This window comes from Ornithinibacillus salinisoli (assembly GCF_042684965.1).
Classification (GTDB): Bacteria; Bacillota; Bacilli; order Bacillales; family Amphibacillaceae; genus Ornithinibacillus; species Ornithinibacillus salinisoli.
Window position 1 is genome coordinate 57,672 of sequence record NZ_JBHUMI010000003.1, and the last position, 57,671, is coordinate 115,342.

Sequence of the window (57,671 nt, forward strand, 5' to 3'; positions counted from 1 at the left end):
ATTATGTAAAAATTGAGAAGGTATTCTACTACATATTCCGAAGACCCTATGAAAATAAATCCCATTATTCTTCCTGTTTAAGTAGTTGATTACGATGTACATATACTGCTGCTTGTGTTCGATCATGAACTTCTAACTTTGATAAAATATTGCTAACATGTGTCTTAACGGTTTTGATTCCAATAAACAATTTTTCGCTTATCTCTTGATTGGTCATTCCATTGCCAATACATAATAAAACTTCGAACTCTCTTTCGGTTAGTTCATCATGTGCCTTTTTTTGTTCCGTCCGGAAACTAGACATCATTTTTGTTGCAACTTTAGGTTCAATTACATTTTCTCCCTGTGCTGCCTTCTTAATAGCTGTTACGATTTCCGATGCGGAAGAGGTTTTTAAAATATAACTGAAGGCACCTGCTTCTAATGCTGGAAAGACCTGTTCATCGTCATAATAGCTTGTTAGAATAATAATTTTACAGGTTGGGTAATCTTTCATTACGAGCTTTGTAGCATCGATTCCAGTTCCATTCTCCATCATTAAATCCATTAGCACAACATCTGGTTTTTCTTGAATGATTAGCTTTGCCCCCTCCATTCCACTAGAAGCCTGCCCTACTACATCAATATTTTCATCAGTCTGTAAGTAAGAAATAATTCCCTTACGGACGATATCGTGATCATCTACTACGATAACTCTTATCATTTAAAAACCTCCAATTTATTAACAAGGTATTCGTATATCAATATATGTTCCTTCATTAACATTTGAGCGGATTGTAAACGTACCACCTAGCTCCTCGCTACGTTCTTTCATCGTTTTTAATCCATAAGATGTTTTTCGCTCTGCATCACTGGAAAGATCAAAACCCTTCCCATTGTCACGAATATGTAGGAATAATTCGTTAGACCGTTTAGACACATTTAATGTAACTTCTGTTGCTTGTGCATGACGTAGAATATTGGATAACGATTCTTGTATGATACGGAAGATATGCTCCTCTTTCGTCTCTGAAAGAACTAGGTCTTCATCAATCGTTATTTCAAAATCAATTTGGCTTTTTTGTTTTAACTCATTTATTAATTTATGGATTCCCTTTGGCAATGGATCTCCAGATAAATGAACAGGTCGTAAATGCAAGAGTAATGCTCGCATCTCGGTTTGGGCTTGAAGTGATGCTGCTGCAACATCCCTCATCTGTTCCTTCGCAAGTTCTGGATTAGTTTCCAGCTGTTTGACTGCGGCTTCAGACATCATCGTTAAAGCAAAGAGCTGTTGACTGACTGCATCGTGTAGATCCCTTGCCAATCGTTGTCTTTCTTCAATGACCGCGGACTTATGAGCCGTTTTTGCAAGCTCCCCTTTTTCATCCGCCATTCGTTGCAAGGATTTCACTTGGCTTTGTAGCTTCTTACCTAAATCATTTAACTCATTGCCTATACGTGATAATTCATATGCATCCTTAAAATGAATACTAGAAGTATAGTTGCCATTTGCAAACTGTGTAATTAAAACAGAAATATAATCCAATCTCTCTTTCAAATCCCCGCTCGACTTAAAACCTATATATATTGAAAAAATACAAGATAATACCAAGTATAATAGGATAAACAAAAAAATACCTTCCGAGGTTAACCATGCAGGGTGAAACAAAACATAAATGGTTAATAATATAGACAATAACGTTATTGTTGTTAGAAACACAGCATGAAAATGGGAAAAAATGTACCTATAGCGAATACTTGCAAATCGTTTCATTACATTCATCCCCCTATACATAATCCACTCGAACAGATCCTGCTTTTAATTTCAATGTTAGGTCTAATTTTCGTGTCGCCATTTGATAGTTCGCTGTCTCAAAGGAGAAATTTCGATTAATCCCATCTACGCTTTGCCCAACAACATCAATTTCACCAGCTTTTACCGAAGCATAAACGCGAAACTCTACATTTTCAGGAATTAAAATGTGTACATCCCCAGCAAGCGTGGAAATTGATATTGGGATTTCTTTTTCTGGAATGTAAGCTTTGGAAAAATCTAAATAAAAATCTCCTGCTAAATTGCTTAAATTCATTGGTTCAACTTTCCAATTTGGTTCGTTATATTCATGACTTCCAACTGAAAAATAGGATCCTTTGTGATGTTTTCCATTTACCTGCTTCCCATTTTTTTCAACGACAACTACTGGACCTTTGGAACGATTAATGAACATAAACCCGAAATAAACGATTAATAACGGCCAGAGTTTGAATACATTTTTAAATGCAAAGGCAATAACATCAAAACGATCAAGCAGTAACAACGATCCAAAGATGAAGAAAAATGATCCAAATACCCAACTTCCTCCCCTATGGCGAATTCGGTCTACCATCCATTTAACACCTAGTACGACAAAGATGGTCGGATAAATATAAAGCCAAGCATTCCCCATATTGAATTCAGCTATCCCTATATTCTCTAATACGAGCAATACTCCTAAAGTGATGAATACAGTTGCAATAATATAACGCATGAACTTTTTCCCCCTATTCATTTTTAAATCCTAGAATTTTTTTATTTCGTATGTTGTAAATCGCAATAAGGGTAATGATTACTCCACTGACAACAATAATAGTCTGTATACTAATCCCAAATGCAATAAGTGTTGATGTAACAACAAAAGATACAGGAACAAATCCAGTTGAGACGGTCATTAAAAAACTCATCATCCGACCAAGCATCTTTTTTTCAGTTGTTTGCTGCAGCATTGTTATTAACGGTATATTAACGAACTGAGTTGTAAAAGTCATTAGTGCTACAAGACCTGCCGTTATAAATAATTGGGAAGAGAAACCTGTTATTGTATATATCACACCTAGGAAAACTAAACTCCCGATCATAACAATCCCAGGTTTTTTTAGCTTAATGGATGCTAGCACAATCGCCCCAATTAGTGCTCCAATTCCAAGGGACGTTTGTACGGTAGCTAAACTAACGGCATCACCTTGAAAAACATCTTTTACCATGATTGGTAATCCAATTGCTAACGGACCTGCAAAGAAAAAATTTAAAAAGAATGCCATAACAACAATCGACACGACTAACTCATTTTTTCTCGCATAATTCCAACCCTCTTTAAAATCCTCCCATGGTGAAGGCTTATCGGAAACAGACTTCTCCTCATCCAATCGAATAAAAATTACAGCAAACGATGCAATAAGTAACATAAGTAATGCTACAGTAAATACTCCTTTAAAACCTAATAGCGCAATTAACGTTCCACCTAGTGCCGGACCTAAAATTGGACTAATTTGGGTGGTCATTTGCATAAAAGAATTACCACGTTGTAATTGCTCGTTTTTTAGCAGTACTGGCGTTAATGCATTCATTGCCGGATAACTAAAAGCATCAGAGATTCCAAAACATGCTGCTAAAATAATTAAATGAATAGCCGTGATAGAATCCATCCATATAAAGCTGAGTAGAATTGCGATTAAAATAGCACGTGAAAGATCGGAACAAAATAATATAGTTCGTTTATTAAACCGATCTGCTATCATCCCGCCGGTTGTTAATAGTAATAACCTCGGGATAGATGCAGCAAAAAATAACATTCCAAAATAAAAGCGATTATCATTTATAGAAAGCATCAACCATTCTGCACCAATTAAATAAACGTAATATCCCGGTGAAGAAAAAAATGCACTTATTAATAACAAAACAAAGTTACGATTCTTAAAGATAGGAACTTTTAATTCCTCTTGCTTTACTACTGAATCCATCTTCATTACTCCCTCCGTGTTTTAACTTACTTTTATCTTAAGAAATTCTTCACGAAGGGGTAACCAACCTCAGAATGCTTTCTTCTCCGACTCAAGACTGAGATTTACGTCTTTGGATGAACTCATAGCTATATATAAGCCCAATAAAACAAAAGAAGCCAATAAAAAAGCCAGCAACAATGTCCGTTAAATAGTGTACATTAATAAAATACCTACTAATTCCAATTAAAAAGATGAGCAATGCAAAGACAGCTTGGACGATAACAATTGCTTTTTGGGACTTCATTCTTTTCGTAATAAAATATGCCAAAAGCCCGTAACATACTAGCGTAATCATTGCATGTCCAGATGGGAAACTATAACCCTCTGCATTAGCTTCTACTAAAATGCTTGGTCTGTCTCGATTTACCAACGTCTTTATAAATTTATTGATCAAATGACTTAAAAAGGTTCCTCCAGCAAGCACCAATGCAGGTAACCAGTGACGAAATAGCCACCACAAGACAATCGCTGAGATGAATGTAAATGGATACATGAATGCTTCCGAACCTAAATTTGTCACACCACGAAAAAATGAGTAAATAAATGTATCCGGGAAGGAATCAACTGCCCCTCTTGTCCATTGGTCAACATAAGGCAACTCTCCTCTACCAATTTTTACAATCCAGGCTCCTATTGTGGTGACAACGATGAGAAATAAAAATAAAATAATATAATGCCGCTTTTTCATTCATTTCCTCCTAATTTAAAACTTTTACTATTATAAATCATGAAATTTTTGAAAATACCTTCTTTTATATATCATACCTTAAAATTAGTTTCAAAAAAACTATATTTGGGAATAGAATGATAGAATTATAACTCTTTAAAAGGCAGGGATTTTAATGGATAAGGAATTACAGAATCTAATAGATGGATTAAACGAAGACCTACGTCACGAATATGGAGCAGTCATTCAATACACATATAGTGCTTCTGTCGTTTCAGGACTGTATCGCTCTGCACTAAAACCATTTTTTGAAAGTGAAATTTCCGATGAACTTGGGCATGCACTGTATTTATCCGAAAAAATTAAATCACTTGGAGGTACACCTACAACAATGACTGCAGTCGTTCCACAACCAACAAATGTAAAGGATTTGTTACTAGCTACATTACAATCAGAAACAAATACAATACAACGATATGAGATAAGAAAACAACAAGCAGGTACATTAGGATTAACAGAATTAGTAGTTAAACTAGAAGACTTGATTTCAGATGAAACACATCATAAAGAAGAGATCGAACGATTACTGGAGGACCCTAGATTGGCATAGTTATTTATCCCCTTATTTATAGAGGATGTTCAAAAAGTCTGGTAAAAATGACACATCGAAATTATTCGTTGGCTTGTTTCTGCGCTGCCTCGAACTTCTCAGTCCTTTTCATCCTCCTTTTTGAACACACACTTATATTTAATTAATGTTATACTAGTTAGAAAATAACCAATAAGGGGGAAGCTAACTTGTTAAATCGTATTCATCAATCCATTGATGAACATTATCCTGAAATGGTTGAAATTCGGAGATATTTACACCAGTATCCAGAATTAAGCTTTCAAGAATATAAAACAGCAAAATATATTGCAGATTTTTATGAAAAAATAGGTATACCATATCGATCAAATGTCGGAGGTAACGGGGTTGTAGCAACCTTAAAAGGTGGAAAACCTGGAAAAACTATTGCATTACGCGCCGATTTTGATGGTCTACCTATCCAAGATGAGAAGGAAGTTGCCTATAAATCAAAAGTGGACGGGGTTATGCATGCTTGTGGACATGATGGCCACACCGCTACTTTGCTTACGCTTGCAAAAGTGATGAAAAACTTTCAAGATGAGCTTTCTGGAACAATTGTATTCTTACATCAGCATGCAGAAGAATATGCTCCAGGTGGGGCAAAACCAATGATTGAAGATGGTGCATTGGATAACGTTGACGCTGTTTTTGGTACGCACCTCTGGGCGACAACTCCTCTAGGTGTCCTACAAACATCAAAGGATGTTTTCATGGCAGGAACAGATCGTTTCCGAATAACGGTCCAAGGACAAGGTGGGCACGGGGCATATCCTCATGAAACTAAAGATTCAATTGTGATAGGATCTCAACTTGTTTCCCAGTTACAGCAAATTGTAAGTAGACGTATTGATCCACTGGAAACTGCGGTTGTTACGATTGGGAAATTTGAAGCTGGTACAGCATTCAATATTATTGCGGATACGGCGACATTACTAGGTACGGTCCGTTATTTAAAACCAGAGATACAAGAACTGGTCATTCAGGAAATGGAGAAAATCATAGAAGGTACTTGTGTTGCTAATGGGGTAACGTATACATTTGATTATGAAAAAGGCTACCCGCCATTAATAAATCATGCAGAAGAAGCCGAACTTGTATTAAAAGCTAGTGAGAATATAAAAGAAATCCATACCCGTGAGGAGGTCATACCTGTAATGGGTGGAGAAGATTTTGCTTATTATACGATGGAAAGACCTGGTGCATACTTCTTTACAGGTGCGAATAAAGAAGGTAATCCATATCCACACCATCACCCTAAATTTGATATTGATGAACGTGCATTACCAATTGCAGCAAAAACATTGATTGACACCTATTTCGCATTTCAAGAAAAATAATACAATAAAGGCATTCGCAAAGTCTAAAAGCTTTGGAATGCCTTTTTTAGTTATGCTAATTTTTGCTTCACATATCCGTTAATAAACAAATAGCTAAAAATGAATCCTCCTACTAAAGCGAAGAGAAATCCAGTGTATTCCTGTAAAAACAAGAAAACAAGTGAAAATAGTACCGTTTGGATCATGGTGAGCTGTAATAGCCAAGTAGTTAATGCTTTTTTCCGTACTTCCAAATCTACAGGATAGATATCGATCCACATGACCGTTCGATGGTGTTGATACAACGTCATCATTTGAAAGCTACTCATATATAGAAATAATAATGCAAAGATAATCTTCATCCACATATTTGGAACGAAATAAATAAACAAGCCGCCAATTACTATCAATCGAACATACATACCAACATAATCACCACCACGAATAAACGTTATTCGATATAAATAATCATACGTATGTTTCTTCGCAAATGGAATTCGCTTACGAAGAACAGATACAAGCCAGTGGCGACTTTTGATCCGATTTTTCAGATGAGGTACATCTGTAAACATATTGGCAATCCGATAAAATGTTTGCATTCTATTTTGATCTTTTTCCACTAAAAGTTCCCAAGCAAGACCTGATTGTTTTCTGGATAAGTTCAGGTCATAGAGGAATACAATGATAAAGAGAACCGTTGTTATTCCTGCTATTAATATCTCTCCGTTAACAAGAAAATAGAAAACGGCAATATTTAAAAGTAATCTCGCTACTTGATCCACATATCGAATACTTGTATCTCGTACCTTTAGCATCCACCAATTGGCAATTAAATTCCAAAGTTTAAAAATCAGAACTACCAGCAGTGTAAATAAATAAGTAGATCCATCACGATCAGAATACGTTTCAAAATATAATGGTCCTAATGCTGCTACAGCAAGTAATATCAAATATAGCTGAATAACGAAACTGTAGATTAATGCATTTCGAAAATAAGATCCCATTCGATGTTCCGCCGTTATAAGGAATACTAAATCAGGCTCTTTAAGTAAAGTACGTACTGGGCTATAGCTAATTAGGAGACCGAATGCAATTGCAATTACCCAATTCGTAGGGAAGTTTTCTGGCAGTTGAGCAAGCCATTGCTGGTAATAATAAGCTAAAGCTGATATAAGAAAAAGGGTTGCTACAGCAATATGCCCATTAAATATATAGCGTAGATACCTACTTGTCTCCTTTAAATGTGCAGAAAATCTTTTTTTGAAAAAATCATGTGAATTAAACATGGTTATCTTCCTTTGTTAATTGCACATAGAGATCATCCAAAGTGGCGTTCGGCATATTAAATTGATCACGTAATTCATTTAACGTGCCTAGCGCTCTTATTTCTCCTTCATGCAAAATGACAAAACGATCACAATATCTTTCAGCAGTTGCTAAAATATGTGTGGACATCAAAATACCTGAACCATTATGCTTCATTTCCTCCATCAACTGTAAATACGATTGAATTCCTAATGGATCTAAACCGACAAAAGGCTCGTCCACAATATAAAGTGGTGGTTCGATTAAAAAGGCACACATAATCATCACTTTTTGGCGCATTCCTTTGGAGAAATGAACAGGAAACCATTTTAGTTTCTTTTCCATACGAAATTCTTTCAATAACAGTTCTAATCGTTTTTCAAAAACATCTTCAGGAATATCATAAGCCATTGCGGTTAATTGAAGGTGTTCATAAAGTGTTAATTCATCATAAAGAATAGGCATTTCTGGTATATAAGCTAACTGATTCCGGTATTCATTTGGATTTTCCGGAAACGTTTTACCGTTTATAGAAACCGAACCTTTCTTTGCTTGCATTAAACCAATAATATGTTTAATCGTTGTACTTTTACCTGCTCCATTGAGACCAATTAAACCGACAATTTCTTTCGGATGGACATCAAAAGAAATTCCATGTAACACATTTTTATGGGTGTAACCCCCAACTAAATTATCAATACGTAACAAAGGTTCCACGAGTTCTCCCCCTAGATTTGTTCACTTGATTAAAATTTTATCACTTTTAGGACATAAAGCCAAAATAAACTGTCATACGAATCTCGACATTTTTTTAATAAGTTGTGTATAGAAAGATCAATTCCGTTCACAATAACTAGTGAAGAACGAGGATGATTCACTGCAAAATAATTTGTAAAACACAAATGAGGTGTTAGTGTTGGCATATAAAAAGGCTTCACTACAATAATTGTGTAAAAAACAAATGAGGTGTTAGTGAACGATAATCTAATGAAATAAAACCCTTTTATTAGAAAAGGTCTCAACGCCATGAGATACTGATGAAAAGGTTTTTTGTAATAGAAAGTTATGAAGCTGAGCGATTAACTAATTTACAAAGTCCCCACATTAGCTTTATTGACATTCTCGTTCTTCTTAAGGCAGGCTTTGTCCCTCCCCAGGGACAGAGCCTGTTTCTTTATTGAGGTGAAAAACTTTACAATTCATTCCTCAACTAATTAAAATGAAGAAAAACATGGAAGGAGTTGTCTTGTAAATGCCACATGAAGATTGTATCTTTTGTAAAATTATAGAAGGGGAAATTCCATCAGCTAAAGTGTATGAGGATGAACATGTATATGCTTTTTTGGACATCAGTCAAGTCACCAAAGGTCACACGCTTGTCATTCCTAAGAAGCATACAAAAAACATTTATGAAACCCCAGCAGATGTAGCACAAGAATTGTTTGCACGCATTCCTAAGATCGCCAATGCCATTAGAGATGCCTTTAATCCTGTTGGAATCAACTTACTAAATAACAATGAAAAAGCTGCCTATCAATCCGTATTTCATTTACATATCCATTTAATTCCACGATATGGCAATGAAGATGGGTTTTCATTAAACTGGGAAGCACATACCGATGATTATACTTCAGATGATTTACAACAAATCGCTACAGATATTACGAACAACGTGAATGTGTAAGGAAATCTGAAAATTACACCTTTTTATTTTTCCCTATGTCTGTTATACTTGTAATAAGTTTTCGCAACTGACGATGAGCGTACAGTTGGAGAATGAAAAAAATTTAATAGCTGAGTTCAGCTGAGATGAGGAGAGGTACAAATGAATACGAGAATTTTGGTCATTTTATCACTATTAGTGGGGATGGGTGCTGTTTTGCACTTTGTAATGCCACCTATTTACGGGGTAACACCGGATATGATGTTGGCAATGATGTTTTTAGGAATAATGTTATTCCCAAAACTAAAATACGTGATAATATTATCGATCGCAACAGGGGTTTTATCCGCATTAGCAACAAATGCTCCTGGTGGTCAGATTTCCAATATGATTGATAAACCAATAACTGCTTTACTATTTTTTGCACTGTTTTTACTTGTTAAAGACAAACTAAACATTAATATTCTTGCCCCAATATTAACAGCTATCGGTACAATAATAAGCGGGTCGATCTTTTTAAGTGTAGCATTATTTATTGTTGGTTTAATGGACGGTGCATTTGTAGCATTATTCGTAGCAGTAGTATTACCTGCAGCTGGTTTAAACACTATCTGCATGATAATTATTTACCCTATTGTCCAACAAATTATGAAAAGATCACGACCTATTGCCGTAAGCTAATAATTTTAACAAATAAAAATCCTCTGGCAAAAAGCTTGTCAGAGGATTTTTTAAACAGAATAATAGTATAATTACATTATATACATAAAAGAATTAATAGGATTTACAAAAAAGGAAAACAATAAGGTATAGTGGGAAAGGAGCGGATTCGTATGGCAAACGGAAAATCTCTATTACTAGGTGTTATGGTAGGAAGTGTTGTGGGGGCTACTGCAACATTATTAAGTGCCCCGTCATCAGGGAAGGAATTACGCTACCGTGTAAGAGAACAAAGTATAGAATTAAAGGATCTTGTAGCTAACCTAAAACAAGATGGTTTAAAATTGAAGGACCAAATTGCTGCTACTTCTAAAGAAGGTGTTTCGTTAATTAAAGAGTTAACACACGATATGAAACATTCCGTTCAAGAATGGAAAAACACAGTTGAACCTCATCAAGAAAATATTCGTGAATACTTAGAGCAAATTGAATCAAGTTTAAAAGAATTAGAAGATAAAGTACAAAAGCAATAATTACGATATAAACTTTCTCATTGAAGTTGATGAGGGAGTTTTTTTATTTGTTGGAGAGGGTGGTTGTCTCTGTCCGATGTTCTCGCTCATGCGTCCGATGTTCTCGCGCTTGTGTCCAGTACTCTCCCACTTGCGTCAAATATTATCACCACTCACAACAATACCAAGTCCCAATACAACACATCTTAAAAATAAAAAGAAGACTGACACATTTAGTATCAGTCTCCTTCTAACTATTATTCTACGCCTTCTGTCCACTCAGAAACTTTTTCAGCGTTATCTTCTACCCATGCAGCTGCTGCATCTTCAGGAGAAGTTTCATTATAAACATCTAACATAACAGCTTCCATGTCCTCAGTTGTCCAGTTGAATTGATCCAATACTTTATAAACATTTGGTAGATCTTCTTCTAGACCTTCACGAACCATTGTATCAATAGTCTCTTCTCCACCAAATACACCTTCAGGATCCTCTAAATATTTTAGATCATATTCAGCAAATTTCCAGTGTGGAGTCCAACCTGTAACAATAATTTCTTCCTCGTTGTCATAAGCTGAACCTAATTCAGTAGCCATCGCACCACTTGATGATGGTACTACTTCCCAATCTGCAAGATTATCATAAGTTCCTACAGCATTTTCAGCATTAGTTACAACACCAGAACCTGCTTCAATACCAGTAATCGTCATATCAGCTTCATCTGATAAGTCAGCAATTGAGTTAACATCCATATATTCTGGAACTACTAAACCAATTTTAGCACCTTCTAAGTTCGAGCCAAGCTCTACCATTTGATCAGAGAACTCTGCATATTGTGACTCATGTGTTGCTGGTAGCCATGCTGCAACCATACCATCTGCCTCACCGCTAGCTACCGCTTCCCACATTGCAGTGTTATCGATTGGTGTTAATTTAACATCATATCCAAGATCCTCTAGTACTTTACCTACAACATGAGTAGAAGCAACTTCAGAATCCCACTCTACATAAACTAATTCTACCTCTTTTCCATCACCTACAGATGATGTACCTTCAGAATCAGAATCAGTTGAATCGTCATCTGATCCACACCCTGCTGCAAATAATGATAATGAAAGTCCAGCTGCAATACCTAGACGTTTCCAGTTAAGTTTAAACATAACTTTAAATCTCCCCTTTTTCTGTAATTTTTTATATGGAACTTTTCGTAAAGAAAAGATTACCAACACAATTAATTAAGCTTTTTTCCCTTTTTTGTTCACGCTTTGTGTAATACGGTCTATAATTATTGCTAAAATAACAATACCTACACCGGCCACAAAACCTGTACCAACGTTAGAACGTTGTAGAGAAGAAAGCACTTCTCTTCCAAGACCTGGAGCACCAATCATAGATGCAATAACTACCATGGATAATGACAGCATTATCGTTTGGTTGATTCCTGCCATGATCGTAGCTTTTGCCATTGGAAGTTCAACTTTAAATAATTTTTGCGTACCTGTACTACCAAATGCCTCAGATGCTTCAACAAGCTCTTTCGATACTTGGCGAATTCCCAAGTTAGTGAAACGAACTGTTGGTGGTGTCGCAAAAATTAAGGATGCAAATACACCTGGTACCATTCCTATTCCAAAAAACGCAACAGCTGGAATTAAGTAAACAAATGCTGGCATCGTCTGCATGAAGTCAAGTATTGGTGTCATAATTGCTTCTGCAGTTTTACTTTTCGACATTAAAATACCTATAGGTACTCCAATGACTACAGACAATATACTTGCGATTAATACTAAGGTTACAGTAAACATCAATTCTTCCCAGTAGCCTTGGTTATTAATCAACCAAAGACCGACTATTGAAAATGCGGCAAGACCAAATTTTTTACCTGATACGAAAAATGCAATTATTGCAATTACAATCATAAGAATAAATGGTGGTATTCCCATTAATATATCTTCAGAGAACCATTCCATAAAATTTCCTAAATGTTCTTTAATAGGTGAAAAGATAAATGAAAGTCTATCTTGTAATTTTTCCACAAACCACTTCATTCCCTCAGCAAGGGGGATACCTTCTGTAAACCACTCTTTAAACATTGTCAATATTCACCTCACTATCTCCAGCAAGTGCTGCGATTACTGCTCCACGAACAATAATCCCTACCAATCTTTCGTTTTCGACAACAGCAACCGGAATTGGTGAACCATTAATAATGGTAAATATATCTTGCATCGCTGTTTCTTTTTCTACTTTTTTAATATCGGTACGAAGTATTTCATGGATGTCTCTCACATCTTTCTTCCTTGCTTCAGATGCATCGTCAGCCGTAACGTAGCCTTTTAAATTACGTTTACTGTCAACAACCAGAATACTGGAGAGCCCTTCTTCACGCATACGCTCTAGAGCAACACGAGGACCATGTTTATCGATATTAATTGTTTCTGGTCGTTTCATAATGTGTTGAGCAGTAAGAATCTTCGAACGATCCACATCTTCAACAAATTTTTCAACATAATCATTTGCCGGATTGACTAAGATTTCTTCCGGAGTACCAATTTGTACAATGGATCCATCTTTCATCAATGCAATGCGATCACCAATTCGTAGTGCTTCATCTAAGTCATGTGTAATAAATATAATCGTTTTCTTCATACTCGATTGTAAATCGATTAATTCATCCTGCATGTCCTTACGTATTAATGGGTCTAGCGCGGAAAAGGCCTCGTCCATTAGTAAAACCTCTGGATCATTTGCTAACGCCCTAGCTAAACCAACACGTTGTTGCATACCTCCGGATAATTGGTCTGGCTTCTGCTCAATGTAGTCACCTAATCCAACCATCTCTAAAGCTTCTTTTGCTTTTTTAGACCGTTCTTCCTTCGATGCTTTTTGAATTTCCAATCCATACTCCGCATTTTGTAAAACAGTACGGTTTGGAAAAAGAGCAAATCGTTGGAATACCATACTTAATTTTTCGCGTCTAATTTGACGTAGGTCTTTTTTATCCATTTTGGCTAAGTCTTGACCATCAATTAGAATACTGCCTTCCGTAGGGTCGATAAGACGATTTATTAACCGAACTAAAGTGGATTTCCCACTACCTGATAGACCCATGATCACAAAAATCTCACCAGCTTCGACGGAAAAAGAAGCACGATTTACGCCAACTGTACTGCCAGTCTTTCGTAATATATCTTCTTTTGAGAAGCCTTCATCTAAAAGCTTTAATGCTTGTTTGTAATTCTTACCGAAAACCTTCGATAAGTCTTTAGCCTCTATAATAGGCACAACTGTCACCTCTTTAATAATTCTTTTTTTTCTCTTGTTTAAATGACACAAGTTTTTCATAAGTACCGAACATGGTTAACTTACTCTTAATACTATATAACGTTTTATATGTTCAGTACAAACACTATATACCATTAATTTCGTTTATATTTTTTGTACAGTTTATACTGTACGTTTTATTCGCGGAGTTTCCTTTTAAATCCTCCAATTTGCTTCAAAATACATATCAACTTGCTGTTTTTCAAAAAAGCTATTTTATTGTAACCTTGATATAGCAATGTTTCTAGGAGGATTACATGTTGGAGCATAACACCGAAAACATACAAAATAATATAATGAATGAATTTGCTAAAACTATAGAAATGTTTGATTTAACACCGTTAGAGGCACGTTTGTTTGCCTACTTATACTTAGCTGAGAAGCCATTAACATTAGATGAAATGAGCGAAGCGCTAGGGAAAAGCAAAACATCAATGAGTAAAAGTATACGGAGTTTATCGGATATGAATCTAGTAACACTAGTATGGAAGAAAGGAGTTCGCAAAGATTTATATCAGGCAAACTCCCAATTATTTAAATTATTCATGACTTCTTATATAAACAAATGGATTGACGCTACCAACCACCGAAAAGATGCATTACACGTAATTGAAACAGATCTACAACAGCAACATGGTAATCACATAAATGATGATGAATTAAATAACCTAACCTACCAATTGAATAAAATTATAGATTTCAATAAAAAATTAGATTCCTTTTTTCGAAGAGTAAAAGTAGACGATAAACACATGTAATCTCAAAAGGTCTGCCTCCTTAAGACATGTTTCATGTCTTAAGGAGGCAGACCTTTTTTTCATTAGCAGTAGAATTGGTATACAATGATGAGGTAGTATTGATATGCTCTTTATTCTCTTGGACCAAGGAAGCATACGTCGGATCTTAATTAAAATACGCAGGCTTATTTCAAATCATCGATCAACCTCGTTTATTTCTATTCTCGTTCCACAATTAAGTTTATAAAAACCTCCATTAATTCCACAAAATATCCTTCTTGCTTTAATGCATGAATCGTTTCATCTGGGTTAAGTTTCTCATTAAGCATTCCAGCAAAATGTATTAATAATGGGGAAAAATTAAGAAACCCTTCTTCTTTTTGTGCTTCAAATTCTTCATTTATGGTATGGAGCAACTGAAATAGTTCTTTATATTCTTCGTTTGTAATATTCTTCTCAATAACAAGCCTTGTTAACGGGTACTTTTTCAAATCAATTGTTTTGGTTAGTAACTGTAAGTGAAATGACGCTAAATCATTCTTATCATAACCTTCCAATACAAGCCACTCCCCCATTCTAATACATAATTTCGCCTTATTGTCTGAATAGACTTTCTATTATTATAATTACATCTATAAAATTTTACAAAAAAAGTATTGCATTTCCTTACCAAACGTACTATCATTCATTAAGGATTTTTTAATAAACTAATAAATAACTAGCTTATTATTTTTGCATTAGAATTAAAGGGGGTATATAAAATGAACTGCTGGAAAACAATAAACTTTAAAAAAGAATACGGATTAAATTGGCTGCGATTCATTTCATGGTTTACTGGTTTATTAGCATTCATTTTACTTTATGTACCAACTACCATTGCACATGGTGGAAATCAGGTCAATGAATTGGGATTGATCTATTTAATCATTGCACTTTTTTTATTACCACCATTTAATTCATTTATGCATATTTTACCATTGATCTTAATGAATAAACGAGGAAAAATAATCGACAAACGTAAAAGTAAAATAATACCATTATTTACACGTTACCCATGCATGCAGCTTTCCAAGATGAAATTCCTACTTGTTGCATTAGCTCCAACTGTAATGATTACAATACCTGGAGTTGTTTTAAGTTTTCTCATTCCAGAGTTCTATGTATATATTTTACTATATACGTCCATTCATATTGGAATCACATGTATAGACTTTATCTATATCATTCACATTATTAAAGCCCCAAAAGAATCCTTGGTTGAAAATAGTAATGACGGCTTTGATATATTGCTAAAAGCTACGAACTAAGAACCTACTCACTAGGTTCTTTTTTAATGAAAAATTTAAATCTCTACTGTTCACATGATTAATATTCTGATACAGTAAGATATATAAAAGTATATATAAATAATTATTAAATCATATTATAGATACTTCTCACTTATTTTTATGTTTTCCAAGGGAGGTCTTCAATCATGAACGTAATATTCATTATCTATGCACTTATTATTTTATTCATTTTTAATTCACTTACTCACAAGTTTTGTACGAAATTGGAGATGAATCAAACAAAACAAGCTTCAGTTTTTCGAGTTATTAACATCATGATGCTCATTTTATTAGTATCATCTTACGTAAAAGTACAAAATGTAATATTATAGATCATGCTATTTTTCCTATTTTATAATAGGACTATTTTTTTTAAGCAAATCTATGTTATATTACTTTATAGTACCATTAATTTTATTAGGAAAAGATTAGGAGTGTTCATGCATGAAAAAACTAGCAATAGCAGCAACAATAACTGCAGGTGTTCTAACATTATCTGCATGTAATTCAGATGATCCCGAAGTAATTGTTGAATCCGAAGCAGGAGAAATTACAAAAGAAGATTTTTATAATGAATTAAAAGACCGAGCTGGTGAAAATTTATTATATGAAATGGTAATACTTCAAGTCTTAGAAGATAAATACGAAGTTACGGATGATGAAGTAGATGCACGAGTACAAAAGACAAAAGATCAGCAAGGTGAAAACTTCGAAATGTTCCTAAGTCAACAAGGTATCCCAGATGAAGAAGCATTCCGTGAGCAAACTTATCAAGCAATCCTACAAGAAAAAATGGCTTTTGAAGATGTTGAAATTACGGACGAAGAAGTTCAACAACGCTATGACCGTATGAAAACAGAAGTACAAGCTAGCCACATTCTAGTAGAAGATGAAGAAACAGCTAATGAAGTGAAACAAAAATTAGACGAAGGTGAAGACTTTGCTGAGTTAGCAAAGGAATATTCAACTGATGGTTCCGCTGAGAGTGGTGGCGACTTAGGCTATTTTACAGCAGGAAAAATGGTTCCTGAATTCGAAAACGCTGCATATGCTTTAGAAGTTGATGAGATTAGTGAACCTGTTCAATCACAGCATGGTTACCATATCATTAAACTAACGGACAAGCGTGAAGTAGAAGACATTGCATCCTTCGAAGAAATGGAAGAAGATATTCGAAACCAACTTTCATATTCTAAAATTGATCAAGCAGCTTTCCAAGAGAAACTAAATAAATTAATTGAAGAAGCAAAGATCGATGTGAAAATCGAAGACTTTGAAGACTTGTTTACGATCCAAGAAGCAAGTGCACAAGGATAATCAAAAACGCGAGGCCCGTTTAGCGGCCGCCAGTATAACAAAAGCTATCCAGTAGGGAAAATCCCCCTATTGGATAGCTTTTTTAATGGGAAACTTGTTGTGTTTGCTCCTCATCTTGCTGTAATCTCTTGTGTCTCTCCTCTTCTATTCGTTCCATGTACACCTTTCCTTCTCGCTCAATATATTGCTTTTCCAGTTCTTTTTCAGCGCGCATAGCTCGGAAAGCCATATATCCGCTAAGGAAAATAAGTAGAACCACCATAAATACCCACCAAGGAATACCAAAAATCACGTAATCCCCCCCTTGTCCTCATCATCTAATACAAGTATATGAACAAGAAGTTGAAATCATTACAACGGATTACAAGTCATCATCAAATGTTGGTTTATAAAAGGCACGATTATCCATTGCAAACAGCCTTTGTGTGAACTCACCTGGGTTAGTATTTTCTAATGCCCGATTAAGCATATTCATTTTCGCATCGATCAAGTCAATGAGGTGCAATAATTCTGCTTCTCGAACTAATGGTGGAGTTGGACTTCCCCATTCCGCTTTTCCGTGGTGACTCAAGACCATATGCTGCAAAATTAATACTTCTTCCCCTTCAATACTTAGTTCTTTCGCCATTTGTCCTATTTCTTCCACCATCATCGGAATATGCCCCAGAAGTTTCCCCTCCATCGTATAAGAAGTTGAAACAACACCAGACAATTCTTTTAATTTACCTAAATCATGTAAAATAATGCCAGCGTACAGTAAATCTTTATTCACTTGCGGGTATAGTATATGTAATTCCCTTGCAAGTGCGAGCATACTAACAATGTGATGGGCAAGTCCAGATACATATTCATGATGATTTTTAGAAGCTGCAGGATATGTTAATAATGCCTCTTGATATTTTTTGATAAATGCACGAACGATTCGTTGCAAGGTTGCATTTTTCATTTCAAATATAGCTTCTGTAAGTTTTTCCATTAATACCTCACGTTCGATGGGGGCCTTTTCAATAAATTCCGATACATGTACACCATCTGTAGGTTGAGATGGGCGAATGGAGGTTATTTTCATTTGTGCTTTTCCACGAAACTGATTAATCTCTCCGGTCATCCGAATTATTTGTTCAGCAATAAATGCTTCTTCATCTTCTTTTGTTACATCCCATAACTTAGCTTCTATTTCCCCTGTTGCATCTCGCAATATAAGTGTAAGAAATGGTTTTCCGGTACTGGTTACCCCTCGATTTGCCTCTTTAATTAATACAAATCCTTCAAACGAATCCCCAATTTGATGTTTACCGATACCTTTACTCATTGTCTATTCCCCCTTCTATAGAAAAAGAGACTGACAGAAAATAGGCGTATAACATTTCTCCCTATTTTTGTTGCCAATCTCAGATCGTCAAATATTATCTTCGTTTTTTGGTATATACTGAAATATTTCTCCGGACTCTATTACTCGGATAAACTTCATTAACCAATCATAATAATTTTTTGCATAACGAAGCCGTTCAATATCTGAATTAATTTTATTTCTCAACTCAGGGTCTTCCGTTTTATGATAAATCTTTACTAATTCATCAATTGCTTCATTCGCTTCTTCAATATTTGATTCGGTGTGCTTACGCCAACGATTTCCAAATAATGATGTAAATGATTTATACCAATCTTCTTCTGATTGATACAAATCCTTTCGAAAACCTTTTTTAAAGGTTGGCTCCACCATTTTCATATCCGATAATGCTCGAACACCTGTTGACATACTTGTTTTACTCATCTCAAGTGCATCGCGCATATCATCTAATGTCATCGGTTCATCTGCAAAATATAATGTACCGTATAATCTTCCTACAGAGGATGTCATTCCATATAGGTTCATATTTTTGGCAATCACTTGGATAAATTTTTCGATCGTTTCTTCATACTTTTCCCAGTCTTTAACTTGTTTTTCTTCGGGCATGGAAGTCCCTCCATTTTACCGTAATCCCTTCTTGCTAGATATAAACATGTTTATACATTTAATCTGAAAACAGTTTATCACTTATTTTCCATTAATGGAACCAGATTTGTTAATTTTATTATATTTGCTTGCCTTGATTCCATTATTTCCTGTTTACAGGAAAATAAAATTACCTGTTGTTTATTAGCAATTTGAGCTAATATCTTCATTACTCGATCTGTTCGAACGGCATCAAAGTGAACAAACGCATCATCAATAATGAATGGTATTTTATCTTTTTCTGTCATGACTTCCCCAATAGCTAATCTTAAGGAAACATATAATTGATCAATTGTACCTTGTGATAATTCATTTACAGTATACCGAATATGATCTTTGTGTTCTACTAAAAATAGTTTATCAGCCGTTGGGGCATAAACATTAATATAAGTCCCCCCTGTAATTTCTTGAAAATATTCTGCTGTTTGTTCCATTACTCTCGACAAATACTTATTACGATACGTACGTTTTGTTTCTATAAGTAATTCTTTTGCTGTTTTATATATTGCCCATTCTTTTGCAAATTCTTTTACTTGCTCTTTTTGCATATGAAATTGATGTATCTTTTTCGAGTAGCTGTCTGAGGACTCCATGTTAATTAAGTCAGCTTTGATATCGGCTAATTGCTGGTGCATCTCATGCAATTTTTTTTCCGCTTCCGCTTTCTTTTCTCGAACCTGTTCTAACTCTAATTCCAAATTACTTTGCTTCGGTGTTTCTACTAAAAAATCATCCCATTGGTCTTTTGAAAAGATCACCTGATATTTTCTAACTATTCTTTCCCGTAATGTTTCCCATTCATGCTTCTGCTTTAACTGATTTGCTCTTTTATAATACGCATCCTCATCTTCCACTTCTGCTCCAATAAACAACGAATGGATTTCTTTTTCAAAGATCCTATTTTTTTGCCGTAACTCCTGCTGCTGTTTCTCATTCTCTACTAAAAGTTGATCAATTTGCTGCATTTCTAGCTTCATTTTATCTATACTATTACGTTCTTCTTCAATCAAACGAAGCTGAAGTTCCAAATTATTAGGGATCTCCACCATATTCTCTTCTTTTAGGAAAGCCTCTACTTCTGTAGTGAATGTTGTAAGTCCATTTGAGATATGTGCAGCTTGTTTTTCTAATTCTTCCTTTTCCTGATGCATCCGTAACACGTTCTTCAACGCATGATATATTTCTGGCCAGTAAGTTACATCTACAACTTTTAAAAATGGAAAAAGTTCACGCTGTTCAAGAATTTTTCCTTGTAATCGTTTTTCATTTTCCTGATATACGGTTCGTTTTTCATCTAACTGTATGTGTTGTATATCTATTGCTTTCAATTGCTCATGCAAAGATTTTTGTTCCTTGTTGTTATCTTCATCCCTTTGTAGCATCTGAATGAATTCATCTTTTTCATGATCTGTTATCGGTTTCTGTGAAATGACATAACTTGTTTTCGCAAGGAACTTCTCCATTTTTTTCAATGCGCGTCTACTCCATATCCACTGAGAGATACCTAATAGAATACAGATAACAGCTATACTTCTCAAAACGATAGCCTCCATAAAGAAGGAGGTTATTCCAGCCACAATTGCTATACAAGTGAAAAGAAGCAAATACGTTTTTGTTTGTTTTTCAGTATTTCGTTTATTATGCAACCATTTTTGTTCCTTGTCAGTTTCCTCTTGCTTTAGCTTCTCTAGTATTTTATTTTCCTTGTAATCATTTAACTTCTCTTCTAAGAGGGACCGCTTGTCATGTGGTAATAGATTTCCTTGTATTTCTTGTACTTGTGCTTCTATATATTGTTGCTTGTTTTCTATTAATTTCTCTTCTTCCTGAAGCTTTTTTTGTTCATTCTTCAGCTGTTCGCGGGAATTTTTACAATCTGTCCATGACTTCTCGATATGATATGGAAAATGAAGATGATATAAATCTTCACTCGATAATCCGATACTCAGATCCCGTAACTCTGCTTCTATTCGAAGATTCAATTTCTGACTAGCTGCTTGAAGCTTATTCAGTTCTTTCTTGTTCTCCTTATAATGCGTATACCTGTCCAGAATATGCGATGCACTCTCATAATGCTGCTTTTCATCTAATGATTTCTCTAAAACACTTCTTTGGTCTCTATGTTTTTGTTCCGTTGTCTTAAGTACCGACATTTCACTTTGTAATGGAATTACTTTTTCCTTTAAAGCTTGTAGGCGATTAATACCATCCTCTGGAAAAACTAAATCTTGAGGTAGATCCGCTAATTGTGAACTATACGTATAATATTCATGGATTTCTGGTAAAGCCTGTAGCTTTTTTTCAAGCAGTATTTCCTTCTCTTTATCCTTATGTAGGCTTTCTGCTACTTGGTTCATTTCTGTTGTTAATTCCAATATATCCGTTTTCTTATTTCGGTAAGTAGATTCCTCTTGTTGCAGATCAATCAAGGATCTATGCTGCTCTTGTAATGCTTGTAAATGGTGGTTAATTATTGGCTTTTTACCATATGGTTTAAATAATTCTGCTAGTTTATTATCCAACCTTTTTTCTATAGTGTTAATATGAGACGAGCCCGTTAAGCCAATACTTAGTAATACTTCGCCCATGTTTTCTTCTTTCATGGAGCGTATAGTTGCCAGATCTAATGCTGAAAACGAGAAAATAGATTGATATGTCTCTAAAGTCATTCCATTTAACCGCTCTCGGAGCCAATTTTCATCATATACTTTTCCATCTGGAGTGTAACAAATTGCAGCACCATTACGTGTCTCATCCATTCTTTCAATTGTAAACTCACCAACATTCGGATCAAATATGGTTAACCTACCGCCCATTTTACTACTCGTTTTTGGTCGATAGAATGTTCGCATTTTAGGTGGGAGTCCGAATAACATAAACAAAATAAAGTTATTTAACGATGACTTTCCAGATTCATTTTTTCCATAGATAACTGTAAACGGATATTTTTCAAAATCAACATTAAAATCCACCCATTTTGCAAATCCATGTACAGTAGCTTGTAGTAACTTCATCTTCCACACCTCATTTTCGGAGTAGCTCATGAATTAATAACTGATAAGCTTCCTCTTTTATTTCTTCTATTTCTTCTGATACGTTTTCAATATACTTTCTTGCTTCCTTATGTTGAAATAATTCATGTAAAAAAGGCTGAATAGATGTACTTTTATGTAACCCAGTTAATTCTCCTAAAAAGTGTTCACCTTCATAAGATAGATGTTGGAAATTTGAAGACCATGTAACATGAAATCTGTGAATATACATCCAATTTTTTGCTGAAGTTAAACCTTCATTTATGATCTCTATTATGTCTCCTATTAGATGTTCATTTTTCCAATGTTTAATTTCCTCATGCTCAGCATGTATTGTTAAATCAATTAGTTTTGGCGTGTTTCCACTATGTTTCACTTCTAGATTTTTTCGAATATATCCTTCTAACTGATGAACTTCCTTACATTGCGTGACATCTATGGTAATGGGTTGAAATTGAATTGCTTGAAGAGGAATAAAATCGGCCTGACATTCCGTTTCTGCCATTGTTATATGATAGCAACCTTTCTCACCGGATTCCTTCCGATTACGACCTTGTATATTTCCTGGATAAATAATTGGTGGGTGTTCCTTTAATATTTCACGTTTATGAATATGCCCTAATGCCCAATAATCAAACGGCTTCTCTGCTAAGTCACGCAATAGAAATGGTGCATACTGATCATGCTCCGTATTACTTTCAATACTCCCATGAAGCATAGCAATATGAAATGGGGTATGTTCATCCTTTATGTTATATTCCATCACTTTCTTTTGGGTCACTGCCCGATTTTCGTAACTGAAACCATAAATGTTAACGAGAGGATGATCCCCACGATAATGTGTCACATGTTGAACTTCTTCATTGGGAAATATATATACATTTGGCGGATATGTAATAGGATGGATATTTCCCTTTATAAAGTCATGATTACCATAGGAAATGTACACTTTAATGTGATAGAGATCCAATTCTTCAAATGCTTTCCGTAACTTAATTTGAGCTTTTAAATTTTGCTGTTCGTTATCAAATAAATCTCCAACCATAAGTACAAAATCTACATTTTTATTAATAGCCTGTGCTACTAAATTATCAAGTGCAGTAAACGTACTGTCACGCACCTCTTGAAAAATATTATTTGGAACATTTGCCAAGCCTTTAAATGGGCTATCCAAATGTAAATCAGCCGTATGGATAAATGAAACTTGCTTCGGCATCGTAATCACCTCAATGATAATTTCTTTCCATCTATTTTAACAAAAACCCGAAGCGAATGCACGTTCGATTAATATAAAACTAGTTCTTAGGCTATTTCAGCGAGTGAAAGTATTTAAACCTTATATGTAAAAAGGTCACGATATTCGTGACCTTTACTTACCGTTATTCTTTTTTCGTTAATTCTATTGCTTTTTTCATATCTTTTAACGAACTAGAACGCCCATACATTAATACACCACCCTTATACACTCTTGCACCGATTAATGCTAATAACGTAATGGTTGCTATTAATAACCCAATGGAGATAGCTACTTCCCAAAATGGGACATCTAGCATACCTACCCGAAGAAACATAAGCATCGGTGTAAAGAAAGGAATAAAGGATGTCACAGTAACTATAGTAGATTCTGGCATACTTAATCCAAACATTGCTAATAGAAAGGCAGCTACAACTAATAATGTCATTGGTGTTATTAGTTGTTGTACATCTTCTACTCGACTTACGAGTGAACCTAACATCGCAGCCAATGTAGCGTATAGTAAGTAACCTAACAAGAAGAAGACAATACCGTATATATAGACTGATGGTGCGGTATCCTGAATACCAAAGTAGTCAAATATTCCCCCTGTTAATTCATCCTTCTTAGACTGAACGACGGTATATCCAACTACAACAAATAATGAAATCTGTGTTAGACCCAATAATGCAATACCGGAAATCTTTGCAAACATATGTGTAACCGGGGATGCGCTTGACACTAGAATTTCCATTACTCGAGATGACTTCTCTGTTGCAACATCGGTCGCAATCATTGTTCCATACATTAATACAGCCATATATAGGATGAATAACATAATATATACAATCCCTCGAGCTTGGCTTAGCTCTTCATTTGTTTTTGCACTTTCATCTAGCGCAACCTTTTGAAAGGTAACAGGTTCATAAATTTCCGTTATTGTATCTTGATCAACTCCTGCAGCTTGTGTCGCAATGGCTATTTTTAATTGCTGCAATTGTTGTTCCAGGTTCGTTTGAATTCCTGTTTCTGTAATATTATTCGAATAGTAAGTAGCTTCTGGTAATTGTTCGTCATTGATTTCCGTTACTACTAATGCTTTATACGTTCCTTCTTTGACTAATTCCTTTACATCGTCTTCTGATTCATCTACCAAAACTAACTCCATATCGTCACTATTGGAGGCAATACCTGCTTGTAATGGAGCAAATAACTCCCCTGATTCATCTAAAATAGCTATTTTGTTTTTGTCATCACCTGACAAGGTATCGATAATCGATTGAAAGTTAGCCATCCCAATAATGAACAATAGAATAATGGCCGTACTAATATAAAAAGACTTTGTCTTGAGACGTGTTATATACGTATGGGACAATATGATCCAAAACTTATTCATAAGCTGCACCTACTTTTTCTATAAAGATATCGTTTAACGATGGTTCTTCTAATTCAAATTTACGGACAAACCCTTTACCATGAATAGCAGAAAAAACCTTTTGCGATACATCTTCATTTTCGATTTGCAGTGCACATCCTTCAGTAACTCTCTTATAACGCAATACACCACTAATATCTTGCAAAAATTCTAACGGCATCTCCGCATGAATAATTAAATTCTTTTTACCAAAAGAACGTTTAATCTCACGTAAAGTACCTTGAACGACTGGCTTACCTTTATGTAAAATACATAAATGCTCACACAATTCTTCTACATGCTCCATGCGATGTGATGAAAACACGATAGACGTTCCTTGTTCTTTTAAATCTAGAACGGCTTCTTTCAGCATCTCTACATTTATTGGATCAAGACCGGAGAAAGGTTCATCCAAAATCAACAATTTCGGCTTATGTATGACAGCCGAGATGAATTGTATTTTTTGCTGATTTCCTTTTGATAACTCTTCTACTCGCTTGTCAAGATATTCAGGTACCTTAAATCGCTCCAACCACTCTTCTAATTCTTTGATAACTTCAGACTTACTCATTCCTCGTAATTTTCCAAGGTAAACTAACTGGTCCCTTACTTTTAATTTTGGATAAAGCCCTCTTTCTTCCGGCAAGTAACCAATTAAATGGCTCTTATCATAGTTAATCCTATCACCATTCCAAGAAATATCTCCTTCGCTACGATCTAACAATCCTAAGATCATCCGAAACGTTGTAGTTTTCCCAGCACCATTTCCACCTAAAAATCCAAACATCTCACTCTCAGGGATTTCTAGTGATAAATTATTCACTGCGATATTGTCTCCAAATTGTTTCGTTACATTTTTTAGCACTAAAGTCACATTATTCACTCCTCTTTTGAATTATAATAAGCAGCACATATACCATAGATCACACAATGGAGAATATATAATACCGTTATTAGAAAAAAACTAAATGAAATTCCGTCAAACATAATAATGATCGGCCATGCAACCAACATGACAACAAGCATGATATCCCAAGTTCTCCCCTTTGCCCTATTATTCACTTGGTAATATCGTTCATCATAGCGAAAATTTTTCTTGCCCAATCGGCGTTGTATAAAAAATAACAAAATCATGAACGCATAATTGCCGAGTAGAATCAAAATTACCCAAGGGTCTTGTAAAAATGCTTCACTCAATATTTTCATCCCCTTCAAAAACAAATAAATCTTCAATAGAACAGTTAAAAATTTGCGAGAGTTTATGTGCTAACACAAGAGAGGGTTTGTATTTTCCTTTTTCTAAAGAAATAATCGTTTGACGTGAAACCTTTAATACTTTGGATAATTCCTCCTGCGTCATGTTCATCTCATTACGTTTTTCACGAATTAACGTTTTCATTTTATCTCCCACTTCTCACGTAAAGTCAACTTCACGTAAAGCTTACATTACTTTCGGGATAATGTCAAGCCAACTTTACTCAAATAGAAACTATTTTTATAAAGTTCTTCCCGCATTGTTTGATACTATTTACATTGAATATGCAGCAACTTAAAAAGATGGCGCACTTCAGAATAAAGTGCCATTCGGTTGTTCATAGCAGTAATGAAAGCCCGAATGAAAGGAATATAGTGTCAAACGGTCGTTCATAGCAGTAATGAAAGCCCGAATGAAAAGAATAGAGTGTCAAACGGTCGTTCATAGCTGTTATGAAAGCCCGAATGGAGAACAGAAAATAACAAATGGTTCCCGTCAAAGTTACTTCGCATTTTACATCAATTACGAATAACTATATTTCTTAAAAGTACCATGATTTTAGAAAACAACCTTTAATAAGAAGGATTTTTACAATAGAGGTAGAATATTGTATATAAGAATGACTTCAAGGAGGGAAACATATTGCGCACGTACGTATTAACCGTATTTAGTAATACTGGTGAAAAACTATTGGATGAATCATTTGAAGCTAATAATGATCAAGAAGCAAAACAAGTTGGAACAGTTAAACTAGATGAAAGTGGATATAGCGAATACACCCATCGTTGTGTATCTCCAGAAGCAAAATTAGTATTGTTTCACCGGTAAGGTGTATTGTCTTAATTATGAAAGAATTAATAGGAAAACGAACTTGGAGGTTTTATCTTCAAGTTCGTTTCCCCTAATTATTCCCCTGTAAAATTCGGTTTTCTCTTTTCCAAAAATGCTTGAACACCTTCCTGATGATCAGCAGTATTTCGTAATTCCCATTGATTGTTTTGTTCTTCTTTCAAGTAATATTCTAATGAAGCTCTATTTTTATTATGATAGATCATTTTTGTCTTAAGCATTGCAACGGTTGGTGAAGATAATACTTTTTTACCAATCCTTGATGCTTCCACTATGACTTTTTCATTAGTCAGTACATCTACTAGTCCCATACTTTTCGCCTCGACACCTTGAACCTGTTGCATTCCCCATGTAAACTGTTTTGCAGCCTGTGCACCTAAGCGTTGTTCTAACCAGAAATGCCCTCCACCATCTGGTGCTAAGCCTACACCAATGAATAACATGCCAAACTTTGATTCCTTTTGGCCAATGACATAGTCAGCAGTTAAAGCTAAACTTAAACCTAATCCTGCTGCAGAACCTTGTACAGCGGAAACAACGATTTTAGGCATCATGTATAACTTCAATACAATCGTACTAATTGTGTGCATGACTTCATCAAAAAACTCCTTATTGGCGAAGTCCTTCATCATAGAAATATCACCGCCAGCACAAAATGCATTTCCATTTCCCGCTAATACGACAACATGATCTTCGTTTTTTTCTACCTTATCAAGAACATGCAATAATTCTTCAAGCATCTCTTTGTTCAAGGCATTATAGCGATCTGGTCGGTTCAAATAAATAAATGAAATATTGTCCTTACGTTCATATATCACTGTAGACATTCGATATCATCCCCCTATTCTCTCCTTATATTAATTCGCTATCTTCTTCTACATTCCTGCATATTTAGAATTAAAAAAACCTGCAAAAATTATTTTTGCAGGTTTTATGTAGGTTCTACTATTCTGTTGGCTCTTCTTGTGCACCATAAAGTTCTTCTAATGGCTTTGTAATAATACGGCTAATATCATTAATTACCATGTTCAAACGTTGTTCTTGCTCCATTAATTTTGAAATATCTGCATGCTGCTGTACTACTTCTACAACTTGACGTGCTTTCTCAACTTCCTCTTCCGTGATTTCTTCACCTTGCATTTGTTTTTGTTGTAATTCCATTTGAGTATCACGGAAATTTTCAAACATTTGTTTTGCAGAAGGATCGTTCATTACTGCTTCAAAAGCTGACTTTAATCCTTGAAACTCCTCACTTTCGCGAACAGCCTTTTCCAAGTCATAAGCACTATCATACATATTTGGCATGTTATTGCCTCCTTTGATTATTTACTAAAGTATCTAAAAGAAAAATCGTTCACCAACTGTGTTTTTCTCATACTTTAATCATTCTTGATAAAGTGTAACAAACGAAATGGTTCATGTATAGTGATTCGAAAATACATGACAAATACAAAATTATTTTTTCCCTATTCATACACTGCTATAATTAAAATAAGTCCCAATAGAAAAGAGGATTTTTCCAATGATTGAACAGCTAAAAAAAATATTTCCATCTATTATAATTACTACTAATATTGAACAAAACCTTGATATGCAATATGAATGGTATCTAAGCAAAACAAAAGAATTAATCGGTATTCATAAAAGTGAGCTAACAAATAAAGAAAAAAAATTACTAGCTACCTTTTTGCATCCGTATAGTATTACATTTCCACTTCCAACAGAAAAAGAAAAAATTTGGGAAGATAGAATCCATCAAAAAAACCATTCAAAGCTTGAAGAAAATATCAGGTATCGATTCGTCTATTTTTCCATTGCTAATAATCAAATAGACCCGAAATCTTTTAAAGAAGCAATTAATGAATTATTTCATGCACAAGTTTCTGTTATTTGGGATAATCAACGTGAAGGAATCATTATCGAAGAAACAACTTCAGATAGGGACGAGGAGATATCTTATGAAGAAATCATAGATATATTAATGAGTGACTTATATGTCAAAATAAATGTATTAGTAGGTCCATTTCAGGAAGACTTATATCATATTAATGATCATTATCACAATATATTAAAAAGTGCCAGAGTCTCTTTTACCTACACAGATCGAAATGTCATTTCCTATGTAGAAGCGATTCCACACATACTTATTAACCAAGTAGATGTAGCATTTAAGCGAGAAATATCAGCAACTGTTCTAAAAGAGTTCGCAACTGACCAAGACATCATTCAAACGATAGAAGTATTTCTAGAGAGTAATTTAAATATTTCAGTCGCTGCGAAAAAATTATACATGCATCGCAATAGCCTACAATATCGGTTAGATAAATTCTATGAAAGTACGGGAATCGATGTAAGGGATTTCCACCAAGCATTACCAGTTTACTTGGCTTTACTAGCAAATCAGTAAACGTCTTTGTAAAGGTGCACAAAGAGTAAACACTTCTTTGTGCACCTTTACTATTTACGGACAACCTGCATCTAGCTATACTAAATATATATAAAACGCTTACATTTCAGGGGGAATAAAAATGGCAGAATTAAGATTAGAACATATTCAAAAGAAATATGACAAAGAAGTAGTTGCAGTTAATGATTTTAACCTTCATATTCAAGATAAAGAGTTTATCGTATTTGTCGGACCATCAGGTTGTGGTAAATCGACAACTTTACGTATGATTGCAGGTCTAGAAGAAATTACAGACGGTGGATTATTCATTGATGATAAAAAAATGAACGATGTGGCTCCAAAAGATCGTGACATAGCGATGGTATTCCAAAACTATGCATTATACCCACATATGAATGTATACGATAACATGGCATTTGGTTTAAAGCTTCGTAAATTCAAAAAAGATGAAATTGAAAAACGTGTACAAAATGCTGCGAAAATTTTAGGATTAGAAGCATATTTGGACCGTAAACCGAAAGCACTTTCCGGTGGACAACGTCAGCGTGTCGCATTAGGACGTGCAATTGTTCGTGATGCAAAAGTATTCTTAATGGATGAACCATTATCAAACTTGGACGCTAAGCTACGTGTACAAATGCGTGCTGAAATTCAAAAATTACACCAACGTTTACAAACAACTACAATTTACGTTACACATGACCAAACAGAAGCAATGACTATGGCAACACGTTTAGTTGTAATGAAAGATGGTATCATTCAACAAGTTGGTGCACCAAAAGATGTATATGACAGTCCTGAGAATGTTTTCGTAGGTGGATTTATCGGATCACCTTCTATGAACTTCTTAAATGGTAAATTAACAGAAACTCATTTTGAAATGGAAAATGTGAAGATAAAAGTTCCTGAAGGAAAAATGAAAACGCTTCGTGAACAAGGATATGTTAATAAAGAAGTTTTACTTGGAATTCGTCCAGAAGACATACATGATGAGCCGGTATTTATTGATTCAACTCCTGAAACAAAAATCACTGCGCAAATCGATGTCGCAGAATTAATGGGTGCAGAATCTTTCCTTTACTCAAAAATAAATGATCAAGATTTCATTGCACGCGTTGACTCTCGTTCTGATGTACACGGTGGAGACAAAATTGACATGGCGCTCGACATGAATAAGTGTCACTTCTTTGATGCAGAAACCGAACTACGTATTCGATAAAATAAGATAGATAAAAGGGGGATTCCTTAAAATAGGATCCCCCTTTTTATATTACCTATAATAATTGCATTTTTTTTTCGAACTTCGAATCATTCTTATAATATAGTAAATACTACCATTAATATGAACTTCCTTTTTCTAAGAAAAAGGGAAAGCCATTATGACTTTCCCTTTTATTTGTAAGGGGTTATACCCCCGAGGCCATAGTTATTGAGATTGTCCATTTAATTGTTGTTGAGCTGTTTGCACTAGACGTTTAGTGATTTCTCCACCAACTGAACCGTTAGCACGAGAAGTTGTATCAGCTCCTAGGTTAACTCCAAATTCAGTAGCGATTTCATATTTCATTTGATCAAGAGCTTGTTGTACACCAGGTACAAGTAATTGGTTGTTGTTGTTATTAGCCATGTTTATCACCTCCTGTACTAACTATTGTGAGCAGAACCGCGAAACTTATCACAAATATTTGTTGGTAATTTGTTCTTGTTTTACTACAACATAGAAAAAGCCTGCTTTGTACACCATTCGTACAAAACAGGCTTGATTATAGTTTATTTCGGATGTGTCATCTCTTTTGGATTTACATACTTATCAAACTCTTCTTCTGTTAAAAGTCCAAGTTCAACAGCAGTTTCTTTAAGTGTTGCATTATCATGGAAAGCTTTTTTTGCTATTTTAGCAGCATTTTCATATCCAATATGTGGATTCAATGCTGTTACTAGCATTAAGGAGTCATTTAAATATTTTTCAATTTGTTCATGATTTGGTTCCATACCTTGTGCGCAACGCTCATCAAATGAAAGCATACTATCAGCTAATAATTGACATGATTGCAAGAAGTTATAAGCTATAACAGGTTTAAACACATTTAATTCAAAGTTTCCTTGACTAGCTGCAAAACCTATTGTCGCGTCATTTCCCATCACTTGTGCAACAACCATTGTAACTGCTTCACTTTGTGTAGGGTTTACTTTACCAGGCATGATGGAACTTCCTGGTTCATTTGCTGGAATGGCTATTTCTCCAATACCACAACGAGGTCCGCTAGCTAACCAACGAACATCATTGGCAATTTTCATAAGATCAGCTGCTAATGCCTTCAGTGCACCATGTGCATATACTGTCTCATCATGACTTGTCAAGGCATGAAATTTATTTGGTGCAGAAATAAATTCTTTTCCAGTATCATTACTTATTGCATGACAGACACGTTCAGAGAACTCGGGATGCGCATTTAAACCTGTTCCCACTGCAGTACCACCAATAGCTAGTTCTTTCAGATATTCTAGGCTTTGACTAATCATCGTCTCTGATTTTTCTAGCATGCGATGCCAGCCACTGATTTCTTGCCCAAGTGTTAATGGTGTAGCATCCTGTAGATGGGTACGACCGATTTTAACAATATCATGATATGCATCCATTTTAACTTTTAATGTATTCTTTAATGTACGTAATGCAGGTAAAACCACATCCTCTAATTTTAAAACGGATGCAATATGCATGGCAGTTGGATAAGTATCATTTGAGCTTTGGGATTTATTTACATCATCATTTGGATGTAATGTAAGCTCACTTCCTTGCTCTTGTAACCATTTATTTCCTACAAAAGCGATAACTTCATTTACGTTCATATTAGATTGTGTTCCACTTCCTGTTTGCCAAACTACTAATGGGAAGTGATCATTTAATTGATCATTTATTACCTGGGTAGCTGCGTATTCAATTGCTTCTGCTTTTTTTGGTTCCATTAATCCTAAATCACTATTTGCTTTCGCTGCATTCTTCTTCAGAATTGCAAACGCTTTTATTATTTCGTTAGGCATTTTTTCATTTCCGATTGGAAAGTTCTGCTTACTACGCTGTGTTTGTGCTCCCCATGATTTATCTGCGGGTACTTTTACTTCACCTAATGTATCTCGTTCAATACGAAAATCCATATGTATTCCTCCCAATGTCTATACTTTTTTAAACCCTCTACTATTGTACCAAATTTTGAGCAATATTTAATCATATTCTGTCTATGTGGTCACAAAAAATCAATTATTTCATCAAAATCACTGTAAGTCACAAAATTGTCTTTATTTTTCACACCCTATTTGTCATAATTTGTTTTATACTAGTAATAGTGTTTTTTTAATACTCATATTTAAATTATTCATAGAAGCATATGCCATGATGAAATTTTCGCTGGTTGTTGTAAGGAGGATTATAAATGCCTAATATATGGACACATATGCTCTTCTGCGAAGATGTAGTTGATTCTATCGGAAAACCAAATCCATTTCCTACATATGAACGATATATGAATCTAGGATCACAGGGACCTGACCCCTTTTTCTATCATAATTTTTGGCCATGGGTTGAGGATGATCCGATACAAAATATAGGTTCTCTCATTCATCGAAAACAATGCGGTTCATTTTTAATGGATTTGATAGTTGAAGCAAAAAATGCTAGTGATGAGGTACGTGCTTATGTATTTGGATTTGTAACACATCATATTTTAGATAGAAATACCCATCCTTATATCCATTATCGTGCAGGATACAAAGGTAACAAACATCAAAAATTAGAAGTACTTATCGATACATTGATGATGGAACGTTATAAAAATTTTAAAACCTGGAAACTTCCTGTCTATAAAGAAATTAACGTTGGAGATACTTTTCATGAGGAAATTAAGCAACTACTTCATGATAATATTCAAAAGCATTATTCTAGCTTTGATCAAGATACAACTCATTATATTGAAAAAGCTTATCGTGACATGAAACTCGCATTACGAATTTTAGCTGATCCGCTTGGATGGAAAAATGTATTTTTTAAACCGTTAGTTTCATCATTTTCACATCGCCCTATTGACAACAATGTTGATTATCTTAACCTTGACGGAAGCACTTGGTATCACCCGGCAACAAATGAACCTAGTACCAAAAGCTTTATCGACCTCTATGAACAAGGACGTATCGAAGCAATTGAAATAGCTACTTCTATTTTAAAATACTGGAATAATGAAGGGATTTCTGAAGGCTATCTACGTGGATTAATTGGTGATGTTTCCTATGATACTGGAAAACCGTTGGAATTGGAGTTAGAAAATAAATATAGTGATCCAATCGTGTAGAAAGATAATTTACATGACGAGTTCTATTCCGCGGTAAAAAACGAATTGGACATTAGAAATTACGAGATATAATAACAAAATCGTACAGTGAATTCACTGTACGATTTGTCATATGTGTCCTGTTTTTCATTCTTCAACCTATCTTGGTGTAACTGTAGACATTCTTTTTGCATCTTTGATACCTTTATCTACATTTACTAAGCTTATTAGAATTATACCGACGATGAAGAAGAATACTAGCGACAAGATTCCTAATCGACTGTTTCCAGTTAATTGTCCCACTAATCCAAAGATAAATGGACCGAAAATGGCAGCAAACTTGGATGAAATGCCATAAAAACCGAAGAATTCCCCTTGTTTACCAGCAGGTACCATCTTTCCAAAAATCGATCTACTCAAGGATTGTGCACCACCTTGAACGAGTCCAACACAAATGGCTAATAAATAAAAGTGTAAAGCAGAAGACATAAAATAACCTAAAATAACAATTCCTAGGTATACGATTAATGATGCAATTAGTGCTTTCTTAGCAGTAATTTTGGTAGCTAACCACCCGAAAAAGAACGTACATGGTATCCCAACAAATTGGGTGATTAATAATGCGATAATAAGAGAATTTTGATCAATACCAATTTCACTTCCATAGATGGTAGCCATCCGAATAATTGTAGATATTCCATCATTATACATCCAAAATGCTAATAGGAAGATTAATAATTGCTTGTACTGCCTAATTTCTCTGAACGTGTTACTTACTCTAGAAAAACCTATTCGAATGTAAGATTTGTCACGCTTTACATGCATTCTTTTTTCATCTTTTATATTTTTAAACAATGGAATGGAAAAAACGAACCACCATATACCAACTGTAACAAAAGATACTTGGCTAGCAACCGTAGTATTCGGTAACCCGAACCAACTAGGATTTAAAATCATTAAAACATTGATTAGGAGTAGTAGTCCTCCCCCAATATATCCATAAGCAAAACCAGTAGAAGATACTTTATCCATGTCCTTTTCATCGGCTACTTCTGGTAGGAAAGCATCATAAAATATATTAGCACCCGAGAAACCGATAGAACCGACTATAAAAAGAATAGATGCAAAAATGTATTGCCCTTCACCAACAAAAGCTAATAAAATACTTGCAATAATACCCATGAAAGCGAAAAAACGTAAAAATTTCTTTTTAGCTGCCGAGTAATCACTTATCGCACCTAGTATTGGTGCTAAAATAGCGACGATGAATACAGCAATCGAATTGGAATAGCCCCAATAACTCGTAGCTAGACCTTCATCTAATCCTTTAGCGGCAACACTTGAATAATATATAGGGAGTATAGCAGCAAGAATTGTTGTTGCAAATGCGGAATTCCCAAAATCATAAAGTGCCCAACTAAGTTGTGCTTTCTTATTTTTATTCAATTTCGATCAACACCCCTCTCTCCTTCTATGCTACCAGTTCTTTTTTTTCTGAACTTATAATTATTGTAAATATTTATTAACAAATAACTCCTTTTCACAGAAATCACTTGCACATGATAAGTCATTCTTTATGCTTTTTCGAGTGTTGCCGCAACTTGATTTGTTTCCTCAATTGCTATTGCTAAATTGCCCATACGATTCGCTTGCTCATCTACCATAGCCTCTAATTCTTCAATAGTCGCAGTTGTTTCTTCGATAACAGAAGCCAAATCATCTACTGATTTATCAATCGTCTCAGATGACTGGTGTATTTCTATTGCTTGTGTTTTTAAATATTGGAGGTATTTAATAAAATTAATCAACTGCTCGGTAATTTTCTCAAAATTAATCTGTGCCTCTTGTGTGTTAGAAGCACTTTCTTGTAGCTGTGATTTATTGGCATGCACTTCTTGTTGGGCTGCTTTTGCATCATGTTCAACCATTGCCAGATTTTCACTTATTTGTTTCGCTGTTTGTTGAGACACTTCCGCTAATTTTCTTACTTCTCCAGCAACGACTGCAAATCCTTTACCAGATTCACCTGCACGTGCTGCTTCAATACTCGCATTTAGAGCTAATAAATTTGTTTGTTCCGCTATATCTTGAATTTTTGCTGCAAAGGAATTATTCTCCTGGATTTTTTGTACTAGACTTTCCATATTAATAGTTAGTTGTTCAAAGGATTGCTGGAAACCAATTATCGTCTCAGACAGGGTTACCATCGATTGCTTACCTTCTGAAGATAAATCAATTAATTCTTCTCCATCTTTTGTACTTCTCGTAAAGGAGGTCATCATTTTTTCAAGCAATTGCATTGTTGCGTTCGTCGTTGTGGAAATTGTAGCAGCTGTTTCGGATTGTTTTTGACTTGATTTCGTAATTTCTAGAAACCCTTCCCTCATTTCTTGCATCACTTGTACATTCAAATTACTATCCTTTTCTATAATGTTCATTTGGGATAAGACATTTTTGGCACCAGATTGTACGATTTGAGCTTGGTTCCTTTGCTCCGTCGATGCTGCTTCACTCTCAGCCAAAACAACCTGCATGTCGGTTAGAAAATTCCGGGCAACCTTCACTTGAATGAATAAGACGATGAAAACTAAAATAAAAAAAACTAGTGTAATAGCTGTGGCTCTGAAATCAAACCCTATAATAGGTCCCTTCGAAATAACAAAATACGTTAATAACGCTAACCCAAAACTACCCCCAGTAACTAAAACTGCCCGTGACAATGAAACGGCCGCCACAGCTAAGACATAAAAAGTAAATAACATATTCGTAACATAATCAGAACTTATCATGATAATAAAGGCAACACCTGTCAATCCAATGACAGAAATATATGGAATGATACTACTATATAGTTGCTTGTACTGAAAAAGACCAATCAATAAAACACAAAATCCTCCACCAATCCCTAGAGCCAACATATTCTCCGTAGGTGCACCCACTACAAATTCTGCACCTATGCCTAGAACAAAGGAAAATAAAAGTATGTAAAATAATATTCCATTTTGTCTTTTTTGAATAGCTTCATCTAGTTTCATAAAGTCCTCCCTTTCTTTTATTCATTAAAAGAGCCTCACCAAACCAGGCAAGGCTCAACAAAGATGTATTACGGTGTTTTCTTTATTCCCAAATATAATCCAAGTATGCTTTACGTAATTCTGAAAACGCTTCTTTATTTCCTTTTTCAATGGAGCTATTAAGTTTTGCTTCTAATTGTGCTTTATTCCAATTAAAGCATATTTCATCCAATAATAATCTTGCCGTTAATTTTATTTCATAAGGAATTTCTCTTCTCGCTTGAAGGACTTTTCCATCATAAGGATGATAACGGAAAATAACTTTTTCCTTTTTCATGGGAACACGCCCCTTTGCTCCTTTACTCTATTATCCTAAATTTTATGAATAATTGCAATGGAAATTTTAATTAATTTCCGTACATAGGCTTGGACTTTATTGGTGTGTTTTTTCCTTTCTGAAACTTTATTTGGACTAGCTAATTGTTATAACTTAACGCTTGAATTTTTCTCTAGACTCAGTCAATACTACTCTGGTAGACTGTTATAATCACCGACCTTGGAGGAAATTCCATGAATCATAGCGATAATCTAAAAAAGGGAGAAAAAGGAGCTTGGATTAGTATTTTTGCTTACCTTTTTCTTGCAATTACGAAACTAATCATTGCATACACCGGTAATTCCGAGGCATTACGTGCAGATGGATTAAACAACGCAACCGATGTTATTGCTTCTATAGCAATATTGGTTGGATTAAAAATATCGAGAAAACCTCCTGATGAAGATCATCATTATGGACATTATCGTGCCGAAACAATTGCCTCTCTACTTGCAGCCTTTATTATGATATCAATCGGTCTACAAGTTATCATTGATACATTCCAAAAGATTTTTGAGCAACAACACACCGAACCGAGTATGTTAACTGCATGGGTTGCATTAGGGGCAGCCTTTGTGATGTTTTTTGTTTACCGTTATAATCTTTCACTAAGTCGTAAAATAAATAGTAGCGCCATCTATGCAGCATCACAAGATAACCGATCTGATGCTCTCGTTAGTATTGGTGCATTCATTGGAATTGTAGGAGCACAGCTTGGACTTTATTGGCTAGATCCATTAGCAGGCTTTCTAGTTGGAATTATTATTTGTAAAACGGCATGGGAAATTTTCAAAGACTCTACACATACATTAACCGATGGATTCGATGAAAAACAGATTATGAAAATCAAGAAAAGTATTGCTAAAACACCGCAAGTAAAGAAAGTTGAAGATGTAAAAGGGAGGATACATGGGAATCAACAATTTATTGAAGTAACTATTTTGGTAGACCCACTTCTAAATGTAAAAGAAAGTCATGATATCACGGTTAGTATTGAAGATTTATTAGCCGAAAAACACGGTATTACATATGCCCATATTCATATCGAGCCATATAAGGATGAAGTGAAATAAAATGAGAACACCAACGTTAAGCTCGGTCATATATATAACCTATAAAAAGCAAGCGCTCTACGATGAGCGCTTGCTTTTTTTTGAGATTAATTCGTTCGAATTTCCTGGCGCATAAACAAGACGTAGGAAACTGCAAAACATATCATCGTCGCTGCCATTAGTCCAGTTAATTGGGGCCAGATTAATAAAATACTTTGCCCAAATGGCAATGGTCCTGCAACTGCTCCAACAGTTTGTTCCATTGTAAGTGGACCTAGCGTGCGAACGGACGGAGATAGTAACGTAGTCGTCGATTCGGAAAATAAATAATTTGGTGAAAGTCGCATGAAATTTAGTATGGTACCCTGCTTACTTATTGCTTCGTCTACATTTGTCATTGATTCTGGCTTTAGATATCCCTTACTAATAAAATCAATTACCATATTGTAAAATATACTAAAAAATATCCACACAGCAATACTTGATAACGCTGATGTAGCTGCTTGCTTAAAGCGAACGGAGAATAAGATCCCGAGATTTAACCAAAAAGCAATATACACAATGCATAAACATAAGAAACAAATAATTCTAAGGAATTCTTCTAAAGTTGGCGGAATACCAATAATTAATATTCCAAGTGCCATATTAAGAAATCCGAGTGCAAAAAATAGAACCGTACTTACTAATAAAGCAGCTATAAACTTTGCATTAATCACATAATCTCTTGGAACCGGCTGTGACATTAATCGTGTTAATGTACCTTTATTCCGTTCAGCATTAATAGCATCAAAACCCAAAGCAATTCCTAATAATGGGCCAAGGAACGATATAAATGTTATAAAAGGTGGTAGACTACCATCAGACGTTGTAAATAACTTTAGAAATAAATAAGAGTCTTTTGCAATCTCTCTAGCCTCTTCAGATTGTGATATCGAATCCTTTATTGTAGTAATTGCAGTATATAGTGACCCTAAACATGTTAGACCAATAATCAGTAGTAAAATAATGATCCGCCAGCTTTTGATGAAATCGGTAAATTCCTTTCGAACAATAACTAAAAATACAGGAAGGTTTTTATCCATCTTTTCTCTCTCTGTTCGTGGTTCATCTTCACGAAATTTTGGTAGTTTCATCTATTTCACGCCCTTCGAAATAGAGATGATATATTTCATCCAAACCATAGCTTTTATTAGAAAGTGCTAATAGATTAGCTTTATGATTAACTATTTCGTTAGCTATCAATGGTGTTATGTCTGTTTGACAATACATTTCTATTGCTGTTTCACTTATTTCTTTCATATTCGTAACGCCTTCTAGGCATTTTAAATTTGTCTTTAGCTCACTACTAATAGGATCAGCTTCCACGTGTACCACAAAAGCTTGGTTACCAAACAGTTGGTTTGCCAGTTCTTTCACATTTCCCTGTGCTAGCAATTGTCCATTAACAAAAATACCTACACGATCACAAATTTGTTGGACCTGATGAAGATGATGTGAAGATAATAATACAGTAATATTATTTTCTTCGTTTAATTGTTTAATAAGTTTCAATAATTCTTGCACACCTTTTGGATCAATCCCTAACGTAGGTTCATCCAAAATAATAATTTCTGGTTCCTTAATTAATACATCTGCAAGACCCAGTCGTTGTTTCATACCACGGGAGTATTTCCCTACTTTCTTATTCAGAGCTTCTCCAAGGCCAACCTGTTTTAATAAATGGTGCGATCTTTTTAACGCTTCTTTTCTAGGAATTTCATTTAATGATGCTGTATATAACAGATTTTCTAATCCTGTCATGTTTTGATAAAATCCTAAATCATCTGGTAAGTATCCGACTCGCTTTTTCACTTCTATCGGATTGCTTGTAGAGTTAATTCCACATACTTGGAGATTACCACTTGTTGGTTCAATCAAGCCTAAAAGCATAAATATCGTTGTTGATTTTCCTGCACCATTTGGGCCAAGTAAGCCGAAGATTTCCCCCTTTTTTATGGAGAGTGATAACCGATCAACTGCTGGCTCGTTATCATATATTTTAGTTAACTCTTCTATCTTAATAATTGCCTCGCTCACTGATTATCTCCTCCCATATTTTCTATATATCAGATACAAAACACCGATTACGGCAATAATAATAGCTACTCCAACTAACCCCCACAATGTAGAAGTTTTTACAGACATACGAAATGTTGCATAAGAAGTAGCCTCAGGTGTTTGGGCTGTAAATGTTGTTACATAATCACCAGCAATAGAATTATTTGGTGCAGAAAGTGTCGCCTTTACTGTTGCCTTTTCACCAGCTTGTAAAGTCGGTATTGTATCTTTATCAAACTCAGTTTCCCAATCTGGTGGTGTTGTTGCTTTTAGATCTATTTCTGTCAAATCCGTTGTTCCAGTATTTTCAATAACCAATTCAATGTTCTTTTTTCCACCAGAGGTAATATCGTCGCTTAATTTTCCATCAGGTGTTGTTAATGCAATTCCATACGTCCCTGTTATGACTGCTTCAATCTCTAAGTTACTCGATGTTGCTCCAGATGCAGCCGTTATAGGAATTGTATACGTCTCTGCCTTCGCATTTTCTGCTGGGGTAACTTTCACTTCTATATTTTTTTCTTCACTAGGTTCGAGTGTAACCGAGGTAACACCTTTTCCATCTGCCGTAAATTGTACATTCCATCCTTTGGGTGCTTTTGCACCTAAAGCATAATGCTGTTGTTCGGCTGTCTGATTTTTTAAGGTCGCATTATAACTGAATTCAGAATCAGAATGACCTTGCATGTTTCGCTGCTCCATAGAAAAGTTAGTTTTAAAGGTCCCTTCTTCAGACACGTTAACTAGAAAAGGCAAGGTTTCCTCATTTTCTCCATTTCCATTAGCTACTAAATTAAATTGGTATTCCCCTTTGTCCACTTTTAACGGCACAGTAACAACTACTCTAATATCTTCTTCACTACCTGGACGAATAGATAGTTGCTGTAAATTTGTTCCATTTGCAGAAATTGAATAATCCCATTCATCTGGTAGTCCTTGCATGTCAAATGTTACATTTTCTATTGAATTCCCATTGTTAATAATATCAACTGTATACTCAATATCTTCACCTGGAGTTACAGAAAGACCTGTATAAGGAGTATATACTGTTACATCAGCATGTGAAGTATTGGTATGAGTCAATAACCCTCCAAAGACAACCAAAATGATTAAAAATAACCTTTTTTTCATATACAAATCCTCCTCCATTTTATTACATTCAAAAATGATACGAAAAAGTTGAAAAAATGGATTTATTTTTTTAATATTTTTTTAAGTAAATTTTAAAATTAATAAAAAGCACGTAATATGAATACTACGAAAAAGGGGGAAGAAGAATGGATAAGCAACAAGAGGAAGATGTCAGGCTGTTACAATTGATTGCAAAAGGTTCACAATCTGCCTTTAATCAATTTTACGAAGCACATATCTCCTTTGTTTTACACGTTGCAATAAGCGTATTAGCAGATCGTTCTGAAGCAGAAGATACTTGTCATGACATTTTTTTAGAAGTGTTTCAAAAACCATTACAATATCAATCTCATCGTGGGAGTGTTAAAGCATGGCTTGCTGTAAAGACGAGAAGCCGTTGTATTGATAGACTGAGAAAACGGAAGCCGGTGCTAACGCATAAATTGGAGCAACTGCAAACAATAGAAGCTGTCCAGACTGAAATCGATGTTTTGTCGCAAATAGAAAGTAAGATTTTATTTGATGCACTAAAACAATTGCCCAAAAAACAACAAGAAGTGATATATGGCGCTTATTATGAAGGGAAAACTCAGGCAGAATTAGCAAAAAAATTCAACAAACCACTTGGTTCTATAAAATCTTCCATTCGATATGGAATACGAAATCTACGGAAGCAAAAGACACTATTACAATGGGCAAAAACGGAGAAGGAGTGAATTTAATGAAGCATATTAAAGAAGAAAGAATTGTTGATTATGCTTTAAATAAACTTTCTCATGACCAAGCACAAGAAATAGAAAACCATTTGTTTTCCTGTGAAAAATGTCAACAATCGTTGGAACATTGGAAACAACTTTTATTACCAGATCAAATCGAAAGTCCATCTCCTGATCTAAAAACGAGACTTAATCATTCGATTTCTAAGTTACAAAGTAAAAAGCGCGTGAGATTTCCGAGGAAAATTAGTTTTGTTATGGTTAGCCTTGCTGTACTCTTCCTGTTAGTGGTCAGTTTGCCCAAAATACAACAGGGGAATGAAGCTAGCGTAAAGAAATCCAATAATTACATTACAGTACAACATGATCCAACCTCTGAGGAAAAATTCATGCAAAAACCTGATACAAACCGTTTAGACATTATCCCTGCAACTATAAATAAAAATGTGCAAAGTGATGTTTGGTTAAACGAAGTGACAAATGAAATGGTTCTTCTTGTAGATGGTTTAGACCCATTATCTTCACAAGATTATCAACTATGGTTCATCCATCAAAATGATGATTGGTATGGAGAGTTATTACAAATTCGGGATGGGTCTGCATCTATCTACTATAAAGGTCCAGATATTCATCAACTGAAGCATATTAAAGTAAGCATTGAGCCACTGGGTGGAAGTTCAACTCCAACTGGTCCAGAAACATTTTATTTGGATTTAAACTACTAACAGGGACGGATGCCAACACATCCGTCCCCCTTTTTTAATCTAATCGTTGTAATAAATCATCAATACTCTGCCAGCCATAAGCCGTTTCTTGATAAGTTCCTTCCCCTATCGTTACTTTTTCGGTACCAATTGGCTTTGCTTCATAACGCTCATAAAACCTACTTGATGGGTTTTGCGTAATTACCCACACGAGGATAGATTGATATCCAAGTGTTTTCATTTGTTCGGCAAATACTTTTAGCAGCCTTGCTCCTAATCCCTGTTTTTGATACTCTTCTAACAAATAAATGGTATGGATTTCTCCATCAAAATGATTAAAATTCTTTGTTCTTTCGGGTCCTCCAGATACAAAACCTACAATCTTATCATCTTGATTTCGTTGAATGATATAGGTACATTGGCCCTGCTTCTGTATTTTTAATATGGTTTCCCATAATGTTTTTCGATTTTCATACGTAATATTGGATAAGTCTTTTTCATCTAGTAATTCTTTATATGTACTTTTCCAACTACTAACATGTACATTAGCTATTTGATCTGCGTCTCCCAAATTACCCTTTCGAATTGTGAACAATTGGTTCTCCTCCATTTTCCAGTAAAGTGTCTGGCCATGAAACTCCCCCTCCTATTCTACTATATCACGGCAGTAAGTAGGAAAACAGTAGCGATTGCACACGTAACTACTAAAATAACATTTAATCCGATATATGCTAATCCGATTGCAACTAAACCACCAATTAGGCCAATATGTGGTTCATCTTCTTTTACAGTTAATATTCCTGGAAATATTAGTGCTCCTAATGCAGCATAAGGAATTGCATTCAACCATCGATTTACCCAATCACGAAATTGTAATTTATCGACAATGAACGCAGGAAGTAGCCTTGGCAACATCGTAACAAGGGACATACCAATAATGATGAGTAGAATCAATTTTCATCTTCCTCCTTCAATAAAAATATTCCACTAAATCCACCGACGACCGTGCCTATTACGATTGCCCAACCAGCACTCATGAATTGCACACAAATAAAATTGATTAACATGGCAATAAGCGCAATTAATCCTACCCGTAATTCTTTTTTTACCGATGGGATTAATAAACCAATGAACATAGCATATAATGCAATTCCCATACTTTGACTTAATGTTTCAGGTATAACATCCCCAAGTACTCCTCCTAAAAAAGAACCAACGACCCAGGAAGCATATGCTGTTAAAATTAATGCGGTATAAAATAATGGCCCCTTATCCATTTTTGCTTCTTTCGTATGTAAGGAAGATACTGCAAAGGTCTCATCCGTTAATCCTAATGAAAGAGGTGCTTTCCAATTCAATCCTATTCCTCTAAGTCGATTCATAAAGGAAAGACTCATAACAAAATGGCGGAAATTGAGGACGAAAGTAGCAATAATAATCTCCAGCGCCCCTGCACCAACAGCAATCATATTTGCCCCCATAAATTGGCTCGCTCCTGCAAAAACCATTACACTCATTAATGTTAATTCCGTTAATGTCATACCAGCCTGTTTTGCTAATACACCATATGTAACTGCTATCGGTAAATAACCAAGCATGATCGGAAAACCGACAGTAAATCCTCGTTTAATCATTAGCATAGATTGTGATGTTTGGTGTTTTTCCGTATCAATTTTCTCCATCGCAGCTTCCCCTTTAAATTGATTGAAAATGTTCTAATAATTATAACTGATTTTTCGAAACTGAAAAAGAATTTGACCCTTTATTTTTCAAAAATAGAGGATACGTTATTATCGTTAGTAATAGATGCCATACTTTGCATTAAGGAAGGACTTCTCTCTTGTTATCTCTCATAAAATGAAAAGTTCGCTCACAACCAACAATTCACTCATAAAACTACTTCATAGAAAATTCGTCTGTTCTTCAAAAAAGAGCCTCCTAATAGTGCTAGGAGACTCTCTTTAATATCGGGCTTTCATTTAGGGGGGTGGCCATCAACCCAATACACGGATTAGTTTTTTTAAGCCCTCCAGCAATCGAGGTGAGGGCCGGCAATACAATGATTCTTCAAGAATATGAATGTTATTCTTTTGTATGGCGGTCATCTCATTCCAGCCAGGACGTTTCTTGAGTAATTCCGGGTTCATCTTTTCTTCCTTCACACCAACCCAAACCATGCAAATATGGTCAGGATTTCTACTTTTCACATCGTTCCAATCCGTTTGATAACTAGCTACATCATGATCAGCGAATATATTACGACCACCAGCTAGATAACTAATCTCAGTTAGCCAATTCAATCCCCCAGGAGTAAAAATTGGTTTGGGCCACCATTCCCAATACAAAGTTAGATCAGAATTGACGGACTTAGACTTATCTCGGAAGCTATCTATTTCCGCCATAAACTCATTAGCCTTTTCTTCTCCAAGTTCAGGGAAATCTATCGCACTACCAACTTTTCGAATATCTTCTGCAATTTCATCTAATGAATTAGGATCGAGAATAATATAAGGGAGTTTTCTATCTTCTAGTGCATCAATATTTTTCTCCATTCCGGGTACACTTAAGGAAGCGAGTACGAGATCAGGTTGCAGGTCCGCGACTTTATCCATATCAATGGAAAGATCTGGTCCAACCTTTGGTAAGCGGTGGATCGTTTCTGGCCAATCAGAATAATTATCTACACCAATTAACAGCTCTGTTTTTCCTAAATAAGCTAAAATTTCCGTATTACTCGGACAAAGGGATACAACCCGCATCTCGAACTCCTCCAATCATATTACTTATCCTGATCAGTAATGATTATTGGTTCATCTTTCGTAATGACAATCGTATGCTCATATTGAGCTGAACGTCCGTTATCAATCGTTCTAGCTGTCCAATTATTACTATCCATCTGGCTTTTCCAGCTTCCTTCATTAATCATTGGTTCAATAGTTATAACCATACCTTCTTTTAATCGAAGACCTTTATTCGGTAAACCAAAGTGTGGAATATGTGGATCCTCATGAATCGTTGGTCCAATCCCATGACCAGTGAAATCACGTACTACCGAAAAACCTTCTGTTTCAGCATAAGATTGAATAGCATGCCCGATATCCCCAATTCGATTTCCTGCTTTCGCTTGCTCTAATCCTTTATATAAAGAGGTTTTGGTCACTTCCATGAGACGCTTACCTTTTTCATCAACATTTCCTACGGCATAAGTCCAAGCAGAGTCTGCTAAACCACCATTTAAATTAACAACCATATCGATCGTAACGATATCTCCATCTTTTAATTTTTCATCTCGTGGGAAACCGTGACAAATTTCATCGTTTATGGATGCACACGTTACATATGGATAGCCATTGTATCCTTTTTGCTCTCCAGTAGCTCCGTGCTCATCCAAGAATTTTTCAACAAACGTATCAATCTCTAAAGTTGTGATACCTGGTTTAATCATTTTAGCAATTTGCTTATGAATCTCTACAAGTAGATCACCAGCTTTTTGCATTTGTTCAACTTCTCGCTTACTTTTACGTGTAATCATAATTTTATAAACTTCCTTTCTATTCCTTAACAGCGCTGTCTCTATGTTAAAATATTTTTATAGGTTATTTTACATTCATCAAGTTTATCATATAATGAAACTTCTTTCAGTAGCAACCTCCTAATCAACATTAAACATAAAGAAATGAGGGTACCAGATGATAATTTTAAATAATGTGACGAAAGACTTTGCAGGTAAAAAAAAGGCGATTGATACATTAAATTTAACCATCCCCGACGGAAAAATCGTGGGTTTTCTTGGACCTAATGGAGCTGGGAAATCAACCACTATAAAAATGATAACTGGGATATTGCCAATTGATGACGGCTCAATAACACTGAATGGCCATAATATTGAAACGAATCCAATCGAAGCAAAAAAAATCTTTGGTTATGTTCCTGACCAACCAGATATGTTTTTACGACTTAAAGGAATGGAATATTTAAATTTTGTTGGTGATATTTTTGATATCCCTGTCGAGGTTCGAAAAGAACGGATTGCAACCCTAACAAAGAAATTCAATATTGACCATGCCTTAGGAGACTACATACAAACATATTCACATGGAATGAGACAAAAGATCATTGTTACTGGAGTTTTGCTACATGATCCAGATATTTGGATATTAGACGAGCCATTAACTGGTTTAGATCCTAAATCTGCCTATTTGTTAAAAGAAATGATGCGGGACCATGCAAACAAGGGAAATACGGTTTTCTTTTCCAGTCATGGCTTAGAAGTTGTTGAACAATTATGCGATGAGGTTGCAATCATCAATAAAGGCCAACTTCTTTTTTATGGAACTTTAGAAGAAATGCGGCAAACATATCAATCCGATCAATCATTGGAGCAAGTTTTTTTGGAGTTGACAAATGATGAATAAATCGTTGCTCGTAGTAAGAACCATGTTAAAGATGCATTTTTCCAAAGCTGGGAAATCCAACTCCCAAATGGTCCTATTTATTATCGCAGGTTTATTTCTTTTCCCGTTCTTATTTGTTTATTTAAATGCGTTGAATAATTTAGTTAGCTCCTTATTTGAAATATTAGATCCAGTAGGACAAAGCTCAATTATTTTAGGCATGCTTTTCCTTATTCTTTCTGTTCTACTTTTTATTATAAGTTGTGTAACAATTATTAGTGCATTCTATTTTGCTGAAGATATCGAATCATTTATACCTTTTCCATTACAGCCTTATCACATATTATTTGGGAAGGCAGCAGTACCGTTTTTATATTTATACGCAACAACGGCTGCTCTATTTTTACCTGTGTATTTTAGCTTCAGTAGTCTGCATCACACTTCGATTTTAGAATATGTTTACGGATTAGTGATCTTTTTATTATTACCACTTATTCCATTTACAATTGCAGCTGTTATCATCATGTTTCTGATGCGGTTTGTTAATATAGCTAAAAATAAAGATAGATCCAAGGTTTTAGCTGGAATATTTGTATTAAGTTTAATCATTATTGTCAATGTTGTCTTACGTTTAAATACTGACCAGGAATCCATGTTGGAGAATTTGGCGTACTTCATCCAAGAACAAGATGGGCTACTCCACATGATCACGCAATTCTATCCTCCTGCATTATTTGGTACAAAGGCATTGACTGCCGGCGGATGGGGAGGATTATTAAACTTCTTACTAATAATAATCAGCAGCATCATATCTATACTTCTCTTTATATGGTTTGGACAACGTTTCTATTTAAAAGGAGTTCTGGGAATTAATATTAGTAACAAAAAAAATATTTCGTCTGAGAAAGTATTTCGTCGTATCAGAAAACGTGCTGTGTGGGTTACTTATATTCAAAAGGAATTACGTATCATTTTTCGAACACCTACTTTCTTTATTCAATGTGTCATTCAGAGTCTATTTGGTCCTGTTTTCCTTTTTATCATTTTGTTAATGGACACAAATTCTGTCTCATTGTCAGGGGCACTCCAAATGTTTAGTGATAAGCATAGTCTGTTAATTATTTTCGCGGCAACCTTATTTATTCTATCTGCAAATGCAACAGGGATTTCTTCTCTATCAAGGGAGGGGAAAAATTGGCACACGAATTTGTTTTTACCGTTCGAAACAAAATTGTTCTTTCTAAGTAAAATCGCGACTGCATCGATCATTAATCTAGTTTCCGTCCTATTAGTTGGCATATTGCTGATCGTTATTTTAAAAATAGAGCTCGTGCTTTTCTTCTTCTGGCTAATCTTGATCCTTATCGCAAGCTGGTTTACTAGCTTAATGGGAACATACTTAGATTTTTCCCAACCGAAGCTAAACTGGTCAGATGAACAAGAAGTTTTTAAAGCGCGATTGATAGGTTTACTTGCTTTACTGTATGAATTTGTACCATTAGGAATCCTAGTATTGTTCATTTGGAATTTGGACTTCATTAGTGGTTTAATACCTACGTTTATTCTTTTATTCATCTCACTTATTATTTATTCAGCAATCATACATTACTTGCTGCATAAAAAAATTGCTAATCGAGACCATCAAAAATTGATTTAATGATACTGGGACATAACTAAAACTTTCTACTCTAAAGACGAGCAATTACACGATAGGAAGATTTAAAATGTTACTTTTTCAACCGAGAAGTTGATGCAAAATGCTCAGTCTAACTGCAACGTGTTTTCCGCTGCGGGCAGTTGCTTTCCGCGGGCACGGCCTCAGCTAGGGTACTACTTGAATATGCTTCTTCGTTCCCTTGCGCTGAGGAAGTATACTTCGGAGCATAACTAGAAGACGCAAGCGCATCTGCGGGATCTTCGGACACGTGCTATTCCCGCAGGAGTCGACTGCCCTTCGCTCCAATCACTGTAACCAAAATATCGAATGCAATTCATATGTAATAAACATTGGGAGAGTGAAGAAATAAAAAGAGATTTCACACTAAACTAGCGGAAGAAATACACTTAGACTCCGGCGGGAGGAAAGGCATCGGTGAGACCCCGCAGAACGGAGTTCGAGGAGGCTCACGCGAGATTTGGTGCAGTAAATTTAATTTCTGATTTCACCGCGTTTTTCATTTTAAGTTAATGCACAGTCTATATATAATTAGCAACAGATTATACGAAACCACTCCCAAAAGAAAATCCTAACTAATTCGAATTCTATTTGAGAATTGATTCATAGTTAGGATTTTTCTTTGACTAATACTTTTGTCTCAGCCTCATACGTAGATGTAATAAACAGGTACATTCGCCCTGTCATGTTTATAAGAAATACATACATTAATATGGAGGAGGTGGGAATGTATGAGTAAAGGAGTAGAAAAAGGAACTGGTTTCGGTTTTGCGTTTATTGTTGTTTTATTCATTCTTTTAGTCATCGTAGGTGCTAGTGGTTTCACAGGTGGCTATGGTGGTGGATATGATAGCTATGGCGGTGGATACGGTGCCGGTGGATATGGCGGTGGTTGGTGGTAATCCAACCTCATTTCAAAAATAGACAATATTAATTGGAGGTGAATTCAATGGGCTATGCTGGTGGTGGATACGGTGGCGGCTTCGCTTTAATCGTTGTTTTGTTTATCCTGTTAATCATTGTAGGTGCAGGAGCTTTTGGCGGAGGAGTTTATTAACAAGATCAAACATTAACCCTCCAATTCTAATAAAGAAAATCTGCCTACTCTTAGGCAGATTTTCGATAATTTATCATTCCTTCTAAAAATAATCCTTCACATTATATATTTTTCCGTTAATGATACCTGCTTCATCCCATAAAATATCAAAAAGAACATTTCCGACAGAATTGACATCCCGTAATAGGTTTTGTTCCTTATAATTCTTAAATGTATCTATGTCAGCAAAAGCTTCTCGAGAACTTGTGCGGATTTTTTCTTGCATATTAGTATCCATAATGCCTGGACTAAAAGCAATAACTTTATGCTCTGTATGAAGATCTTCTTGTTCTAGAGCAACTGTCTTTGTATACATATTTATACTTGCTTTTGTGCTACAATACGCACTCCAGCCATAAATTGGCCGTTCCGCTGCCCCAGAAGTGACATTAACTCCAATGAATGTCGTTTTTACCTCCGTGGCAATTTTTAATAATGAATTCATAATTACCATCGGTGCAATGGTATTAACTTGAACGTGATTAGCTAAAGCATTACTATCAACATTCATTGCATGATCGATTGGATCAATAACAGCTGCATTATTAACAAGATAGACGGTTGATGGTTCATTTTCAGATATGTATCGCATGATCTTGTTTAACGTATTATCAATTGCATTTAAATCCCCTAGATCACAAGCATGATGCTGGTACGTAACATTATTCTCCTTAGCATGATCATGTAATTGATTGTTTCCATTGCGAGAAATTCCAATGACATGTACATCTGAATCTAAAAACAATCGCGCTACTGATTCCCCAAGCCCTTTCGATTCACCTGTAATTACTACTAATTTCATGAACATTACTCCTTGTACGCTCATTTTTATATATAGTCATACCCTATATATAAATTTATAGCCTTTTTGTTGGAACATCTATACTTTCTCTGTCCAATTCCCATTTCCAGTTCAGTAGTGGGTCTTTAGTAGATGATATTTCATTTATACAATTTATTCCGTTTCATCTTCTTCAATTTGAGCATTACGCATTGGCGAGAAAATGAACCAGATTCCGACAAATGTCAATCCGGCAACTGTAATCCAAAGTGATGTCCTGAATCCGAACATTTCCGCAATTAATCCACCTAGTGGTGCTCCGATTACGACCATACTGCGGTTGATGGACCGCATAGTGGAATTCATTCGACCATGTAATCGAGCCGGTGTAATGGATTGTCTATATCCCATTTCAAGAGGACCCTCAATACCTAAAGCAAAACCGTAAAAAAATTGTCCAAGCCCAATTAAAATGAATGTACTCGTTAAAAGAACTTCTTGCTCAGATGAAGGTGCTAAAACCATTAGTATAACTGCTGGACCATAAAGGATGCGTGAAAAAGCCATGCCAGATCCAATTCCCCAGCGATCACCTACTCGAGTAGAAATAGTGGAACCCAATACGGCTCCTATACCCGCTGCTGAAAGCACCAACCCTAGTGTTGATGCATTAAATCCTAATTCAGTGAGAGCAAAGGTAACGAGTACCGTGCCAAGCATACTATGGAAGAAGAACCAAATATGTGTATTGAAAGCCAATGTACGAAGATAGCGATGACTATATACCCAGTTCAATCCTTCTTTTATTTGTTTACCCATTCTTTTTTCTGACGTTTGCACTTGTAAAGGATCATGTTTAATAGTTGCCATGACCAGTCCCGAATACACATAAAGTATACCATTGACTAAGATGGAGTATGGTGCACTTATCCAAGAAATTAATAGACCAGCGACTGTTGGTCCACTAGTTTCGGAGACAGCTGCACTTTGTTCTAGTCGCGCATATGCACGCATTAGCAGTCCTCTTGGAACTAATTGAGGTACAAATGACTGGCTTGCAGCATCATTAAATAGAGACATCGCCCCAAAAAGTACCATAATAATCATTAAACTACTAATACTAATTTTATCTAGTACTACTAGAAAACAAATTACGGAAAGTAGAACACCACGTCCAATATCAGTAAGAACCAGTACTGTTTGTCGATTGAAACGATCGATAAATACACCTGCCACCAGTCCAAGTATCACGTATGGTAGCCACCTTGAAGAATTAATCCAGCCTACATCAACTGTACTTCCCTGCAAGTTAACCACTACTAGTACTTGAAGAGCAAGTGTTGTAATATAAGTGCCAAAGCTAGAAACTGTTGAAGCAAGCCAGAATCGCACATAGCTTTTTTGGTTGGAAAGCTTCACTCTTCGTCCTCCGCCCACTATCATTCATAAATGATCATTAAAATTTGATAGGAATATCGTCTTTTTACTATAAATCCAAAAGCTTCAAATACCTGGGTATAGTCATTTCGCTCTTCCCCTGCTCGATTTATTCGTTAATTGAATTCCAATAGTAAACTAATGTCTCCATTCCTTTATCATAGCTGTCCAAAGGAAAGCTTTCATTTGGAGAGTGTAGGCGATCATCTGGTGTCCCAAACCCTAACAATACAATTGGGATATTATAAATATCTTCAATCCACTCTACTACCGGAATGGATCCACCCATTCGAACATAAACCGTCTCCTTATCGAAGGCTTTCGTGTAGCTTTCAGCAGCTTTTTGAATTAATGGATGATTTGGTTCTACTTTATATGCTTTTGCTGATAGCTTTTCTTTTTTCACTTCTACAGTAACACCTGCTGGCGCGACTTTTTTTACATGGTCTTCCAGTAAACCTTGAATCTTTTGTGGATCCTGACCAGGCACTAAACGACACGTAATTTTGGCAGTCGCTGATGAAGGAATAATTGTTTTCGTACCTTCACCTTGATAGCCACCATATACACCGTTAATTTCAAAAGTTGGACGAGCCATTGTATGCTCTTTTGGCGTATAGCCTTTTTCAGAAGCTGTCTCCGAAATACCTGCCGCTTCCTTATAGTCCTCACCTGGAACATCTTTGATTAATGTACGTTCATCCTCTGATAATGGTTCAACTCCATCATAGAAACCATCAACTGTAACTACCTCATCCGTATTTTTCATCGAAGCTAATATTTGTGTTAATGCCATAATCGGATTACGAACAGCACCACCATACATTCCAGAGTGTAAGTCATGATCTGGACCATTTACCGTAATTTCAATACCTGTAAATCCTTTCAGCCCGTATAAAATCGTTGGCTGGTTTTTCGCAACCATTCCAGAGTCAGAAATTACCGCAAAATCGGCATGAAATAACTCTTTTTTCTCATGAAGCATATCATATAAGTTTTCACTACCTATTTCTTCTTCACCTTCTAAACAAACTTTCACATTAAGTGGCAATTTGCCTTCTGTCTTCATAATAGCCTCGAATACAGCTAAGTGCATAAATACTTGTCCCTTATCATCACTCGAACCACGAGCATACAAACGTCCGTCACGAACTTCGGGCTTAAAAGGTTCACTCTCCCATAATTCAATCGGATCTACTGGTTGTACATCATAATGGCCATAAAATAAAACAGTCGGTGCATCTGGCCCAGCCTCATTATATTCTGCATAGACTAAAGGATGCTTGCCTGTCTCCATTAGTTTTGCATTTTCAAAACCAATTTCTTCTAAATACGATTGTAAAAAAGTTGCAGCTTCCTTAATGTCTTTATTATGTACACTATCTGTGCTCACACTTGGGATAGCCAAAAAATTATATAGTTTTTGTAATAGTCTTTCTCGATTGTCAGTTAAATATTGCAATGCCTTTTCACTCATATCGTACACTCCTTTGGGATAGTATATTTTATATTTTAGCACAAATTAGAATAAGGAAACTATCATCGTGATTGGGTTGTGTTCGGAGTTTTCCTATTTGTGTTCGCTGTTTACTCACTAGTGGCCGATGTTCCCATACTCACATCCATCAGAACAAAAGCGCAAGCGCCCGTTTAGCGACGTACGAACTGCGCCAGCGTAACGCTGGTGGTTCAATGTTGCCACGCAAAGTGGCGGTTTTAATTGAACAGTCCCCGCAGGAGATAAAGGAAACACGGCGACCGAAGGAATTTAGGATGTTCGACTATGTCGAACTGTTATCGTACGGAGGTGAGGGAAGTTGCGCTAGTCGCTGGGCGCTGGTCGATGAAAACGCCACATCCTGTGGCATCATCGACACTAGGACGTCCTGTCCGTCGGAGCTGGACGTGGCTGTTCTTGCCAAGAAGTATCCACAGGTATTAAATTTTATAATTTCCTAGACTACAAAAAAAACAGGCAACCTATTCAGGCTGCCCATTTTCTATTTCAAAGCTTGCATCAAATCTTCCATTAAATCTTCACTATCTTCTATACCAACCGATACACGAATAAGTCCATCTGTAATTCCAAGCTCTGCTCTTCGCTCTGCTGGAATCGATGCATGGGTCATCTTAGCTGGTAATGAGATTAAACTTTCCACTGCACCAAGACTTTCTGCTAGTGTAAAATACTTCACACTTTCTAACACTTTTTCAGCTCGTTCTCCGCTACCAACATCAAAGGAAATCATGCCACCATGTCCAGAGGTTTGCTTCTCTGCAACTTTATGTCCTTTATGGTCTTCTAATCCAGGATAATAAATAGTAGATACCCCTTCATGACTTTGCAAGAACTCAACTATCTTTTTCGTATTTGCTTCAATAGCTTCCATTCGTAAAGCTAGTGTTTTAATGCCTCGCATTAGTAACCATGAATCCTGTGGTCCTAATACTGCTCCAACAGAGTTTTGGATAAAGTGAATTTTTTCCGCTAGTTCATCGGAATTCACCACTACTAATCCAGCTACAACATCACTATGCCCACCAATGTATTTAGTAGCACTGTGTAAGACAATATCTGCACCTAAATCTAAAGGTTGTTGCCAATAAGGTGTTGCGAATGTATTATCGACAATCAACAATAAATTATGCTTCTTTGCAATCTGACTCATCTTTTCTAAATCTGTTATCTTCAACAACGGATTTGTCGGCGTTTCAATATATAGTGCTTTTGTTTTATCTGTTATGGAAGCTTCCACTTCTTCTGGATTACTAGAATCTACGAATGAATGGTCTAATTCAAAGCGGTTTAGAACCTTAGTCATCAGTCGATAAGAACCACCATATACATCATCTGTCATCACAACATGATCACCAGAATCAAGTAGCATCATAACAGTTGTGATGGCAGCCATTCCTGAACCAAAAGCAAATCCTGCTGTTCCATTTTCTAAATTAGCGATAACTGACTCTAATGCATGCCTAGTCGGATTACCTGTTCTAGAATATTCAAAGCCACGGTGATTTCCTACACTATCTTGTTTATACGTACTCACTTGATAAATAGGTACAGAAACCGCACCAGTTTGTTCATCACCAGTAATACCACCGTGTATCATTTTCGTTTTTGCTCTCATATTTTCACCTCATGCTTACTTACCCTATTCGACTGTTGGGTATATATTTTTACTTAAATATCGATCACTGCCGTCTGGAAAAATTGTTACAATGTTCGTACCAGCTTTGGCTTTTTGAGCTTCCTGTAAAGCTGCAACCATTGCGGAACCAGAGGAACTACCGACAAGTAGACCTTCCCTTTCCGCAAGCTTTTTAACCATTTGGAATGCATCATCGTCGGACACGGTATAGATTTGATCTAGATAAGATCGGTTCATATAGTCTGGTAAAAACTCCATTCCAATTCCCTCCGTGCGATGTGGACCAGGTTCTCCACCTGCTATAATGGACCCTTCTGGTTCCACAATAACTGTTTTAATCGAAGGATTCTTTTCCTTAAAGTAATTGGAACACCCCATAAATGTTCCACCAGAGCCTGCACCCGCAACAAAAACATCAATTTTCCCATTTAAATCATTCCAAATTTCTGGTGCCATTGTTTTGTAGTAGGTCCTAGGATTTGCAGGATTCGCAAATTGCTGCGGAGAAAAACTATTTGGAATTTCGTTCACCAATTCCTTCGTTTTTTCTATCGCACCGACCATACCAGATTCTCGGGGCGTGTGAATTATTTTTGCACCCAATGCTTGCATAATGATTTGTTTCTCTTTACTAAAGTGCTCTGGAACACAAAATATTACCGATAAATTATTTTCCTTAGCTGCAAGAGCTAATCCAATCCCAGTATTTCCTGCGGTTGGCTCAATGATTGTCCCACCAGGTTGGAGTGTACCATTTTGTAATGCATCCTCAATTAGTTCAACACCTAGTCTGTCTTTCACACTGCCTCCAGGATTAAAACACTCTAATTTCGCATACAAACGAACTCCATCTGGCATTGGGAAATGATTCAATTCCAATAAAGGTGTTTGACCTATTAGTTCTTTCACCGAGTGGTATATTGCCATTCTTTTCCCCTCACGTTTTAGAAAACTTCATGCCATGTATCTTTTTTAGCAAGCATTTCTCTCGCAATTTCTTTCGCACCTTCTAAACTGTGGTTGGCTGCCCATCCACATTGCACTTCATTACATGCTGGTACCTCATTTGCAGCAATGACATCATGTAAAGTTTTCTCTAGAGTCTCTAATACTTCTTCATAATTATCGTTATTTAAGATAGCTAAATAAAATCCTGTTTGACATCCCATCGGACCTATATCCAATACATTATCCATATGATTTCGAATGTTCTCTGCCATTAAGTGTTCAATGGAGTGTAACCCTGCCATTTCCATATGCTCTTTATTTGGTTGTTTAAAACGAATATCATATTTGTACACTTTGTCACCATTAGCACCTTCTGTAACCCCAACTAATCGAACATAAGGTGCTTTAACTTTCGTATGATCCAAATTGAAGCTTTCTACATTCATTTTTTTAACCATTACTACATCTCTCCTCTATTTCCTTATTCTTTATTAGCTATGATAAGCCATACAAAATCATTCATTTGTTTAAACGAAATATTAAAATTATTTTTTTCAAATATTTTTTTTATATAATCAGTCACTGGATAATATTCCCGATTCAGATCTTCTACTAAATCCGAAAATCCATTTTCCGTTGCATCCATTATTATCTTATCTCTAACTTGTTCTGATTCAAACATCGTATCCGCAAAAACTACCTTACCGTTTATTGGAAGTATTTCAGCAAATTGAGCTACTGCCACTTCTTTTTCTATATCGGTTAGATGATGGAAAGCATAGGTGCTTACAATGGTATCTGTTTGAAACTTCGGCTTCCGAAATGAAAGGAAATCGCCATCTTCAACTAGTAGATTTGGTAATTTTTCATTTACGATTTCACGCATAGCCTGTGACGGTTCAATCCCATATACTTGATACCCAGCTTGCAATAGCTTTTCGGTTAGGTTTCCTGTGCCAACTCCAAATTCAAGTACATTACCGCATGATGCGTTGGTGACCTCATCTAATATGATATCATAATTCGCAAAAACAGCTTCATATTGCGGATCTTGACCAGTTACACTGTTATCATATTCCTTTGCCCAATCCTCAAAAATATCGATAAATTCACGTCCCATTTTTCAACCCCATTTTAATTCATAGTTTTCAACTCTGTTTAATACGAATTATATGTCTGACTATAGCATATGTTCATGTTTTTATCAAAGTAAAAATAAAAACGAGTGCCTATTTTCTTTAGGCACTCGTTTTAAATACTCTGTTCTGCTGTTTTATCTATTTTGTGGAAATAAACGTTCAATCATGTTACCCATTTGATCAAAG

The 57,671-nt window shown here is 35.6% G+C and carries 63 protein-coding genes (1 of these 63 only partly in view); 20 read left to right on the forward strand and 43 right to left on the reverse strand.

Annotated elements, in window-relative coordinates:
* Positions 1 to 64: 64 nt before the first annotated feature.
* From ACFSTA_RS00375 to ACFSTA_RS00395, 5 genes are all read right to left on the reverse strand, one after another.
* Entirely contained in the window at positions 65 to 703 is a 639-nt protein-coding gene (locus tag ACFSTA_RS00375; protein WP_377554350.1) for a response regulator transcription factor, read from the reverse strand.
* An 18-nt stretch (positions 704 to 721) separates the two neighbouring features.
* Positions 722 to 1,756, reverse strand: coding sequence for a sensor histidine kinase (locus tag ACFSTA_RS00380; RefSeq protein WP_377554352.1), 1,035 nt, complete (start codon positions 1,754 to 1,756; stop codon positions 722 to 724).
* Between the two features lie 13 nt (positions 1,757 to 1,769).
* Positions 1,770 to 2,510: a cell wall-active antibiotics response protein LiaF gene (gene liaF, locus ACFSTA_RS00385; RefSeq protein WP_377554354.1), complete on the reverse strand. Its 741-nt coding sequence runs from the start codon at positions 2,508 to 2,510 to the stop codon at positions 1,770 to 1,772.
* A gap of 13 nt (positions 2,511 to 2,523) precedes the next feature.
* Positions 2,524 to 3,759, reverse strand: a complete 1,236-nt coding sequence (locus ACFSTA_RS00390; protein WP_377554355.1) for an MFS transporter — start codon at positions 3,757 to 3,759, stop codon at positions 2,524 to 2,526.
* Positions 3,760 to 3,850: 91 nt separating this feature from the next.
* Positions 3,851 to 4,489 (reverse strand): phosphatase PAP2 family protein, encoded by a 639-nt coding sequence (locus ACFSTA_RS00395; RefSeq protein ID WP_377554357.1) that lies wholly within the window; start codon positions 4,487 to 4,489, stop codon positions 3,851 to 3,853.
* Between the two features lie 154 nt (positions 4,490 to 4,643).
* Between ACFSTA_RS00395 and ACFSTA_RS00400 the strand changes: the two genes are divergently transcribed.
* Together ACFSTA_RS00400 and ACFSTA_RS00405 are read left to right on the forward strand one after the other, a co-directional pair.
* Entirely contained in the window at positions 4,644 to 5,078 is a 435-nt protein-coding gene (locus ACFSTA_RS00400; protein WP_377554359.1) for a ferritin-like domain-containing protein, read from the forward strand.
* Positions 5,079 to 5,266: 188 nt separating this feature from the next.
* Entirely contained in the window at positions 5,267 to 6,436 is a 1,170-nt protein-coding gene (locus tag ACFSTA_RS00405; RefSeq protein ID WP_377554361.1) for a M20 metallopeptidase family protein, read from the forward strand.
* A gap of 50 nt (positions 6,437 to 6,486) precedes the next feature.
* Here ACFSTA_RS00405 and ACFSTA_RS00410 read toward each other — a convergent pair whose 3' ends face one another.
* Both ACFSTA_RS00410 and ACFSTA_RS00415 read right to left on the reverse strand, forming a co-directional pair.
* Positions 6,487 to 7,701 carry an ABC transporter permease gene (locus ACFSTA_RS00410; RefSeq protein WP_377554363.1) on the reverse strand — a complete coding sequence of 405 codons (1,215 nt, stop codon included), beginning with the start codon at positions 7,699 to 7,701 and terminating at the stop codon, positions 6,487 to 6,489.
* The gene (locus ACFSTA_RS00415; RefSeq protein WP_377554364.1) at positions 7,694 to 8,437 is read right to left on the reverse strand and encodes an ABC transporter ATP-binding protein; all 744 of its coding nucleotides are present in this window, start codon (positions 8,435 to 8,437) and stop codon (positions 7,694 to 7,696) included. The genes ACFSTA_RS00410 and ACFSTA_RS00415 overlap by 8 nt, the downstream gene beginning before the upstream one ends.
* Positions 8,438 to 8,972: 535 nt before the next feature.
* On the opposite strand from ACFSTA_RS00415, the gene ACFSTA_RS00420 reads away from it, so the two are divergent.
* The 3 genes from ACFSTA_RS00420 (at position 8,973) to ACFSTA_RS00430 (ending at position 10,576) form a co-directional block, all read left to right on the forward strand.
* Positions 8,973 to 9,404, forward strand: coding sequence for an HIT family protein (locus tag ACFSTA_RS00420; RefSeq protein ID WP_377554366.1), 432 nt, complete (start codon positions 8,973 to 8,975; stop codon positions 9,402 to 9,404).
* A 141-nt stretch (positions 9,405 to 9,545) separates the two neighbouring features.
* Positions 9,546 to 10,064, forward strand: coding sequence for a tryptophan transporter (locus tag ACFSTA_RS00425; RefSeq protein ID WP_377554368.1), 519 nt, complete (start codon positions 9,546 to 9,548; stop codon positions 10,062 to 10,064).
* A 152-nt stretch (positions 10,065 to 10,216) separates the two neighbouring features.
* Positions 10,217 to 10,576, forward strand: coding sequence for a YtxH domain-containing protein (locus tag ACFSTA_RS00430; RefSeq protein ID WP_377554370.1), 360 nt, complete (start codon positions 10,217 to 10,219; stop codon positions 10,574 to 10,576).
* Between the two features lie 236 nt (positions 10,577 to 10,812).
* Here the strand turns inward: ACFSTA_RS00430 and ACFSTA_RS00435 are convergent, their stop codons facing one another.
* The 3 genes from ACFSTA_RS00435 to ACFSTA_RS00445 form a co-directional block, all read right to left on the reverse strand.
* Positions 10,813 to 11,715, reverse strand: coding sequence for a glycine betaine ABC transporter substrate-binding protein (locus ACFSTA_RS00435; RefSeq protein ID WP_377554372.1), 903 nt, complete (start codon positions 11,713 to 11,715; stop codon positions 10,813 to 10,815).
* Positions 11,716 to 11,790: 75 nt separating this feature from the next.
* Positions 11,791 to 12,648 (reverse strand): ABC transporter permease, encoded by an 858-nt coding sequence (locus ACFSTA_RS00440; protein ID WP_377554374.1) that lies wholly within the window; start codon positions 12,646 to 12,648, stop codon positions 11,791 to 11,793.
* Positions 12,641 to 13,840 carry a quaternary amine ABC transporter ATP-binding protein gene (locus tag ACFSTA_RS00445; RefSeq protein ID WP_377554376.1) on the reverse strand — a complete coding sequence of 400 codons (1,200 nt, stop codon included), beginning with the start codon at positions 13,838 to 13,840 and terminating at the stop codon, positions 12,641 to 12,643. Before ACFSTA_RS00445 ends, ACFSTA_RS00440 begins: the two co-directional genes overlap by 8 nt.
* Before the next feature lie 296 nt (positions 13,841 to 14,136).
* On the opposite strand from ACFSTA_RS00445, the gene ACFSTA_RS00450 reads away from it, so the two are divergent.
* Positions 14,137 to 14,637, forward strand: coding sequence for a GbsR/MarR family transcriptional regulator (locus tag ACFSTA_RS00450; RefSeq protein ID WP_377554377.1), 501 nt, complete (start codon positions 14,137 to 14,139; stop codon positions 14,635 to 14,637).
* Positions 14,638 to 14,834: 197 nt separating this feature from the next.
* Here ACFSTA_RS00450 and ACFSTA_RS00455 read toward each other — a convergent pair whose 3' ends face one another.
* A complete protein-coding gene (locus ACFSTA_RS00455) occupies positions 14,835 to 15,173 on the reverse strand; it encodes a DUF1878 family protein (RefSeq protein ID WP_377554379.1) in 339 nt (112 codons plus the stop codon).
* A gap of 204 nt (positions 15,174 to 15,377) precedes the next feature.
* Between ACFSTA_RS00455 and ACFSTA_RS00460 the strand changes: the two genes are divergently transcribed.
* The 3 genes from ACFSTA_RS00460 (at position 15,378) to ACFSTA_RS00470 (ending at position 17,261) form a co-directional block, all read left to right on the forward strand.
* Positions 15,378 to 15,923: a DUF3267 domain-containing protein gene (locus ACFSTA_RS00460; RefSeq protein WP_377554381.1), complete on the forward strand. Its 546-nt coding sequence runs from the start codon at positions 15,378 to 15,380 to the stop codon at positions 15,921 to 15,923.
* Positions 15,924 to 16,090: 167 nt separating this feature from the next.
* A complete protein-coding gene (locus tag ACFSTA_RS00465) occupies positions 16,091 to 16,276 on the forward strand; it encodes a hypothetical protein (protein WP_377554383.1) in 186 nt (61 codons plus the stop codon).
* A gap of 112 nt (positions 16,277 to 16,388) precedes the next feature.
* Positions 16,389 to 17,261 carry a peptidylprolyl isomerase gene (locus ACFSTA_RS00470; protein WP_377554385.1) on the forward strand — a complete coding sequence of 291 codons (873 nt, stop codon included), beginning with the start codon at positions 16,389 to 16,391 and terminating at the stop codon, positions 17,259 to 17,261.
* An 82-nt stretch (positions 17,262 to 17,343) separates the two neighbouring features.
* Here ACFSTA_RS00470 and ACFSTA_RS00475 read toward each other — a convergent pair whose 3' ends face one another.
* From ACFSTA_RS00475 to ACFSTA_RS00515, 9 genes are all read right to left on the reverse strand, one after another.
* On the reverse strand, positions 17,344 to 17,553 hold the full coding sequence (locus ACFSTA_RS00475; protein ID WP_377554387.1) for a sporulation YhaL family protein: 210 nt from the start codon (positions 17,551 to 17,553) through the stop codon (positions 17,344 to 17,346).
* Between the two features lie 69 nt (positions 17,554 to 17,622).
* Positions 17,623 to 18,573, reverse strand: a complete 951-nt coding sequence (gene yhaM, locus ACFSTA_RS00480; protein WP_377554389.1) for a 3'-5' exoribonuclease YhaM — start codon at positions 18,571 to 18,573, stop codon at positions 17,623 to 17,625.
* Between the two features lie 87 nt (positions 18,574 to 18,660).
* Positions 18,661 to 19,218: a GbsR/MarR family transcriptional regulator gene (locus tag ACFSTA_RS00485; RefSeq protein WP_377554391.1), complete on the reverse strand. Its 558-nt coding sequence runs from the start codon at positions 19,216 to 19,218 to the stop codon at positions 18,661 to 18,663.
* A 77-nt stretch (positions 19,219 to 19,295) separates the two neighbouring features.
* Positions 19,296 to 22,271, reverse strand: a complete 2,976-nt coding sequence (locus ACFSTA_RS00490; protein ID WP_377554393.1) for an AAA family ATPase — start codon at positions 22,269 to 22,271, stop codon at positions 19,296 to 19,298.
* 10 nt (positions 22,272 to 22,281) lie between these two features.
* Positions 22,282 to 23,505 (reverse strand): metallophosphoesterase family protein, encoded by a 1,224-nt coding sequence (locus tag ACFSTA_RS00495; RefSeq protein ID WP_377554395.1) that lies wholly within the window; start codon positions 23,503 to 23,505, stop codon positions 22,282 to 22,284.
* 163 nt (positions 23,506 to 23,668) lie between these two features.
* Positions 23,669 to 24,919, reverse strand: a complete 1,251-nt coding sequence (locus ACFSTA_RS00500; RefSeq protein ID WP_377554397.1) for an ABC transporter permease — start codon at positions 24,917 to 24,919, stop codon at positions 23,669 to 23,671.
* Positions 24,912 to 25,811 carry an ABC transporter ATP-binding protein gene (locus tag ACFSTA_RS00505; protein WP_377554399.1) on the reverse strand — a complete coding sequence of 300 codons (900 nt, stop codon included), beginning with the start codon at positions 25,809 to 25,811 and terminating at the stop codon, positions 24,912 to 24,914. The genes ACFSTA_RS00500 and ACFSTA_RS00505 overlap by 8 nt, the downstream gene beginning before the upstream one ends.
* Before the next feature lie 5 nt (positions 25,812 to 25,816).
* Positions 25,817 to 26,134, reverse strand: a complete 318-nt coding sequence (locus ACFSTA_RS00510) for a DUF3796 domain-containing protein (RefSeq protein WP_377554401.1) — start codon at positions 26,132 to 26,134, stop codon at positions 25,817 to 25,819.
* The gene (locus ACFSTA_RS00515) at positions 26,127 to 26,336 is read right to left on the reverse strand and encodes a helix-turn-helix transcriptional regulator (protein WP_377554403.1); all 210 of its coding nucleotides are present in this window, start codon (positions 26,334 to 26,336) and stop codon (positions 26,127 to 26,129) included. Before ACFSTA_RS00515 ends, ACFSTA_RS00510 begins: the two co-directional genes overlap by 8 nt.
* A gap of 498 nt (positions 26,337 to 26,834) precedes the next feature.
* On the opposite strand from ACFSTA_RS00515, the gene ACFSTA_RS00520 reads away from it, so the two are divergent.
* Entirely contained in the window at positions 26,835 to 27,020 is a 186-nt protein-coding gene (locus ACFSTA_RS00520; protein WP_377554404.1) for a YhzD family protein, read from the forward strand.
* A 77-nt stretch (positions 27,021 to 27,097) separates the two neighbouring features.
* Here ACFSTA_RS00520 and ACFSTA_RS00525 read toward each other — a convergent pair whose 3' ends face one another.
* Both ACFSTA_RS00525 and ACFSTA_RS00530 read right to left on the reverse strand, forming a co-directional pair.
* Positions 27,098 to 27,868 (reverse strand): enoyl-CoA hydratase-related protein, encoded by a 771-nt coding sequence (locus tag ACFSTA_RS00525; RefSeq protein WP_377554406.1) that lies wholly within the window; start codon positions 27,866 to 27,868, stop codon positions 27,098 to 27,100.
* Positions 27,869 to 27,986: 118 nt separating this feature from the next.
* The gene (locus tag ACFSTA_RS00530; protein ID WP_377554408.1) at positions 27,987 to 28,346 is read right to left on the reverse strand and encodes a YlbF family regulator; all 360 of its coding nucleotides are present in this window, start codon (positions 28,344 to 28,346) and stop codon (positions 27,987 to 27,989) included.
* A gap of 217 nt (positions 28,347 to 28,563) precedes the next feature.
* Between ACFSTA_RS00530 and ACFSTA_RS00535 the strand changes: the two genes are divergently transcribed.
* A complete protein-coding gene (locus tag ACFSTA_RS00535) occupies positions 28,564 to 29,448 on the forward strand; it encodes a PucR family transcriptional regulator (protein WP_377554410.1) in 885 nt (294 codons plus the stop codon).
* Positions 29,449 to 29,569: 121 nt separating this feature from the next.
* A complete protein-coding gene (locus ACFSTA_RS00540; RefSeq protein WP_377554412.1) occupies positions 29,570 to 30,667 on the forward strand; it encodes an ABC transporter ATP-binding protein in 1,098 nt (365 codons plus the stop codon).
* A gap of 207 nt (positions 30,668 to 30,874) precedes the next feature.
* Here the strand turns inward: ACFSTA_RS00540 and ACFSTA_RS00545 are convergent, their stop codons facing one another.
* Positions 30,875 to 31,075, reverse strand: a complete 201-nt coding sequence (locus ACFSTA_RS00545; RefSeq protein ID WP_377554414.1) for a small, acid-soluble spore protein, alpha/beta type — start codon at positions 31,073 to 31,075, stop codon at positions 30,875 to 30,877.
* 143 nt (positions 31,076 to 31,218) lie between these two features.
* On the reverse strand, positions 31,219 to 32,604 hold the full coding sequence (fumC, locus tag ACFSTA_RS00550; protein ID WP_377554415.1) for a class II fumarate hydratase: 1,386 nt from the start codon (positions 32,602 to 32,604) through the stop codon (positions 31,219 to 31,221).
* Between the two features lie 275 nt (positions 32,605 to 32,879).
* Between fumC and ACFSTA_RS00555 the strand changes: the two genes are divergently transcribed.
* Positions 32,880 to 33,791, forward strand: coding sequence for a zinc dependent phospholipase C family protein (locus ACFSTA_RS00555; protein ID WP_377554417.1), 912 nt, complete (start codon positions 32,880 to 32,882; stop codon positions 33,789 to 33,791).
* Between the two features lie 138 nt (positions 33,792 to 33,929).
* Here ACFSTA_RS00555 and ACFSTA_RS00560 read toward each other — a convergent pair whose 3' ends face one another.
* From ACFSTA_RS00560 to ACFSTA_RS00570, 3 genes are all read right to left on the reverse strand, one after another.
* Positions 33,930 to 35,216: an MFS transporter gene (locus tag ACFSTA_RS00560; RefSeq protein WP_377554419.1), complete on the reverse strand. Its 1,287-nt coding sequence runs from the start codon at positions 35,214 to 35,216 to the stop codon at positions 33,930 to 33,932.
* Between the two features lie 128 nt (positions 35,217 to 35,344).
* Positions 35,345 to 36,805, reverse strand: coding sequence for a methyl-accepting chemotaxis protein (locus tag ACFSTA_RS00565; protein ID WP_377554420.1), 1,461 nt, complete (start codon positions 36,803 to 36,805; stop codon positions 35,345 to 35,347).
* Positions 36,806 to 36,887: 82 nt separating this feature from the next.
* Positions 36,888 to 37,121 (reverse strand): hypothetical protein, encoded by a 234-nt coding sequence (locus tag ACFSTA_RS00570; protein WP_377554421.1) that lies wholly within the window; start codon positions 37,119 to 37,121, stop codon positions 36,888 to 36,890.
* A gap of 233 nt (positions 37,122 to 37,354) precedes the next feature.
* Between ACFSTA_RS00570 and ACFSTA_RS00575 the strand changes: the two genes are divergently transcribed.
* The gene (locus tag ACFSTA_RS00575; RefSeq protein WP_377554423.1) at positions 37,355 to 38,233 is read left to right on the forward strand and encodes a cation diffusion facilitator family transporter; all 879 of its coding nucleotides are present in this window, start codon (positions 37,355 to 37,357) and stop codon (positions 38,231 to 38,233) included.
* An 86-nt stretch (positions 38,234 to 38,319) separates the two neighbouring features.
* On the opposite strand, the gene ACFSTA_RS00580 is transcribed toward ACFSTA_RS00575, so the two are convergent.
* From ACFSTA_RS00580 to ACFSTA_RS00590, 3 genes are read right to left on the reverse strand one after another with little or no spacing between them, the layout of a single operon-like run.
* Positions 38,320 to 39,294, reverse strand: a complete 975-nt coding sequence (locus ACFSTA_RS00580) for an ABC transporter permease (protein ID WP_377554940.1) — start codon at positions 39,292 to 39,294, stop codon at positions 38,320 to 38,322.
* A 28-nt stretch (positions 39,295 to 39,322) separates the two neighbouring features.
* Entirely contained in the window at positions 39,323 to 40,288 is a 966-nt protein-coding gene (locus ACFSTA_RS00585) for an ABC transporter ATP-binding protein (RefSeq protein ID WP_377554425.1), read from the reverse strand.
* 3 nt (positions 40,289 to 40,291) lie between these two features.
* Positions 40,292 to 41,440: a COG1470 family protein gene (locus ACFSTA_RS00590; protein ID WP_377554427.1), complete on the reverse strand. Its 1,149-nt coding sequence runs from the start codon at positions 41,438 to 41,440 to the stop codon at positions 40,292 to 40,294.
* A 146-nt stretch (positions 41,441 to 41,586) separates the two neighbouring features.
* Between ACFSTA_RS00590 and ACFSTA_RS00595 the strand changes: the two genes are divergently transcribed.
* Together ACFSTA_RS00595 and ACFSTA_RS00600 are read left to right on the forward strand one after the other, a co-directional pair.
* Entirely contained in the window at positions 41,587 to 42,156 is a 570-nt protein-coding gene (locus ACFSTA_RS00595) for an RNA polymerase sigma factor (protein WP_377554429.1), read from the forward strand.
* A 5-nt stretch (positions 42,157 to 42,161) separates the two neighbouring features.
* On the forward strand, positions 42,162 to 42,881 hold the full coding sequence (locus ACFSTA_RS00600; protein WP_377554431.1) for an anti-sigma factor domain-containing protein: 720 nt from the start codon (positions 42,162 to 42,164) through the stop codon (positions 42,879 to 42,881).
* Between the two features lie 34 nt (positions 42,882 to 42,915).
* Here the strand turns inward: ACFSTA_RS00600 and ACFSTA_RS00605 are convergent, their stop codons facing one another.
* The 5 genes from ACFSTA_RS00605 to map all read right to left on the reverse strand — a co-directional run bounded on the left by ACFSTA_RS00605 (position 42,916) and on the right by map (position 46,392).
* Positions 42,916 to 43,455, reverse strand: coding sequence for a GNAT family N-acetyltransferase (locus tag ACFSTA_RS00605; RefSeq protein ID WP_377554433.1), 540 nt, complete (start codon positions 43,453 to 43,455; stop codon positions 42,916 to 42,918).
* 59 nt (positions 43,456 to 43,514) lie between these two features.
* Positions 43,515 to 43,814, reverse strand: coding sequence for an AzlD domain-containing protein (locus ACFSTA_RS00610; RefSeq protein ID WP_377554435.1), 300 nt, complete (start codon positions 43,812 to 43,814; stop codon positions 43,515 to 43,517).
* The gene (locus ACFSTA_RS00615; RefSeq protein WP_377554437.1) at positions 43,811 to 44,542 is read right to left on the reverse strand and encodes an AzlC family ABC transporter permease; all 732 of its coding nucleotides are present in this window, start codon (positions 44,540 to 44,542) and stop codon (positions 43,811 to 43,813) included. Before ACFSTA_RS00615 ends, ACFSTA_RS00610 begins: the two co-directional genes overlap by 4 nt.
* Positions 44,543 to 44,854: 312 nt before the next feature.
* Positions 44,855 to 45,619, reverse strand: a complete 765-nt coding sequence (locus ACFSTA_RS00620; RefSeq protein ID WP_377554439.1) for a cobalamin-binding protein — start codon at positions 45,617 to 45,619, stop codon at positions 44,855 to 44,857.
* A 20-nt stretch (positions 45,620 to 45,639) separates the two neighbouring features.
* Positions 45,640 to 46,392 (reverse strand): type I methionyl aminopeptidase, encoded by a 753-nt coding sequence (gene map, locus ACFSTA_RS00625; RefSeq protein WP_377554440.1) that lies wholly within the window; start codon positions 46,390 to 46,392, stop codon positions 45,640 to 45,642.
* Positions 46,393 to 46,549: 157 nt separating this feature from the next.
* On the opposite strand from map, the gene ACFSTA_RS00630 reads away from it, so the two are divergent.
* From ACFSTA_RS00630 to ACFSTA_RS00645, 4 genes are all read left to right on the forward strand, one after another.
* The gene (locus ACFSTA_RS00630) at positions 46,550 to 47,275 is read left to right on the forward strand and encodes an ABC transporter ATP-binding protein (RefSeq protein ID WP_377554442.1); all 726 of its coding nucleotides are present in this window, start codon (positions 46,550 to 46,552) and stop codon (positions 47,273 to 47,275) included.
* Positions 47,265 to 48,911 (forward strand): putative ABC transporter permease subunit, encoded by a 1,647-nt coding sequence (locus tag ACFSTA_RS00635; RefSeq protein ID WP_377554444.1) that lies wholly within the window; start codon positions 47,265 to 47,267, stop codon positions 48,909 to 48,911. Before ACFSTA_RS00630 ends, ACFSTA_RS00635 begins: the two co-directional genes overlap by 11 nt.
* A 749-nt stretch (positions 48,912 to 49,660) precedes the next feature.
* Positions 49,661 to 49,831, forward strand: coding sequence for a YjcZ family sporulation protein (locus ACFSTA_RS00640; protein WP_377554446.1), 171 nt, complete (start codon positions 49,661 to 49,663; stop codon positions 49,829 to 49,831).
* Between the two features lie 47 nt (positions 49,832 to 49,878).
* Positions 49,879 to 49,986, forward strand: a complete 108-nt coding sequence (locus ACFSTA_RS00645; RefSeq protein WP_377554448.1) for a YjcZ family sporulation protein — start codon at positions 49,879 to 49,881, stop codon at positions 49,984 to 49,986.
* Between the two features lie 82 nt (positions 49,987 to 50,068).
* Here the strand turns inward: ACFSTA_RS00645 and ACFSTA_RS00650 are convergent, their stop codons facing one another.
* The 8 genes from ACFSTA_RS00650 to ACFSTA_RS00685 form a co-directional block, all read right to left on the reverse strand.
* Positions 50,069 to 50,827 carry a (S)-benzoin forming benzil reductase gene (locus ACFSTA_RS00650; RefSeq protein ID WP_377554450.1) on the reverse strand — a complete coding sequence of 253 codons (759 nt, stop codon included), beginning with the start codon at positions 50,825 to 50,827 and terminating at the stop codon, positions 50,069 to 50,071.
* 153 nt (positions 50,828 to 50,980) lie between these two features.
* Positions 50,981 to 52,225, reverse strand: coding sequence for an MFS transporter (locus ACFSTA_RS00655; RefSeq protein ID WP_377554451.1), 1,245 nt, complete (start codon positions 52,223 to 52,225; stop codon positions 50,981 to 50,983).
* A gap of 127 nt (positions 52,226 to 52,352) precedes the next feature.
* Entirely contained in the window at positions 52,353 to 53,720 is a 1,368-nt protein-coding gene (locus tag ACFSTA_RS00660) for a dipeptidase (protein ID WP_377554453.1), read from the reverse strand.
* A gap of 523 nt (positions 53,721 to 54,243) precedes the next feature.
* Positions 54,244 to 55,377: a bifunctional cystathionine gamma-lyase/homocysteine desulfhydrase gene (locus ACFSTA_RS00665; RefSeq protein WP_377554455.1), complete on the reverse strand. Its 1,134-nt coding sequence runs from the start codon at positions 55,375 to 55,377 to the stop codon at positions 54,244 to 54,246.
* A 24-nt stretch (positions 55,378 to 55,401) separates the two neighbouring features.
* Positions 55,402 to 56,325: a PLP-dependent cysteine synthase family protein gene (locus ACFSTA_RS00670; protein ID WP_377554457.1), complete on the reverse strand. Its 924-nt coding sequence runs from the start codon at positions 56,323 to 56,325 to the stop codon at positions 55,402 to 55,404.
* Positions 56,326 to 56,342: 17 nt separating this feature from the next.
* A complete protein-coding gene (locus tag ACFSTA_RS00675; RefSeq protein WP_377554459.1) occupies positions 56,343 to 56,804 on the reverse strand; it encodes an S-ribosylhomocysteine lyase in 462 nt (153 codons plus the stop codon).
* A 23-nt stretch (positions 56,805 to 56,827) separates the two neighbouring features.
* Complete coding sequence (locus ACFSTA_RS00680; protein ID WP_377554461.1) at positions 56,828 to 57,466, reverse strand: class I SAM-dependent DNA methyltransferase; 639 nt, start codon at positions 57,464 to 57,466, stop codon at positions 56,828 to 56,830.
* 153 nt (positions 57,467 to 57,619) lie between these two features.
* On the reverse strand, positions 57,620 to 57,671 hold the final stretch of the coding sequence (locus tag ACFSTA_RS00685) for a YhcN/YlaJ family sporulation lipoprotein (RefSeq protein WP_377554463.1). Its footprint extends 602 nt past the window's final position; the window shows 52 of its 654 coding nt (coding positions 603-654); the start codon falls outside the window, past its right edge; it ends in the stop codon at positions 57,620 to 57,622.

Excerpts from the sequence above, each read along its gene's own strand:
- ACFSTA_RS00375 (WP_377554350.1), bottom strand. The coding sequence starts at position 703 with ATGATAAGAGTTATCGTAGTAGATGATCACGATATCGTCCGTAAGGGA.
- ACFSTA_RS00380 (WP_377554352.1), bottom strand. The coding sequence starts at position 1,756 with ATGAAACGATTTGCAAGTATTCGCTATAGGTACATTTTTTCCCATTTT.
- liaF (WP_377554354.1), bottom strand. The coding sequence starts at position 2,510 with ATGCGTTATATTATTGCAACTGTATTCATCACTTTAGGAGTATTGCTC.
- ACFSTA_RS00390 (WP_377554355.1), bottom strand. The coding sequence starts at position 3,759 with ATGGATTCAGTAGTAAAGCAAGAGGAATTAAAAGTTCCTATCTTTAAG.
- ACFSTA_RS00395 (WP_377554357.1), bottom strand. The coding sequence starts at position 4,489 with ATGAAAAAGCGGCATTATATTATTTTATTTTTATTTCTCATCGTTGTC.
- ACFSTA_RS00400 (WP_377554359.1), top strand. The coding sequence starts at position 4,644 with ATGGATAAGGAATTACAGAATCTAATAGATGGATTAAACGAAGACCTA.
- ACFSTA_RS00410 (WP_377554363.1), bottom strand. The coding sequence starts at position 7,701 with ATGTTTAATTCACATGATTTTTTCAAAAAAAGATTTTCTGCACATTTA.
- ACFSTA_RS00420 (WP_377554366.1), top strand. The coding sequence starts at position 8,973 with ATGCCACATGAAGATTGTATCTTTTGTAAAATTATAGAAGGGGAAATT.
- ACFSTA_RS00425 (WP_377554368.1), top strand. The coding sequence starts at position 9,546 with ATGAATACGAGAATTTTGGTCATTTTATCACTATTAGTGGGGATGGGT.
- ACFSTA_RS00430 (WP_377554370.1), top strand. The coding sequence starts at position 10,217 with ATGGCAAACGGAAAATCTCTATTACTAGGTGTTATGGTAGGAAGTGTT.
- ACFSTA_RS00435 (WP_377554372.1), bottom strand. The coding sequence starts at position 11,715 with ATGTTTAAACTTAACTGGAAACGTCTAGGTATTGCAGCTGGACTTTCA.
- ACFSTA_RS00440 (WP_377554374.1), bottom strand. The coding sequence starts at position 12,648 with ATGTTTAAAGAGTGGTTTACAGAAGGTATCCCCCTTGCTGAGGGAATG.
- ACFSTA_RS00450 (WP_377554377.1), top strand. The coding sequence starts at position 14,137 with ATGTTGGAGCATAACACCGAAAACATACAAAATAATATAATGAATGAA.
- ACFSTA_RS00460 (WP_377554381.1), top strand. The coding sequence starts at position 15,378 with ATGAACTGCTGGAAAACAATAAACTTTAAAAAAGAATACGGATTAAAT.
- ACFSTA_RS00465 (WP_377554383.1), top strand. The coding sequence starts at position 16,091 with ATGAACGTAATATTCATTATCTATGCACTTATTATTTTATTCATTTTT.
- ACFSTA_RS00470 (WP_377554385.1), top strand. The coding sequence starts at position 16,389 with ATGAAAAAACTAGCAATAGCAGCAACAATAACTGCAGGTGTTCTAACA.
- yhaM (WP_377554389.1), bottom strand. The coding sequence starts at position 18,573 with ATGAGTAAAGGTATCGGTAAACATCAAATTGGGGATTCGTTTGAAGGA.
- ACFSTA_RS00485 (WP_377554391.1), bottom strand. The coding sequence starts at position 19,218 with ATGCCCGAAGAAAAACAAGTTAAAGACTGGGAAAAGTATGAAGAAACG.
- ACFSTA_RS00490 (WP_377554393.1), bottom strand. The coding sequence starts at position 22,271 with ATGAAGTTACTACAAGCTACTGTACATGGATTTGCAAAATGGGTGGAT.
- ACFSTA_RS00495 (WP_377554395.1), bottom strand. The coding sequence starts at position 23,505 with ATGCCGAAGCAAGTTTCATTTATCCATACGGCTGATTTACATTTGGAT.
- ACFSTA_RS00500 (WP_377554397.1), bottom strand. The coding sequence starts at position 24,919 with ATGAATAAGTTTTGGATCATATTGTCCCATACGTATATAACACGTCTC.
- ACFSTA_RS00515 (WP_377554403.1), bottom strand. The coding sequence starts at position 26,336 with ATGAAAACGTTAATTCGTGAAAAACGTAATGAGATGAACATGACGCAG.
- ACFSTA_RS00525 (WP_377554406.1), bottom strand. The coding sequence starts at position 27,868 with ATGTCTACAGTGATATATGAACGTAAGGACAATATTTCATTTATTTAT.
- ACFSTA_RS00530 (WP_377554408.1), bottom strand. The coding sequence starts at position 28,346 with ATGCCAAATATGTATGATAGTGCTTATGACTTGGAAAAGGCTGTTCGC.
- ACFSTA_RS00535 (WP_377554410.1), top strand. The coding sequence starts at position 28,564 with ATGATTGAACAGCTAAAAAAAATATTTCCATCTATTATAATTACTACT.
- ACFSTA_RS00540 (WP_377554412.1), top strand. The coding sequence starts at position 29,570 with ATGGCAGAATTAAGATTAGAACATATTCAAAAGAAATATGACAAAGAA.
- ACFSTA_RS00545 (WP_377554414.1), bottom strand. The coding sequence starts at position 31,075 with ATGGCTAATAACAACAACAACCAATTACTTGTACCTGGTGTACAACAA.
- fumC (WP_377554415.1), bottom strand. The coding sequence starts at position 32,604 with ATGGATTTTCGTATTGAACGAGATACATTAGGTGAAGTAAAAGTACCC.
- ACFSTA_RS00555 (WP_377554417.1), top strand. The coding sequence starts at position 32,880 with ATGCCTAATATATGGACACATATGCTCTTCTGCGAAGATGTAGTTGAT.
- ACFSTA_RS00565 (WP_377554420.1), bottom strand. The coding sequence starts at position 36,805 with ATGAAACTAGATGAAGCTATTCAAAAAAGACAAAATGGAATATTATTT.
- ACFSTA_RS00570 (WP_377554421.1), bottom strand. The coding sequence starts at position 37,121 with ATGAAAAAGGAAAAAGTTATTTTCCGTTATCATCCTTATGATGGAAAA.
- ACFSTA_RS00575 (WP_377554423.1), top strand. The coding sequence starts at position 37,355 with ATGAATCATAGCGATAATCTAAAAAAGGGAGAAAAAGGAGCTTGGATT.
- ACFSTA_RS00580 (WP_377554940.1), bottom strand. The coding sequence starts at position 39,294 with ATGGATAAAAACCTTCCTGTATTTTTAGTTATTGTTCGAAAGGAATTT.
- ACFSTA_RS00590 (WP_377554427.1), bottom strand. The coding sequence starts at position 41,440 with ATGAAAAAAAGGTTATTTTTAATCATTTTGGTTGTCTTTGGAGGGTTA.
- ACFSTA_RS00595 (WP_377554429.1), top strand. The coding sequence starts at position 41,587 with ATGGATAAGCAACAAGAGGAAGATGTCAGGCTGTTACAATTGATTGCA.
- ACFSTA_RS00600 (WP_377554431.1), top strand. The coding sequence starts at position 42,162 with ATGAAGCATATTAAAGAAGAAAGAATTGTTGATTATGCTTTAAATAAA.
- ACFSTA_RS00615 (WP_377554437.1), bottom strand. The coding sequence starts at position 44,542 with ATGGAGAAAATTGATACGGAAAAACACCAAACATCACAATCTATGCTA.
- ACFSTA_RS00620 (WP_377554439.1), bottom strand. The coding sequence starts at position 45,619 with ATGCGGGTTGTATCCCTTTGTCCGAGTAATACGGAAATTTTAGCTTAT.
- map (WP_377554440.1), bottom strand. The coding sequence starts at position 46,392 with ATGATTACACGTAAAAGTAAGCGAGAAGTTGAACAAATGCAAAAAGCT.
- ACFSTA_RS00630 (WP_377554442.1), top strand. The coding sequence starts at position 46,550 with ATGATAATTTTAAATAATGTGACGAAAGACTTTGCAGGTAAAAAAAAG.
- ACFSTA_RS00635 (WP_377554444.1), top strand. The coding sequence starts at position 47,265 with ATGATGAATAAATCGTTGCTCGTAGTAAGAACCATGTTAAAGATGCAT.
- ACFSTA_RS00640 (WP_377554446.1), top strand. The coding sequence starts at position 49,661 with ATGAGTAAAGGAGTAGAAAAAGGAACTGGTTTCGGTTTTGCGTTTATT.
- ACFSTA_RS00645 (WP_377554448.1), top strand. The coding sequence starts at position 49,879 with ATGGGCTATGCTGGTGGTGGATACGGTGGCGGCTTCGCTTTAATCGTT.
- ACFSTA_RS00650 (WP_377554450.1), bottom strand. The coding sequence starts at position 50,827 with ATGAAATTAGTAGTAATTACAGGTGAATCGAAAGGGCTTGGGGAATCA.
- ACFSTA_RS00660 (WP_377554453.1), bottom strand. The coding sequence starts at position 53,720 with ATGAGTGAAAAGGCATTGCAATATTTAACTGACAATCGAGAAAGACTA.
- ACFSTA_RS00665 (WP_377554455.1), bottom strand. The coding sequence starts at position 55,377 with ATGAGAGCAAAAACGAAAATGATACACGGTGGTATTACTGGTGATGAA.
- ACFSTA_RS00670 (WP_377554457.1), bottom strand. The coding sequence starts at position 56,325 with ATGGCAATATACCACTCGGTGAAAGAACTAATAGGTCAAACACCTTTA.
- ACFSTA_RS00675 (WP_377554459.1), bottom strand. The coding sequence starts at position 56,804 with ATGGTTAAAAAAATGAATGTAGAAAGCTTCAATTTGGATCATACGAAA.
- ACFSTA_RS00680 (WP_377554461.1), bottom strand. The coding sequence starts at position 57,466 with ATGGGACGTGAATTTATCGATATTTTTGAGGATTGGGCAAAGGAATAT.